Source organism: Campylobacter novaezeelandiae (assembly GCF_004323845.1).
Taxonomy (GTDB): domain Bacteria; phylum Campylobacterota; class Campylobacteria; order Campylobacterales; family Campylobacteraceae; genus Campylobacter_D; species Campylobacter_D novaezeelandiae.
In genome coordinates this window covers 1-55,128 of sequence record NZ_QPGR01000010.1, presented here as the reverse complement: position 1 = coordinate 55,128, position 55,128 = coordinate 1, and the positions used below count along the sequence as shown (strand labels likewise).

General features: G+C 27.8%; 49 protein-coding genes and 2 pseudogenes. 24 read left to right on the top strand and 27 right to left on the bottom strand.

What is annotated here, in order from left to right:
* The coding region (locus tag DU473_RS05930) for a beta strand repeat-containing protein (RefSeq protein ID WP_369073354.1) at window positions 1–1,657 on the bottom strand (1,657 nt) is incomplete at its 3' end.
* Between the two features lie 846 nt (window positions 1,658–2,503).
* Here DU473_RS05930 and DU473_RS05925 point away from each other — a divergent pair.
* Window positions 2,504–2,845: a cupin domain-containing protein gene (locus DU473_RS05925; protein ID WP_131163841.1), complete on the top strand. Its 342-nt coding sequence runs from the start codon at window positions 2,504–2,506 to the stop codon at window positions 2,843–2,845.
* On the opposite strand, the gene DU473_RS05920 is transcribed toward DU473_RS05925, so the two are convergent.
* The 13 genes from DU473_RS05920 to DU473_RS05860 all read right to left on the bottom strand — a co-directional run bounded on the left by DU473_RS05920 (window position 2,842) and on the right by DU473_RS05860 (window position 16,679).
* On the bottom strand, window positions 2,842–3,627 hold the full coding sequence (locus DU473_RS05920) for an FkbM family methyltransferase (protein WP_131165978.1): 786 nt from the start codon (window positions 3,625–3,627) through the stop codon (window positions 2,842–2,844). The genes DU473_RS05925 and DU473_RS05920 overlap by 4 nt on opposite strands.
* A 7-nt stretch (window positions 3,628–3,634) precedes the next feature.
* On the bottom strand, window positions 3,635–4,804 hold the full coding sequence (locus DU473_RS05915) for a pyridoxal phosphate-dependent aminotransferase (protein ID WP_131186702.1): 1,170 nt from the start codon (window positions 4,802–4,804) through the stop codon (window positions 3,635–3,637).
* Window positions 4,805–4,991: 187 nt separating this feature from the next.
* Complete coding sequence (speA, locus tag DU473_RS05910; RefSeq protein WP_131163843.1) at window positions 4,992–6,836, bottom strand: biosynthetic arginine decarboxylase; 1,845 nt, start codon at window positions 6,834–6,836, stop codon at window positions 4,992–4,994.
* Window positions 6,833–8,059 (bottom strand): histidine--tRNA ligase, encoded by a 1,227-nt coding sequence (gene hisS / locus DU473_RS05905; RefSeq protein WP_131163844.1) that lies wholly within the window; start codon window positions 8,057–8,059, stop codon window positions 6,833–6,835. The genes speA and hisS overlap by 4 nt, the downstream gene beginning before the upstream one ends.
* Window positions 8,056–8,637 (bottom strand): dTMP kinase, encoded by a 582-nt coding sequence (tmk, locus tag DU473_RS05900; RefSeq protein ID WP_131163845.1) that lies wholly within the window; start codon window positions 8,635–8,637, stop codon window positions 8,056–8,058. Before tmk ends, hisS begins: the two co-directional genes overlap by 4 nt.
* Complete coding sequence (gene coaD / locus DU473_RS05895) at window positions 8,628–9,104, bottom strand: pantetheine-phosphate adenylyltransferase (RefSeq protein WP_131163846.1); 477 nt, start codon at window positions 9,102–9,104, stop codon at window positions 8,628–8,630. The genes tmk and coaD overlap by 10 nt, the downstream gene beginning before the upstream one ends.
* A 15-nt stretch (window positions 9,105–9,119) precedes the next feature.
* Entirely contained in the window at window positions 9,120–9,689 is a 570-nt protein-coding gene (locus DU473_RS05890) for a UbiX family flavin prenyltransferase (protein ID WP_131186701.1), read from the bottom strand.
* Window positions 9,686–10,345: a flagellar basal body P-ring formation chaperone FlgA gene (gene flgA, locus DU473_RS05885; RefSeq protein ID WP_131163848.1), complete on the bottom strand. Its 660-nt coding sequence runs from the start codon at window positions 10,343–10,345 to the stop codon at window positions 9,686–9,688. Before flgA ends, DU473_RS05890 begins: the two co-directional genes overlap by 4 nt.
* 20 nt (window positions 10,346–10,365) lie before the next feature.
* Window positions 10,366–11,136 carry a MetQ/NlpA family ABC transporter substrate-binding protein gene (locus tag DU473_RS05880; protein WP_131163849.1) on the bottom strand — a complete coding sequence of 257 codons (771 nt, stop codon included), beginning with the start codon at window positions 11,134–11,136 and terminating at the stop codon, window positions 10,366–10,368.
* Between the two features lie 53 nt (window positions 11,137–11,189).
* Window positions 11,190–11,948, bottom strand: a complete 759-nt coding sequence (locus tag DU473_RS05875; RefSeq protein ID WP_166683080.1) for a methionine ABC transporter permease — start codon at window positions 11,946–11,948, stop codon at window positions 11,190–11,192.
* Entirely contained in the window at window positions 11,930–12,940 is a 1,011-nt protein-coding gene (locus tag DU473_RS05870; protein WP_131163850.1) for a methionine ABC transporter ATP-binding protein, read from the bottom strand. The genes DU473_RS05875 and DU473_RS05870 overlap by 19 nt, the downstream gene beginning before the upstream one ends.
* Window positions 12,941–12,942: 2 nt before the next feature.
* Complete coding sequence (locus DU473_RS05865; RefSeq protein WP_131186700.1) at window positions 12,943–15,555, bottom strand: valine--tRNA ligase; 2,613 nt, start codon at window positions 15,553–15,555, stop codon at window positions 12,943–12,945.
* A gap of 35 nt (window positions 15,556–15,590) precedes the next feature.
* Window positions 15,591–16,679 (bottom strand): hypothetical protein, encoded by a 1,089-nt coding sequence (locus tag DU473_RS05860; RefSeq protein ID WP_131163852.1) that lies wholly within the window; start codon window positions 16,677–16,679, stop codon window positions 15,591–15,593.
* A gap of 128 nt (window positions 16,680–16,807) precedes the next feature.
* Here DU473_RS05860 and DU473_RS05855 point away from each other — a divergent pair, with 128 nt between their 5' ends.
* The 4 genes from DU473_RS05855 (at window position 16,808) to DU473_RS05840 (ending at window position 21,484) form a co-directional block, all read left to right on the top strand.
* Complete coding sequence (locus DU473_RS05855) at window positions 16,808–18,823, top strand: ATP-dependent helicase (protein ID WP_131163853.1); 2,016 nt, start codon at window positions 16,808–16,810, stop codon at window positions 18,821–18,823.
* A gap of 50 nt (window positions 18,824–18,873) precedes the next feature.
* The gene (locus DU473_RS05850) at window positions 18,874–19,614 is read left to right on the top strand and encodes an extracellular solute-binding protein (RefSeq protein ID WP_131186699.1); all 741 of its coding nucleotides are present in this window, start codon (window positions 18,874–18,876) and stop codon (window positions 19,612–19,614) included.
* Window positions 19,615–19,719: 105 nt separating this feature from the next.
* A complete protein-coding gene (tpx, locus tag DU473_RS05845; protein WP_131163855.1) occupies window positions 19,720–20,220 on the top strand; it encodes a thiol peroxidase in 501 nt (166 codons plus the stop codon).
* A 109-nt stretch (window positions 20,221–20,329) separates the two neighbouring features.
* Window positions 20,330–21,484, top strand: a complete 1,155-nt coding sequence (locus DU473_RS05840) for an MFS transporter (protein WP_131186698.1) — start codon at window positions 20,330–20,332, stop codon at window positions 21,482–21,484.
* Here the strand turns inward: DU473_RS05840 and DU473_RS05835 are convergent.
* The 7 genes from DU473_RS05835 to rplI are packed head-to-tail and all read right to left on the bottom strand — an operon-like array spanning window position 21,474 to window position 28,103.
* Entirely contained in the window at window positions 21,474–23,243 is a 1,770-nt protein-coding gene (locus DU473_RS05835) for an aminopeptidase P family protein (protein WP_131186697.1), read from the bottom strand. The two genes, DU473_RS05840 and DU473_RS05835, sit on opposite strands and share 11 nt — an antisense overlap.
* Before the next feature lie 10 nt (window positions 23,244–23,253).
* Window positions 23,254–23,802, bottom strand: coding sequence for a hypothetical protein (locus DU473_RS05830; protein ID WP_131163858.1), 549 nt, complete (start codon window positions 23,800–23,802; stop codon window positions 23,254–23,256).
* On the bottom strand, window positions 23,795–24,946 hold the full coding sequence (locus tag DU473_RS05825; protein ID WP_131186696.1) for a hypothetical protein: 1,152 nt from the start codon (window positions 24,944–24,946) through the stop codon (window positions 23,795–23,797). The genes DU473_RS05830 and DU473_RS05825 overlap by 8 nt, the downstream gene beginning before the upstream one ends.
* On the bottom strand, window positions 24,933–25,805 hold the full coding sequence (gene era, locus DU473_RS05820; protein WP_131186695.1) for a GTPase Era: 873 nt from the start codon (window positions 25,803–25,805) through the stop codon (window positions 24,933–24,935). Before era ends, DU473_RS05825 begins: the two co-directional genes overlap by 14 nt.
* Window positions 25,802–27,121: an ATP-dependent protease ATPase subunit HslU gene (gene hslU, locus DU473_RS05815; protein WP_131163861.1), complete on the bottom strand. Its 1,320-nt coding sequence runs from the start codon at window positions 27,119–27,121 to the stop codon at window positions 25,802–25,804. Before hslU ends, era begins: the two co-directional genes overlap by 4 nt.
* Window positions 27,118–27,660 (bottom strand): ATP-dependent protease subunit HslV, encoded by a 543-nt coding sequence (gene hslV, locus DU473_RS05810; RefSeq protein ID WP_131163862.1) that lies wholly within the window; start codon window positions 27,658–27,660, stop codon window positions 27,118–27,120. The genes hslU and hslV overlap by 4 nt, the downstream gene beginning before the upstream one ends.
* The gene (rplI, locus tag DU473_RS05805; RefSeq protein WP_131165990.1) at window positions 27,660–28,103 is read right to left on the bottom strand and encodes a 50S ribosomal protein L9; all 444 of its coding nucleotides are present in this window, start codon (window positions 28,101–28,103) and stop codon (window positions 27,660–27,662) included. Before rplI ends, hslV begins: the two co-directional genes overlap by 1 nt.
* A 175-nt stretch (window positions 28,104–28,278) precedes the next feature.
* On the opposite strand from rplI, the gene DU473_RS05800 reads away from it, so the two are divergent.
* From DU473_RS05800 to DU473_RS05785, 4 genes are read left to right on the top strand one after another with little or no spacing between them, the layout of a single operon-like run.
* A complete protein-coding gene (locus DU473_RS05800) occupies window positions 28,279–28,527 on the top strand; it encodes an RNA-binding S4 domain-containing protein (protein WP_131163864.1) in 249 nt (82 codons plus the stop codon).
* Window positions 28,521–28,928, top strand: a complete 408-nt coding sequence (tsaE, locus tag DU473_RS05795; protein ID WP_131163865.1) for a tRNA (adenosine(37)-N6)-threonylcarbamoyltransferase complex ATPase subunit type 1 TsaE — start codon at window positions 28,521–28,523, stop codon at window positions 28,926–28,928. The genes DU473_RS05800 and tsaE overlap by 7 nt, the downstream gene beginning before the upstream one ends.
* The gene (lptB, locus tag DU473_RS05790) at window positions 28,921–29,649 is read left to right on the top strand and encodes an LPS export ABC transporter ATP-binding protein (protein ID WP_131163866.1); all 729 of its coding nucleotides are present in this window, start codon (window positions 28,921–28,923) and stop codon (window positions 29,647–29,649) included. Before tsaE ends, lptB begins: the two co-directional genes overlap by 8 nt.
* A 2-nt stretch (window positions 29,650–29,651) precedes the next feature.
* Window positions 29,652–30,902, top strand: a complete 1,251-nt coding sequence (locus tag DU473_RS05785) for an RNA polymerase factor sigma-54 (protein WP_131186694.1) — start codon at window positions 29,652–29,654, stop codon at window positions 30,900–30,902.
* Window positions 30,903–30,911: 9 nt separating this feature from the next.
* Here the strand turns inward: DU473_RS05785 and DU473_RS05780 are convergent, their stop codons facing one another.
* The gene (locus DU473_RS05780; RefSeq protein ID WP_131165994.1) at window positions 30,912–31,850 is read right to left on the bottom strand and encodes an NAD(P)-binding domain-containing protein; all 939 of its coding nucleotides are present in this window, start codon (window positions 31,848–31,850) and stop codon (window positions 30,912–30,914) included.
* A gap of 68 nt (window positions 31,851–31,918) precedes the next feature.
* Here DU473_RS05780 and DU473_RS05775 point away from each other — a divergent pair, with 68 nt between their 5' ends.
* Window positions 31,919–33,151, top strand: coding sequence for a glutamate-5-semialdehyde dehydrogenase (locus tag DU473_RS05775; RefSeq protein WP_131163869.1), 1,233 nt, complete (start codon window positions 31,919–31,921; stop codon window positions 33,149–33,151).
* A gap of 11 nt (window positions 33,152–33,162) precedes the next feature.
* On the opposite strand, the gene DU473_RS05770 is transcribed toward DU473_RS05775, so the two are convergent.
* Complete coding sequence (locus tag DU473_RS05770) at window positions 33,163–33,768, bottom strand: nitroreductase family protein (protein ID WP_131163870.1); 606 nt, start codon at window positions 33,766–33,768, stop codon at window positions 33,163–33,165.
* 101 nt (window positions 33,769–33,869) lie between these two features.
* Between DU473_RS05770 and DU473_RS05765 the strand changes: the two genes are divergently transcribed.
* The 3 genes from DU473_RS05765 to DU473_RS05755 are packed head-to-tail and all read left to right on the top strand — an operon-like array spanning window position 33,870 to window position 38,297.
* A complete protein-coding gene (locus DU473_RS05765; protein ID WP_131186693.1) occupies window positions 33,870–35,015 on the top strand; it encodes an efflux RND transporter periplasmic adaptor subunit in 1,146 nt (381 codons plus the stop codon).
* On the top strand, window positions 35,015–36,940 hold the full coding sequence (locus DU473_RS05760; protein WP_131165996.1) for an ABC transporter permease: 1,926 nt from the start codon (window positions 35,015–35,017) through the stop codon (window positions 36,938–36,940). The genes DU473_RS05765 and DU473_RS05760 overlap by 1 nt, the downstream gene beginning before the upstream one ends.
* Before the next feature lies 1 nt (window position 36,941).
* Window positions 36,942–38,297, top strand: coding sequence for a TolC family protein (locus tag DU473_RS05755; protein ID WP_131165997.1), 1,356 nt, complete (start codon window positions 36,942–36,944; stop codon window positions 38,295–38,297).
* On the opposite strand, the gene DU473_RS05750 is transcribed toward DU473_RS05755, so the two are convergent.
* The 4 genes from DU473_RS05750 to DU473_RS05735 are packed head-to-tail and all read right to left on the bottom strand — an operon-like array spanning window position 38,287 to window position 42,252.
* Window positions 38,287–39,399, bottom strand: coding sequence for a GDSL-type esterase/lipase family protein (locus DU473_RS05750; protein WP_131186692.1), 1,113 nt, complete (start codon window positions 39,397–39,399; stop codon window positions 38,287–38,289). The two genes, DU473_RS05755 and DU473_RS05750, sit on opposite strands and share 11 nt — an antisense overlap.
* Window positions 39,392–40,369, bottom strand: a complete 978-nt coding sequence (locus DU473_RS05745) for an SGNH/GDSL hydrolase family protein (RefSeq protein WP_131186691.1) — start codon at window positions 40,367–40,369, stop codon at window positions 39,392–39,394. The genes DU473_RS05750 and DU473_RS05745 overlap by 8 nt, the downstream gene beginning before the upstream one ends.
* The gene (locus DU473_RS05740; protein ID WP_131163876.1) at window positions 40,369–41,733 is read right to left on the bottom strand and encodes an MBOAT family O-acyltransferase; all 1,365 of its coding nucleotides are present in this window, start codon (window positions 41,731–41,733) and stop codon (window positions 40,369–40,371) included. The genes DU473_RS05745 and DU473_RS05740 overlap by 1 nt, the downstream gene beginning before the upstream one ends.
* An 18-nt stretch (window positions 41,734–41,751) precedes the next feature.
* The gene (locus DU473_RS05735) at window positions 41,752–42,252 is read right to left on the bottom strand and encodes a ferritin (RefSeq protein WP_131163877.1); all 501 of its coding nucleotides are present in this window, start codon (window positions 42,250–42,252) and stop codon (window positions 41,752–41,754) included.
* A 230-nt stretch (window positions 42,253–42,482) separates the two neighbouring features.
* On the opposite strand from DU473_RS05735, the pseudogene DU473_RS05730 reads away from it, so the two are divergent.
* The 11 genes and pseudogenes from DU473_RS05730 to DU473_RS08335 all read left to right on the top strand — a co-directional run.
* A pseudogene (locus DU473_RS05730) lies at window positions 42,483–44,922 on the top strand (hypothetical protein).
* A 2-nt stretch (window positions 44,923–44,924) separates the two neighbouring features.
* A complete protein-coding gene (locus tag DU473_RS05725) occupies window positions 44,925–46,241 on the top strand; it encodes an MATE family efflux transporter (RefSeq protein WP_131186690.1) in 1,317 nt (438 codons plus the stop codon).
* Window positions 46,217–46,861 (top strand): M48 family metallopeptidase, encoded by a 645-nt coding sequence (locus tag DU473_RS05720; protein WP_131163880.1) that lies wholly within the window; start codon window positions 46,217–46,219, stop codon window positions 46,859–46,861. Before DU473_RS05725 ends, DU473_RS05720 begins: the two co-directional genes overlap by 25 nt.
* 17 nt (window positions 46,862–46,878) lie before the next feature.
* Window positions 46,879–48,399, top strand: coding sequence for a hypothetical protein (locus tag DU473_RS05715; RefSeq protein ID WP_131186689.1), 1,521 nt, complete (start codon window positions 46,879–46,881; stop codon window positions 48,397–48,399).
* Window positions 48,380–50,569: a carbamoyltransferase HypF gene (hypF, locus tag DU473_RS05710; RefSeq protein WP_131186688.1), complete on the top strand. Its 2,190-nt coding sequence runs from the start codon at window positions 48,380–48,382 to the stop codon at window positions 50,567–50,569. Before DU473_RS05715 ends, hypF begins: the two co-directional genes overlap by 20 nt.
* Window positions 50,570–50,644: 75 nt before the next feature.
* Window positions 50,645–51,376, top strand: a complete 732-nt coding sequence (gene hypB / locus DU473_RS05705) for a hydrogenase nickel incorporation protein HypB (protein WP_131166005.1) — start codon at window positions 50,645–50,647, stop codon at window positions 51,374–51,376.
* A complete protein-coding gene (locus DU473_RS05700) occupies window positions 51,376–51,657 on the top strand; it encodes a HypC/HybG/HupF family hydrogenase formation chaperone (RefSeq protein ID WP_131163884.1) in 282 nt (93 codons plus the stop codon). The genes hypB and DU473_RS05700 overlap by 1 nt, the downstream gene beginning before the upstream one ends.
* Window positions 51,641–52,732: a hydrogenase formation protein HypD gene (hypD, locus tag DU473_RS05695; protein ID WP_131163885.1), complete on the top strand. Its 1,092-nt coding sequence runs from the start codon at window positions 51,641–51,643 to the stop codon at window positions 52,730–52,732. Before DU473_RS05700 ends, hypD begins: the two co-directional genes overlap by 17 nt.
* Window positions 52,729–53,703 (top strand): hydrogenase expression/formation protein HypE, encoded by a 975-nt coding sequence (gene hypE, locus DU473_RS05690; RefSeq protein ID WP_131186687.1) that lies wholly within the window; start codon window positions 52,729–52,731, stop codon window positions 53,701–53,703. Before hypD ends, hypE begins: the two co-directional genes overlap by 4 nt.
* The gene (hypA, locus tag DU473_RS05685; protein ID WP_131163887.1) at window positions 53,703–54,047 is read left to right on the top strand and encodes a hydrogenase maturation nickel metallochaperone HypA; all 345 of its coding nucleotides are present in this window, start codon (window positions 53,703–53,705) and stop codon (window positions 54,045–54,047) included. The genes hypE and hypA overlap by 1 nt, the downstream gene beginning before the upstream one ends.
* Before the next feature lie 222 nt (window positions 54,048–54,269).
* Window positions 54,270–55,128 (top strand): annotated as a pseudogene (locus DU473_RS08335) (hypothetical protein); the annotation flags it as partial.

Sequence of the window (55,128 nt, the reverse complement as noted above, 5' to 3'; positions counted from 1 at the left end):
TTGCATCAGAGTATAAATTACCCTTTTCAGACATAGCCATTCTTTGAGCTCTACTTGAATTTCCTAAATAAAAGCTTTGCATAGAATTGCCCATAACATTATCTATAAAGGTTGATCTTCTTGTAGTTGTAGAGATTAAGCTTCTAAAGGTTGCACCTGATATTGAAGCATTAAGATTAAAGCTTTGATAAATTTTTCCTGTTGTAGGATCATAGATTAAATTTATATCTCCACTACCATTGGTTGTTATATTGCTTACATTATTGTTATTGATTCCTGTAATTACATCACTTATATGATCAAGATTATCTAGATCAAGATTACTTTCATCTATGGTTATATTATCTGCACTAACGTTACCAGTATTACTTCCACCTACAACTACAGTATCTAATTTACCTGAATCATCAGAACTTACAAGCCAATCTTCTATGACTATGCTACCAGATCCATTATTAGTAAGATTGTTACCACTACTATCTTTACTTATAGTTCCTTGGTTATTTACAAAGATAGTTCCACCACCTTCATTTTTAACCCCACTTGTAATAGTGCCACTAGAATCATTTTTTAAACTTAAATCATTATCTGATTTATTTACTATATTACCATAGATGATTCCATTGTCTGTATTTAAAATACCACTACCATTTTTAGAAGTAATAAAACCATTATTTTCAATGGTGATACCATGTTGTTGCTGCACTGCATCTTTTTGTCCTATGGTTCCAGTATTAATTATACCACCATTACCACCTTGGATGGTTCCAGATACAGTGATGCTTGTTTTTAAATTTTTTCCTCCACCTATATAAATACCTGCATTACCACCTTCTAATCTACCTTTTACGTCTATGCCTTCGCCTATTATGTCTTTACTTCCATCAATATGAATTGCATCATTTCCTGCTTTAATAATACCACCACTTTCTATAATGATTTTACCGATATCGGCTTTACCCGAAGTTCCACCTGCATCAAAAAACATCATACCATTATTAGCAACATCTATAGTGCCTTTATTGATAAAAGTTTCTATTTTATTACCAGTTTCTATAGCTATACCATTTGCTTGAGCACTTTTTATTAAACCCTCATTGGTAAAAGTTTTAATATCTGTACTATTACCAAGATATACCAAATTTATTGCTGCACCATTTTGAGTATTGCTTGAAGTTGATTCTATAGTTCCTTTGTTGGTAAAATTATCTATAGTAGAAGCTGCTATATTTACTCCAGTTATAGCTGAAATGATTTTATTACTTTTATTGGTAAATGTTTTTATATAACTTGAACTTAATTTTACCCCTGAAGAAGCTTTTATAGAATTTGCACCAGTTGGTTCAAATGTTCCACTAGTTGTTATAAAACCACTATTAGTAAAATTAGTGATTGTGGAACCAGTTATATTTATCCCAGCTCTATTACGCTGGTTACCACCTTGAATAGTTCCACTATTATTAAAATTTGTTATGCTTGTTCCACTAGCTATATTTACACCTTGATGAGAATCACTTTTTATAACTCCACTATTAGTAAAAGTTTTAATCTCAGTATTACCAAAATAAACAGTTTCGCCAGAATTTGAACTTATAGTTCCACTATTGCTAAAATTATCAATTGTAGACTTAGAACTACTACTTCCATAAACTACCACTCCATATTTAGAAGAACCATTGCCTATAATACCACTATTTTCAAATGTTTGAATAGTAGCTCCACCACTATTATTTACTCCTACTTGAACACTAGAAGTACTGCTTCCACCTTGAAGGGTTCCTTTATTTAAAAAAGTAGTTGTTGAAGAATTTTGAGTAAAGCTTACTGCTTGATTATTAGCAGGAGTAGAAATTATAACTGAACCGCCACTTTCTACAACTAGAGTATTACCACTTCCACTTACAGTGTGAGTATTAGTTTGTGGATCCTTTATAGTAGTATTACTTTTAGCTTGAGGACTATAAACACTACTTGATTTACTTTTAAGATTATCATCATAAGTTTTTGAATTTGTTGTAGCATAAGAATAAGAACTTAAAAAAGAAATTGTAACTAAAGAAAGAACTAGTTTTTTAGATGAGCAAGAATGGTTTTTTTCAATCCCCCCCCCATTTCTTTTTTAAATAAACTATGTTTTTGTCGACCCATTAATTAAACTCCTTGCGTTTATTTATTTTAAAAAAAGAAAATAAAAAATTAATAAAATATTAATTATAAACTTTTTAAAATAATAAAATATTTTTAATTAAAAATTTATTAATAACAATTTTTAATTGATTTTTTTTATATTGGTGTATTAAGATAAAAGATAGACTAAAAAAGAAAATAATAAGTGATAAATTTTTATTTTAAGGATAAATAAGCTAAAGCATTTTAAAAATAAAAATTTTTAAGATAATTTAATAGAGTTTAAAATAATACTTAGTTTTGATTATAAACATTAACATAAGTTTATATTTGATGTTTGATTTTTTGTTAGAATTAAAATAAAAAGGAAATTCTTATGCAAATTATGAAATGGAGTAGGGCAGAATTTAGCCCAAAGGAAGTTAAAATAAATGTTTTAATCGACAATGAAAGTGGCAAGGAAATTCAAATTTTGATGGCTAAAGATAGTATAATGAAAGAACATAAAGCCCCATTTGCCATACATGTGCAAGTTTTAAGTGGTAAAATCTGGTTTGAAGTGGAAAATAAAAAGTTAGAATTAAATGCTTTGGATATGATAAGCTTAGCACCAAATGTGCCTCATTCTTTAGCGGGGATAGAAGATTCTATCATAAGACTTAGTTTGAGTAAATTTGATAGCATTCAAAGGGTGAGTGCTGTACTTAAGAAGCCTTAAGCACGTGGGTTTATTTTTAAATGATTGATTATAGGGTCTGCTTTATAAATAGCTAAAATGTTGATTCCAAATTGAAAAATTTTATATCCTAAATTGTTTAGCATATGGATAATATCTTGGGGGTTTGACTTAATGATTTCAATCTGTAATACAGGCTTGAAATTTTTGATATGATTTAAACATCCAAGCAAGACTTCTTGCTCCATACCCTCTACGTCTATTTTGATAAAATCGATTTTTTTAAAATCGAAATTATCGAGTTTTAGGTAAGGGACTTTTTCTTTTTTTTGAGGAATTTGTCCTATGAATTCGTTATTTGATTTTAGTTCCAAACTTCCAAAGGAAGCTTTTTGAGTATAATCTGGAACTAAAATTTCAAGCTCTTTTTGATTTTTTTGAGGATTGCCTAGACAAGCGTGTATCGCTTTAGCGTTGAAGCAATTGTTGATTGCTATATTTCCTGCTAGAGCGTAAAAAAGTCTTTCTTGTGCTTCAAAGGCTAATACCCCCCCCCACTCATGCATTTGTATAGCCCATTTTATAGTATGAGCACCGATATTTGCACCGCAATCTATAGCAAAAACATCGCCTTTGTGATATTTTCTGCGTAGTTTTAAAAGCTCAAGACAAAAATCAATTTCTTCAGGATCAAAACTGCAGTAATTTAAAAACTGAAAACCAACTCCATAGCTACCTTTTGATGTATCGTGTCTATCTAGGTGATTTACAATCATAGTTGCGTTATTTGTAGCGGCCAATATAAAAGGTAAAGGTCTTTTCATACAACAATCATTTATAATTTAAGATAAAACGACTTATTCTTTCTAAGCCTTTTATGATGAGTTCATTGCTAGTAGCGTATGAAAGTCTAAAATATCCATCCATGCCAAATCCTATACCAGGAACAACAGCAACTTTTTCTTGTTCTAGTAGTTTTTGGCAAAATTTCATAGAGTCTTTTTCAACTTTTTGTATGTTTATAAAAAGATAAAAAGCACCTTCTGGTTTATATACGCTGATATTTGGAATTTTATCTAGTATGCTTAGGGCTAAATTGCGACGTTTTTCAAAGATTTGACACATTGTTTTTATATCCTCATCACAAGCTCCATTTAAGGCAGGAATGGCTGCATACTGGGCAATGGAACAAATATTTGAAGTGCTTTGTCCTTGAAGTCTTTTTACAGCTGAAATTAAGTCTTTATTTTTACTAGCCATATAGCCAAAACGCCACCCTGGCATAGCTCCGCACTTGCTAAGTCCGTTTATGGTTACAGTGCGTTTTAGTGCGTCTTCGCTTATGCTTGCAAAGGCTGTGAAGTCAAAATCGTCATAACGAAGTTTTTCGTATATTTCATCACTTAATACCATGATATTTGTGCCTTCTAAAACTTTGGCAAGTTCGCTTAGCTCTTTTTTAGAATAAATTGATCCTACTGGGTTTGATGGGGAATTTAATATTAGCATTTTGGTTTTATTTGTGATGCTGTTTTTAAGTTGTTCTGCTGTGATTTTAAATCCATTTGATTCTAAACCTTCTATAAATACAGGCTTTCCTCCAGCGAATTTTACCATTTCAGGATAGCTTACCCAATAAGGAGTGGGAATGATAACTTCATCTTCTTCTTCTATAAGGCATTCTATGCACTCAAATAAAGAATGTTTTGCACCAACATTTGTGATAATCTCGCTTATCTCATAGTCAAGATTATTGTCTTTTTTGAGTTTGGCTTGTATGGCTTTTAAAATTTCATTTAAACCAGCAACGGCAGTGTATTTTCCGCAACCTTTTTCAATGGCAGCTATGGCAGCATCTTTAATGGCTTTTGGAGTGTCAAAATCAGGTTCACCAGTTGAAAGACTTATGATATCTTCGCCCTTGGCTTTAAGCTCATTTGCAAGTGTGGCAATGGCTAAAGTGATAGACTCTTCTAAAACTTTAGATCTTTTTGTTAGCATTTTTATCCTTTAATTTTTTTGTTTTATTCTATCAAAAAATATATTTGAGTATTAAAAAAGATATAAAAAATCCTGATTAAAATTAAAAATGTGGAAAATTGGTAATATTTTTTGAACTGATAAAATTTAATATTTTATCAGTTATGTTAAATAAAATTTTATTTAGTGGCATTTAGCCACTTGTTTTTTAGCTTTCTTTTCCGTCTATGCTTTTTAAATAACCATTGTCGTTTAAGAAGAGATATAATTCTCCTAAGATGTGTTTTTTTTGTTTTTCATCTACTAGTTTTGAGTTGGAGATTCTTTCATTTAATATATCCATAATAGCGTGTATATCATAGTCTAAATCTTCTAGTGTATCTAGTATAGATTGTGCTTCTATGATACTTTCTATTTCGTAGGACTTTTCATTTATGCTAATGGTTGCTTCGGTTGGATGGGTGAAAAGATTGTGCTTCATTCCTAAAACTTCTTGATAAGCACCCACTAAAAAAAATCCTAAGAAATAATTTTCTTTTTCTAAATCTACATCGTGCAAAAATAAGGGCTTATCTTTAGAATAAGCTATTTCTCCATCGCTATCGCAAGTTATATCCCAAATACTTGCACTTCTTGTAGGCTTTTTGTCTAATCTATCAAGAGGCATGATAGGGAAATTTTGATTTAAACCCCAAAAATCAGGCATACTTTGAAAAAGAGAAAAATTAATCAAATATCTTTCTTGCACTTCATCTTGTATGGCAAGTAAATCTGTAGTATTTTGTTTATCTCCTACTAATAATATAGCTTTTTTTGTGATTAGATGGGTTAGAATTTCAGCATTAGATCTATCTTGTAAATCCACATAACCTAAATCAAAAAGGGTTAAAATGCTTTCTAAATGATCTATGCTATCATGTAAATATTCTAGAGCATTGGAGGGCTTTATATTGGTATATAAATCATAAAGTTCATCAATAAGCTTTGGATTTGTTTTTTTAAGCAAAAGCTTACTTTCTGTGTATTCTTGCGAGAAAAGTTCTAATACAGGGGCAATTAAAACGGCGTGATTTGCGGCTACAAAACGACCGCTTTCTATAAAAATATCAGGTTCAACATCGCTTTTTTGCTCAGCAATATTTTTTAAAATAAAAACAACATCATTAGCATATTCTCTTAGGGTATAATTTCTGCTTTTACCATTGCTAAATTGAGAATACTCTACTGCTAATCCCCCGCCAAGATTGATGGCTTTTAGATTTTTTGCTCCCATTTTTCTAAGCTCGGTATAAATATTTCCTACTTCATTAAGAGCTTTTTTTAAAGGATGAATTTCTGTAATTTGTGAGCCTAAATGAAAATGAATCATAGTAAATTGATCTAAAAGTTTATTTTCTTTTAATAAATTAATAGCTTCTATAAGCTCAGTTGAAGTAAGACCAAATTTTGAATTAATCCCTCCGCTTTTTGCCCAAATTCCAACTCCTGCTGAATGAAGACGCACTCTTAGACCTATGTTTGGTTTGGGTTTAAAGCGTTCTTTTGCTATGTCGATGATGGCTTTTAGTTCATTTAGTCCTTCTATAGTTAGGGTTATATTGTGTCCCATTTCAGCTGCTATAAAGCCTATATTAATAAGTTCTCTATCTTTAAAGCCATTAACTGTAATGGGTGCTTTTTCGTTATTGTAAGCCATGGCAAGTAAAAGCTCGGCTTTACTACCTGCTTCTAATCCATAATTATAGTTTTTTCCAAGGCGGACAAGATTTTTCACAAAACCTGGATATTGATTTACTTTTAAGGGATAAACGGCATTAAATTTTCCTTTATAGGAGAATTCTTTTCTGGCTTTATCAAAGCTTCCGTAAATATTTTCAATTTGTTTTTGTATAAGGTGTGGAAAACGCAAAAGCAAAGGGCCTTTATAACCATCATCACGTAGAGATTTAACTATATCAATAATGGCTGGTTTTTCTCCGTGATTGATACATATTTTACCGTTTTTAATGATAAAATTGTTATCTCCCCAAATGTCAATGCCATAATTTGTCATAATACATTCTCCAAATCTTTGATTAAAATTTGTTCTTCTTTTTTTGAATTTAAATTTTTATAAAATAAACTTTCGTTTTTTGCTTCATTTTCTCCCATGCAAAGAAAGATTAGATTTTTATTTTTATCGGCTAATTCTAAGTGTTTGGCAAGTTTTTTAGCTTCATAACTTAGAATCACTTTGTGTTTTTTTCTAAGTTGTGTTGCAAGTTTTAAAAGATTTGTTATATATTTTTCATCCATAGAACAAAGATAAATTCCTTCTCTTTGTAATTTTTCTTCTTTTTGTTCTAAGATAGCGATAATCCTTTCTATACCCATAGCAAAGCCAACGCCAAAACCACTTTTTCCATCAAGGTATTCAATAAGTTTATCATAGCGTCCACCACCTGCAATAGCAGCTTTTGCCCCAATCTCATCGCTAATAAACTCAAATGCCGTTTTAGAGTAATAATCAAGTCCTCTTACTAATTTAGGATCTATTTCAAAATTTACATTATTTTCTTTTAAAATCGTTTGTAAAATTTCAAAATCTTTTTGACAAGAAGAACATAAATTTTGGTTTAAAAGCGGTGCGTTTGTAAGTAATTTTTGACAACATTTATTTTTGCAATCTAAAACACGGATAGGATTTAGGCTTTTTCTACGCAAACAATCCTCACAAAAGCCCTCTTTAGAATCTAAAAATCGTATTAATTTTTCGCGGTATTTTGGCATACATTCTGAGCAACCTAAAGAGTTAATGAGTAATTTAAATTTAATATCTAAGCGTGAAAAAATTTCTACTAACATTAAAATAATGCTTGCATCTTCATAAACACTTGCATTTCCAAAGCTTTCAACTCCAAATTGATGAAATTCTCTTAAGCGTCCTTTTTGAGGTCTTTCGTAGCGAAACATAGAGCCATGATAAAACCAACGTTTTATAGTATTATTTTTATCCATTTTTTTTTCTATATAAGCACGCACTACCCCAGCAGTTCCTTCAGGACGCATACAAACATGGTTTTGGCCTTTATCGATAAATTCATACATTTCTTTGCCCACTATATCAGAGCTTTCTCCAACGCTTCTTTTAAAAAGGGTGCAAAGTTCTAAATGTGGTATATTGATAAAGCTAAATCCATAATTTTTTACAACTTCTTCACAAGTTTTAATCACTTTTTCATAATAATACGCATCTTTATCTAATAAATCTTTCATTCCTTTTAAAGCATTTATCATTGTAAAAATTCCTTTATTTGTTGATGTAAATTCTCTTTTGAATTCTCAGCATTTAATTTTAAAAGTTTAAAATCAATTTTTTCTTTTAAAAAATTTAGAGTTTCTTCAAGCTCATTTTGAACGGTTAAAAAGTAATCAATACCGCGTTTTTCTATGCTATCTAATTTCTTTTTGCTTAAGCGTTCTTTTATGAGTTCTTTGTGAGCTTTTAAAAAAATTATTTTTTGTGGAAAGAAATGGCTTAAAGCAAAAGCATTAAATTCAAAAAGTAAATTTTTATCAAAAGCTTTATTGGCATAAGCTATACCTGATATAAAACTACGATCAGAGATAATTAATTTATCTTGATTTTTTTTTAAAATTTCATCGTAATGTTGGGCGCGATCTGCTAAGAAAAGTAAAAGCTCAGCTTTTTTGTCAATTTTATAAGATTTATTGAGTAAAAGCTCTCTTAAGTGTTTGCCAAGTTCTGTTCCACCTGGTTCAGCTGTAAAAATAGCTTGTTTAAAACAATCTTTTAAAAGCTCAATTTGAGTACTTTTTCCTACACAATCAATACCTTCAAATACTACATACAAGTTTCATCCTTTAAAAAGGGTAAAATTTCTTTAGGCACTAGAGTGCTTACATCGCCATTGTGTGAAATAATTGATCTAACTATAGAGCTTGAAATGAAAGCATTTTTTAAATTTGGCATCAAATAAACGGTTTCTAGATCTTTACATAAAGAATTATTGGCATAACCCATTTGAAGCTCGTATTCAAAATCACTCACAGCTCTTAGACCTCTAATTATAATATTTACATCAAGTTTTTTAGCTAAATCTACAAGCAAAGTTTCAAAGCTAACGATTTTTACATTTTTTAAATCTTTTGTGGCTATATAGGCTAAATTTTCTCTTTGTTCTAGTGTAAAATGAGGTTTTTTGTGTTCGCTTTTTGCAATAGCAACTATAACTTTATCAAAAATTTTAAGCGCTCTTTTAATCACGTCTAAATGCCCATTGGTAATAGGATCAAAGGTTCCTGGATATAAACAAGTCATTTTATTTTATCCTTTTTATTTTAATTTTTCCCATCTGTTATATAGATTATGTTCAATATCTAAAAGATCTAGCCATTTTCCAATAATAAAATTATCAATATCTTCTAAAGCATTTATTTTAGGATATGTGGCATAAACTGGTGGTGCTATTATAACTCCAAGAGAGCTTAATTTTGCCATGTGTTCTAAATTTAGAGTTGAAAAAGGCATTTCTCTTACAGCTAAAATTAGTTTTTTTCTTTCTTTTAGGGCAACTGCACAGGCTCTTGTAAGTAAAGTATCTGCAAATCCTGAGTGAATTTTAGCCAGTGTTGAGATAGAGCAGGGTGCAATAATGGTTTTATCGATTTTAAAAGATCCGCTTGAAACAGCTGCGCTTAAATCATCATCATCAAAAAAAAATGTTTTTTTAAATTCTTCTTTACATAAAAGTTCTAAATCTTTGCAATTTTCACTATAGAAACTTAATTTTGCTCCCTTGGTTAAAATGCAAAATGTTTTAAATGATTCTTGTTCTAAATGTTTAAGCAGCTTAAGGCCTAGATTGACATTGCTAGAGCCTGAAATTCCTAATAAAATTTTCATTGTAAAAGTATCCTATTTTTTCCATTTACTATACCTTGCATTACTTTGCCTTCTTTATTTTTAACTTTTATTCTTTCTCCTAAGTTTGCACTTTCTAATGCAATCAGTTCTATTTCTATATCTACATTAGAATCTCTTAAAATACCTATAACCGGATCATTTCTTTTAATCAAAGCATTGATTTTAAACATATTTCTTTTTAAAATTGTATTTTTATTTATATTAACTTTAGCTATTAAATTTTTTGCTTCTTCTATGCTTAGGGCATTTATGGGAATTTTATCAAAATCCATTGAAACTTTATTAAAATCCAAAGGACTTAATTTCTCTCCTTTGAGTATAGGTTTTTTTGATTTTAAAATTTCAATATTTGCATCAACAAAATAACGAAAAAAAATATTTTTTTGTATATTTTTTGGCGTCTTAAATTCGGCCCTTAAGAATCCTTGAGCTTTATTAAATTTTGCATTAGCCAATCTTAAAAATTCATATTGATCAAAATCTTTAGGTAAGGGTGTATCCATAATGTCAATTTTAGTAATAGAGATATTACTAAAATTATTTTGCAATTCTTTGCTTAGGGCTAGTTTGACTTTTTCTATATTGTTTGCAAAGCATAAATTAAAAATACAAATAAAAAAAAATATTTTTTTCATTTTAAAATTTAGAATATTTTTTAAAATGCTGGAATAATGGAACCATTATATTTTTCTAAAATAAATTGTTTTATTTTATCACTTTGAAGAGCTTGGATTAAAGCTTTGATTTTAGGATTGTTTTCATTTCCTTCTTTAACAACTATAATGTTTGCATAAGGATTATTTTTATCTTCGATTAAAACAGAATCTTTTAAAGGATTTAATCCTGCTGATAAAGCATAGTTTGAATTAATAACTGCAAAATCAACATCACTTAAAGCTCTTGGAAGTTGCGCTGCTTTTAATTCTATAAATTTTATTTTTTTAGGATTATCAATAATATCAAGTGGAGTTTTTAAGGCAGAATCCTTGAAAGAAACTAATCCAGTTTTGCCAATAAGATCTAAAGCTCTACTTTCATTAGTAGGATCGTTTGGAATGGCGATTTTAATTCCTTCTTTAATATTGTTAAAATCTTTATATTTTTTAGAATACACTGCCATAGGCTCTATGTGAATGGTTGCTACTTTAACTAATTTTGTTTTTTTAATATTGTTAAATTCTTTTAAATAAGGTTCGTGTTGAAAAAAATTTGCATCAATTTCATTTGCATTAACGGCTAAATTAGGCAAAACATAATCGGTGAATTCTTTGATTTCTAATTTATAACCTTGTTTTTCTAGCTCAGGTTTAATTTGTTCTAAAATTTGCGCATGTGGAACAGGAGAAGCCGCAATGCTTATAGTTTCGGCTGCATTAAGATTGAAATAAGTTAAAAAAAATAATAATATTAAAGCTTTTAATTTCATTTTTTTCCTTGATGTTAAATTTCAAAATTATAAAAAAGTTAAGTAAATAGGTATTATTTTTTGCTTAGTTTATATAATAAATTTCCTATTATTTGAACTGCTTGAACTAAAACAAGTAAAATAATGATGGTTTGAAGCATTATTTCTGTATTGAAGCGTTCATAGCCATAACGAATAGCTATATCTCCTAATCCACCACCGCCAATAGTTCCAGCAAGTGCTGAAAATCCTATGGTGAAAATTAAAGTTAAAACTATACTATTTATAATATTTGGCAAGCTTTCTACAAAAATGATTTTAAAAATGATTTGTAAATTAGTAGCTCCGTAAGATTTAGCTGCTTCTATAGTTGATTTATCAACTTCTTTAAAAGCACTTTCAAGCATTTTAGTTAAATAAGGTGCTATACCTATAGATAAAGGTACAATTGCTGCACTTGTTCCTATACTTGTTCCTATTATAATCTTTGATAGAGGTAAAAGAACGATGATAAGTATAAGAAAAGGAAAGGCACGTAAAGTATTAATAAAAAAATCTAAAATTCTATAAAAAACAATATTTTCTTTTAGGCCATTTTTATCATATAAAGTGAGTAAAATAGCAGGAATTATAGCTAAACAAAATCCTAAAAAAGTTGCCATAAAACTCATATAAAGGGTTTCATTTAATGCTGTTTTTAAAATATTTTCAAAATTCATTGGAAAAGTTTTAAAAGTATTGATTAAAGTTGTATTGATACTTTCAAAAGAAAATTCATCACAAAATTGCTTTATTCTGTCTAAAAAACCTTCATTCAAGATACTATCTCCCATAAAACTTTGCTTTTTTCAATATAATCTAATACTTTTTCTTTATCTTTTTGGTTTATATTTATCACTAAATTGCCTAAAGCATTTCCATTTAATTTTTCTATTTTACCCCAAACTATATTAAAATCAATATCAAGTGTTCTTGCCATATGAGTAATTATGCTTTTTTGGGCGATTTCTTTTGGAAAATAAAGTTTGATATTTAAACCCTTATCCGGTAAAAAATCACTTTCTCCTAAAAATTCTTTCATTTTGTGATTTGGTTTTAAAAAAAGCTCATCAATTAAGCCTTCGCCTATAACTTTGCCTTTTTCAAGCAAGATAGCCTTTTGTGCTACTTCTTTTACAACATCCATTTCATGAGTTACTAAAACTATGCTTATATGTAATTCTTTATTGATTTTTTGTAAAAGTTCTAAAATATTTTTGGTAGTATTTGGATCAAGTGCAGAGGTTGCCTCATCGCTTAAAAGGATCTTAGGATCAAGTGTTAATGCTCTGGCTATAGCTACTCTTTGTTTTTGTCCCCCGCTTAATTCTTTGGGATAAGCTTTACTTTTTTCTAGAAGTCCTACTATATCCAAAAGTTTATTAACTTTAGCCTGAACTTCATCTTCGCTCATAAAATCTTTTTTAAAAAGCTTAGCATAAAATCTACTTTGACTATAATGTGTTCTTAAAGGTATTGCAACATTTTCAAAAACATTTTTTCTATTAATTAAAGCAAAATTTTGAAAAATCATTCCTATGTTTTTTCTTAAAAATCTAAGTTTTTTTGGATAATTTTGTTTTAAATTTGAAATTTCTTCCCCTAAAACTTCTAAACTTCCTCCCTGATAGTCTTCTAATCCGTTGATACATCTTAAAAGAGTTGATTTTCCTGCCCCGCTATGTCCTACTATAGCATAAATTTCTCCTTTTTTTATTTGCAAGGAGATATCATTAAGAACTAAGTTTTGTTCATAATATTTTTTTAAATTTGTAATTTTTATCAAAATCAACCTTTTAAATTTTTTAATTCTGAGTCAATCTTTTGAAGTTGTTCTCTTAAATTTATTGAAATATTAGTATTTTGTTCAATAATATTTTTTGGAGCATTTTTAAGAAAATTTTCATTTGAAAGCATAGAATCTAACTTCAAAAGTTCTTTTTGTAGTTTTGATTTTTGATTTTCTAGCCTTTGGATTATAGCACTTAAATCAATATTATCTAGAGCGATAAAAATTTCTAAATTTTCGCTGACATCACAAACAGAATTTGATATTTTTGTATCGGTAAATTCAATCGATTTGCATTTGGCTAAATTTGTAATAAAGTGAGAATAAGGTTCTATTTTATTTTTTTGTTTTGTATTGTTTAGTTTTATAAAAGCTTTTTCAATTTTTGAGTTTCCTAGCTCTATCAAGCTTTTTGCACGACGAATGCTTACTATGCTTTCTATGAGTAAATTAAAAATTTCTTTAATTTCTAAATTTTCTTTATCAAAAGTTGGATAGGCACTTATCATAATAGAAGAAGTGTTTTCAAGATCGCTTTTGCTGAGTTTGTGATATAAGTATTCGCTAATAAATGGCATAAAAGGATTTAAAGCTTTTAAGGCTTCTTTAAAGATACTTCCTAATTCTTTAATGCTTGATTTATCCGCTTTGCTAAGTTCTATACCCCAGTTGCAAAAATCATTCCAGAAAAATTTATAAAGTATATTAGCACTATCGTTAAAGCGATATTGTTCTAAATTCTCTCTTAAATTTTTAATACATTCTTGAAACCTTGTATAAATGTAAATTCCAAGATCGCTTTTTAATTCTATATCTTTTAAATCTTCAAATTTATCTTGATTTAAAAGTAAGTAATTGCTTGCATTGTAGAGTTTATTGGTAAAATTTCTAACTTGCAAAAGCTTATCATTGCTTAGTTTTATATCTCTTCCTTGTATAGCAAGAAGTGCTAAGGTAAAACGTAAGATATCAGCACTGTATTCTTTGATGCACTCGTTTGGATCAATCACATTACCCAAGCTTTTACTCATTTTTCTGCCTTGTTCATCTTTAACAAGGGCATGTAAGTAAATATCTTTAAAAGGTAGCTTATCAAAAACATTGCTACTTTGAAACATCATTCTTGCTACCCAGAAAAATAAAATATCAAAACCTGTGATTAATAAAGAATTAGGATAAAATTCATTTAAATCTTCTTTATTCCATAATTTTCCTTCGCCCCAGTGTTCATTACCCCAGCCTAAAGTGCTAATAGCCCAAAGTCCTGAAGAAAACCATGTGTCTAAGACATCTGGATCTTGAGTTATATTTTGACTACCGCATTTTGGGCATTGATTTGGTTGTTCTTGGCTTGCCCACTCATGAGAACATTCACAATAATAAACAGGAATTTGGTGCCCCCACCATAATTGTCTTGAAATGCACCAATCTTTTAAATCTCTCATCCATGCGTTAAAGCTATTAATCCAGTGTGAAGGATAAAATTCGCTTTCTTTTAGATTGATCTTTTCAATACTTTTTTGAGCAATTTCTTTTTTAACAAACCATTGTTTTGAGATATAAGGTTCTACTACATTGTTACATCTATAACAATATCCTACTTGATGAGTATAATCTTCTATTTTATCAATAAAACCTAAATTTTGTAGTTGATTTACGATTTTTTCTCTAGCTTTTAGTCTTTCTAAGCCTTGAAATTCTAGGCAATGTTCGTTTAAGATACCTTTTTCGTTAAAAATAGTAATAAATTCTAAATTATGTCTTTTGCCAATTTCATAATCATTTATATCGTGGGCTGGAGTAACTTTAACTATACCTGTTCCAAAACTTGTATCAACATAATCATCAGCAATTATTTTAAGAGTTCTTTTACAAAGAGGTAAAATAACTTCCTTTCCAATGAAATTTTTATAACGTTCATCATTTGGATTTACCATTAAAGCACTATCGCCAAATAAAGTTTCAGGTCTTGTGGTTGCAATTGTAACAAAATCATTGCTATCTTTTAAAAAATATTTTATATAATAAAGTTTACCTTTTGTTTCTTTATAATCTACTTCAATATCGCTTAGAGCACCATCATGTGTACACCAATTAATCATGTAATTTCCGCGTACAATAAGCTTTTTATTATAAAGATCTACAAAAGATTTTTTTACCGCATTAACAAGTCCTTCATCCATTGTAAAACGTAAACGAGACCATGCTGGAGTAATACCTAAGGTCCTCATTTGATTAAGAATTTTATCTCCGCTTTGTTCTTTCCATTCCCAAACTTTTTCTATAAATTTTTCCCTACCTAATTCTTCTTTTGTGATGCCTTGAGCAAGAAGTTGTTTTTCTACAACATTTTGAGTAGCAATGCCAGCATGATCAAGTCCAGGTTGATAAAGAACTTTATATCCATCCATTCTTTTATAGCGTGTGATAATATCTTGTAAAGTAAAAGTTAGTGCATGTCCTATATGTAAAACTCCTGTGACATTAGGAGGAGGCATCATAATGCAAAATATTTTCCCATTTTTTTGGATAGCTTTATTTGAGTCAATCTCAAAATAACCCCTCTCTTCACAAATTTGATAATATTTTTTTTCTAAATTTTTATCATACATTATTTGCCTTTGACGTTTTGCTTAAAATTCTATGATTATATAGAAGAAATTTCTATAATTTCACAAAATGGAAAAAAGTACTGAGCTGTGTTGAGTCCAGTTTTTAAACTTTTAATATGTTTTGAAAACTCACTTCCTTTACCTTCTTTTTTAATTTGAAGTTTAAGTCTTTCCATAATTTCTTCGCGTGCTACGTGTTGGTTTAATTCATTTAAATTGTTTAAATAAGGGCTTAATTGATTTAAATTGATATATTTGTAAGATTTTTTCATATCTGAAAAAATAATTTCTTTATTATAGATGGTTAATTTCATTTCTCCTTTTGGTAACATTTTTACAAAAACGCTTAAATAATAATCTTTAGAATTATCTTTTATAGAGTTTAGCATATCTTTTAAAAGGTTGATTCTATATTGACTTAGAAATTTTCCATCTAGAATATAAACTTTCATATTTTCTGTGCTAAGTTCTGGTTCTAAGCGACTGTTTTTTCCTATACTTAGATATTCTCTAGCTGTATTTAGATATTTGTTTTTATTTGATTTATTTGATTGAAGTTCTTTTTTTATAGCTTTTTCTCTTTCTAGGATTTTTTGTTGTTTGCTTATCTCTTTTTTAAGGGCTTCTATTTTGGCTTGTTTATCTTGTTGTAATTGTTGAGAATCTTTATTTGTAGTTTTAATGCTTTGATTATTCTCATTTGCTGTTATTGTGTTGCTTGTATTATTGTCTGTATTTAAATTTTCATTATTTTTATTTATGGTAGTAGTGTTAGTTGTGATATTGTCATTTATACTTTTGTTGTTTTCATTATTTTCACTTGTTGAAACTATATCGTTTGCATTATTATTTAAATTTTGATTTATATTTGGAGAGCTTGTTTCTTGTTTTTGTATAATGTTATTATTAGCGTTTGTGTTATATGAATTGTTATCAATTTTGCTTGTAGATGAATAAGAATTATTGTAATTATTAGAGTATGATTTTTGTTCAGAATAAGAATTGCTATTTAAAGTATAATTTTTTGGTTTTGAGTATTCAAAAAGATAATAATAAGTTCCGCCAAGTATTGCGATAATAGTAATTAATATACCAACAATAATAGAAAAAATTTTAAAATTCATTTTGTTATCCCTTAGATAGAGTTATTAATATAGTTCGATATTGTACTATAATCTAATATAAAGTAATTTTAAATTTTTATGTTTTTAAGTAATTTTTTTTTATAATTTTAACTTTTATAAGGAAAATAATGCCGCTTTCAAAGTTAAATGATGAACAATATCTTGCTGCTACTACTAATTTTGGACATAATCTTATCATAGCAAGTGCAGGAACAGGAAAAACTTCTACAATTGTTGCAAGAATAGCTTATCTTTTAAAGCAAGACATTCAACCTGAAAAGATTATGCTTTTAACTTTTACAAATAAAGCAAGTAAAGAAATGATAAAACGTTTGGAAAAATTTTTTGATAAAAGTATCACAAAAAGAATTTTGGCAGGAACTTTTCATAGCGTAGCATATTCTTTACTTAAGCAAGAAAATAAAGATATACTTTTAAAGCAAAGTTCGGAATTAAAAATTTTACTTAAAAGCATATATGAAAAACGAACTTTTTCTCATTTAAGTGATATTAAGCCTTATCAATCAAGTTATCTTTATGATGTGTATTCTTTGTTTCAAAATAAAGCTTTTATGCAAGAATTTTATTATTGGTTTTGTCAAAATTATGAAGAACAAAGTATTTATGCTGAAATTTATGAAGATATTCTTAAAGAATACGAAGAAGAAAAAAAACGTTTTAATTATGTTGATTTTAATGATTTATTGATACATCTTAAAGAACTTATTAAAAATAAAAAATTTGAATTTGATGAGATTTTAGTAGATGAGTATCAAGATACTAATGCTTTGCAGAGTTCTTTAATAGAAGCTTTTTTATCAAAAAGTTTATTTTGTGTTGGAGATTATGATCAAAGTATTTATGCTTTTAATGGAGCTGATATTAATATTATAGGAGGATTTAAAGAACGTTTTAAAGATGCAAAAATCTTTTCTTTAAATAAAAATTATAGATCATCTAGAAGTATTCTAGCTTTAGCAAATAAGGTTATTTTAAACAATGAAAGACTTTATCCTAAGGAGCTAATTGTTACTAGAGATGATGAATTTAAGGCTCCGACTTTATTAAAATTCGAAGATTTAATTGAACAATATCAAAATATTGCAAAGATGATTTTAACTAGCGGCGTTTCTTTGGAAGAAATTGCAGTTATTTTTCGTAATAATTCTAGCGCTGATGGTATTGAGATAGCTTTAAAAGAACAAGGAATCGCCTGTGTTAGAAAGGGAAGCGCTAGTTTTTTTGAAAGCTTAGAAGTAAAAGCTTTTTGTTCTTTTCTTTCTTTAATTGTAAATCCTAAGGATATTATGGCTTTTATCCATCTTATAAGCTATTCTAAAGGTGTAGGGGGAGTTTTAGCAAAAGAGATTTTTGACTCATTGTTAAAACTAGGGCATGGAAATTTAATCAAGGGTTTTTTAAAGCCTGATAAAAATATTAATCTAAGCACTTCTGTAAGGAAAAGCTATGATCTTGGTCTTTTTTCAGACTTCAATGAGCTTGCTAATGAAAATCGCTTTGATTTAGAAAGTGAGTTTAACCACCATCCTGTATTAAAACTATCTAAAATTACAAAAGAATGTGCATTAAATTTAGAGAGACTTTATCTTTTTTTGAAAAATACACAAGAGCAAAAACATGCTATAGAAATAATCCATTTAATTTGCAAAAATTCTTTTTTTCTTGAAATTTGTGAAAGACTTGCAAATAAAAGAGCAACCAATAAAGATGGACAAATTGATCTTTTAAGAAAAAAAGAGAATTTAGAAAAAATTGATGCAAAGATTTTTATTTTAAAAGATTTAGCAAAAAAATATTCAGATATTTATAAATATTATAATTTTTTAGCCTTAGGTTCCAATGAAATGAATAATGGAAAAGGTGTTAATTTATTAAGCATACATGCGAGCAAGGGACTTGAATTTGATTTAGTCTTTGTAATAGATTTAGCACAAGGACGCTTTCCTAATCAAAAACTTATTTCAATGGGGGGAAGCTTAGAAGAAGAAAGAAGATTATTTTATGTTGCTGTTACTAGAGCTAAAAATATACTTTATTTAAGTTATGCAAAATATGATAAAAATAAAAAAACTTCTTTTACTCCTTCTTGTTTCTTATTTGAAGCAGGGCTTTGTAAGGATTAGTTAATTATAACTCGATAAAATCTTGTTTTAAATATTAATGAAAGGTTTAAATGAAAAAAATAATTATTTCAAGTTTAATAGCGGCAAGTTTTTTAAATGCTGAAATTTTAGTCTATGGTCCAGGAGGTCCAGCACCTGCTATAAAGGAACTTGCAAAAAAATTTGAAGAAAAGACAAAAGAAAAAGTTACTGTAATTGCGGGTCCAACTTCATCTTGGATTGATAAAGCAAAAGAAAATGCAGATTTAATTTATTCTGGTAATACTTCTATGATGGATGATTTTATTAAAAAAATTCCAAATTTGAGTTTGGAAAATTTAAATGTTTTAAATGTGCGTCCTTCAGGAATGATTGTGCGTCCAAATAATCCAAAAAATATTAAAAATTTTGATGATATTTTAAAAGATGGTGTCAATATAATGGTTGTAGACGGAGCTGGACAAGTAGGGCTTTATGAGGATATGGCTTTAAAAAGTGGCAAAAGAGAAAATCTTGTAAAATTGCGTAAAAATATTAAAATTTATGCTAAAAATTCTAAAGTCGCAATAGATGAATGGAATAATAATCAAGATATCGATGTTTTAATTATTTGGTCTCATTGGGCTAAGGCTTTAGGCGATAAAGCTTTATTTATAAAAGACAATAAAGTGGTAATTTACCGTGCAGCTGAAATAGCTCCAACCCAAAAAGGACTTCAAAATAAACAAGCTTTAGAATTTGTTAATTTTATACAAAGCAAAGAGGCGCAAAAAGTATGGAAAAAATATACTTGGAGAGCTGTAAAAAAATAATTATTTAAAAAAAGATAAATATTAAAAATAATTAAATTTATTTAAGATATAATTACTCTTAAAACATTAGATTAATTATGTTTTATTTTATAAAAAGGATAAATTATGAATTCAGTAAATTTCAAAGGTAGTTTAGTAAAATTAAAAGGCGATGCTTTAGAGGTAGGCGTAGCTGCACCAAAAGTAAAACTTAAAGCAAAAGATTTAAGTGAAGTTATTATAGCTGAAGAAGGAAAAACTCAGATTGTTTTAAGTCTCCCAAGTCTTGATACTCCAGTTTGCGCCACAGAAGCAAGAGAATTTAATCAAAAAATAGCTTCTTATCCAAATGCACAAGTTATAGTTGTAAGCATGGATCTACCTTTTGCAATGGGAAGATTTTGCTCTACAGAAGGAATTGATAATATTATAGTAGCAAGTGATTTTGTTGCAAAAGAATTTGGAGAAAAGTATGGTGTTTTAATTGCAGATGGTGCTTTAGAGGGTCTATTGGCTAGAGCTGTGTTTGTAATCAAAGAAGGTAAAATTGTTTATAAAGAATTAGTAAATGAAATTACAGAAATGCCAAATATTAAAGAATTAGATGCTTTCTTTCAAAATAATTAAATAAAAATTTAATTTATATGTTTTATTAATATCATATTAATAAAACATATTTAAGTTATTTTAGATAAAATTGCCCCTTTGAACCTTTAAATGATTGCGATATTATTCTATGTACAAAAAAATTTTTTGGCTTAATTTTTTTATAGTTATTGCTATAGCTTTTAATTTAAGAGCTCCTATAACTTCTATAGGTCCTGTTGTTGATACAATTAAAGAGTATTATTTTCTTAATTCTACCTTGGCTGGTATGCTTACCACTTTGCCTTTGTTTTCTTTTGGAATTATTTCTTTTTTTGTTGGATATTTTTCGCCTTTAAAAACTATGATAATTGGGATAATTCTTATCTTTATAGGAGAATTTTTAAGATCTTATACTGGATATTTTGGATTATTTTTAGGTATGTTGCTTGTAGGTTGTGGTATCGCTATTGCTAATGTATTATTGCCAAGTTTTATAAAAGAAAAATTTCCTAATAAAATTTCTTCCATGATGGGTGTTTATAGCCTAATGCTTAGTATTTCTTCTATAGCTGGTATTTTTTTGGCTATTCCTTTGCTTGATTTTTTGGGTATAAAGAGCTCAATGGCATTTTGGATGATTTTTGCTTTGTTGGCTTTAATTATTTATTATCCTCAAGCAAAAAATGGTCGTTTTTTGCGTTCTAAAAAGAAAATTAAAAAAAATATTAATCTTTTTAAAAATTCTACAGCCTGGAAAGTTACTTTTTTTATGGGGTTGCAAAGTTTTTTAGCATATAGTATTTTTTCTTGGTATATTCAATTTATTATAGAAAAAGGATATTCTAAAGAATTTGCTACACATATGATATTATTTGCTCAAATTATTGCTGTGCCTGTATCTTTATTTGGACCTTTGCTTTTAGGGAAAATTAAACCGCATTTTCATAGTATTTATATAGCTATTTTATGTACTTTGTATGTTATACCATTTGCTTTATTGTTCTTTTTTAATAGCAAAGAGATAATGATTTTAAGTTCTTTTTTTATAGGTTTTCCTTGGGGTGGCGTTTTTGGAATAGCTTTACTTTTTATAGCTCAAAAAAGTTCTAGCACACAAATTGCAACTAAACTTTCTTCTTTTGCGCAAGGTTTTGGATATCTTATAGCAGCACAAGCTCCTTGGTTAATAGGATTTATGCACGATAAATTTGGAAATTTTCAAAGTTCTATATTAATGCTTTTATTTGTGAGTATTTTGGTTAATATTTTTGGCTATTTAAGTTTAAAAAGTTCTAAAATTTAATAGGAGCTGTTTTTTTCTTTAGCCATTTTAGTTCTTTTACTTGAAGCTTTTTATGAAGTTTTTTGTAAACTTCTTTGTGATAATCATTAAGCCACTTTTTTTCTTTTGAATTTAATAATTTTAAATCAATGCATTTTTTTTCAAAAGGAAAAAGAGTTAGAGTTTTAAAATATAAATAATCTCCAAATTCTTGTTCTTTTGGTTTTTTAACATCTAAAATAATAGCTAAATTTTCAAGTCTTATTCCCCATTTATCTTTTCTATAGATACCAGGCTCTAAAGAGCTAATCATACCTTTTTTTGTCTGATGTTTAAAAGAAGGCATAGTTGTATACGAAAGATTTTGCGGACCTTCATGAACACTTAGAAAATATCCAACCCCATGACCACTTCCGTGGTTATAGTTTATTTGTTGTTGCCATAAAGGTTTTCTTGTAATGCTATCAAGTAAAGGCATAGAAATATTTTTTGGAAAAATAGTAGTAGAAATTGAAATTAATGCCTTTAAGATCAAAGTATAATCTTTTTTTTGTTTAGCACTGATTTTTCCAATAGGAAAAACACGTGTAATATCTGTTGTCCCGTTTAAATATTGACCCCCAGAATCAATTAATAATAAGCCATTTTCTTTGATTAAAGATGAATTCTTTTCATCTGCTTTATAATGAATAATTGCCCCATTAGCATTAAAGCCTACAATATTGGCAAAACTATCGCTAATGTAATAAGGACTTTTAGAGCGAAATTCACTTAATTTTATTCCGATTTCAAATTCATTAAAACCTAGATGGATATTTTCTTCAAACCAAGAACAAAAACGACAAAGTGCTATACCATCTTCTATCATTGCTTTTTTAATGCAAGAGATTTCTTTTTCATCTTTGCATGATTTTAAATATGTGCTTGGATTTAAATCCTGTATGATTGTGATATTTTTTAGATCTTGAAGAAAAAAAGATGTTGTTTTATTAGGATCTATTAAGAGTGTTGTATTTTTTAGATTTTTGAGTTCTTTGTATATATTCTCATAGTTTTTAAGAATAATGCCTTCATTTTGTAGCTTATTTTTTAAAAAATGATTGAGTTTTTCTGGATTAATAAAAAATAAAATCTGCTGTTTTGTAATAAGCAAAAAACTAAAGAAAAGAGGGTTAAATTCTATATCTTTGCCTCTTAAATTTAAAATCCACGCTATATCATCAAGACTAGAAATAAAATGCGCATCAGCTCTTAATCGTTTCATTTCTTTGCGAATAAGAATAATCTTATCTTCTCTTGATAAAGAATAAAATTTTTTAGGATGCTCATAAATACTATAAGTTGGAAGTTCTGGTCGATTGATCCAAATTTTAGAAATTAAATCACTATGTATTAAATTGCAATATTTTTTTAAATCATTTTCAAGTGCTAAAGGAAGAGTTTTAAAATCAATGCCTATAGTTGTTTGAGGGTTACAGTATTCTTTTATCCAGTCTTTAAAAGTATGATTTGTATCTTGTTTTTTTAAAATAACCCCACTTTCTTTAAGTTCTTTTTGTGCTTGAAGCCAATATCTTCCATCTGTCCATAAAAATGCCTTATCATGTGTGAAAATAAGCACCCCATAAGAGCCTTTAAAACCACTCATAAAAGATATACATTGATAATGTTGTGTTAAATATTCTGATAAATGAGGATCAGAATTTAAAACTATATAAATATCGATTTTATTTTCTATCATGCTTTTTTGTAGTAGGCATATTTTTTGTTTATAAGTCATTGTCAAGCCTTTATTTTAAAATTATAAAATTAAGTGTTAATTTGAGTTCTAGGTTAATGCTTTTTAGATTTTCTATGTCAATGCTTTTTATATTTAAATAAAATTTTGAATTTTCCAAAGCTAGAATAAATTCCAACAAATTTTTAAAATCTCCTCTTGCTATTAGAAAAACATTGTATTTTTGTATATAATTAAATTCAGTATGTGAATTTTGAATATTTTCAAAAATAATATTATATTTCTTCGCTAAAATTTCTATTTCTTCAATATATTCTTCATAACTGTGTTTAAATTTATTTATTTGTTTATTGTACAGACTGATTTTTTCTGTTTGCTTTGCTAATATATCTTGTAATTCTTTTTGTTTTGTTTTTAAATTAGAAAGTTCTGTTTTTTGGTTGTATATATTTTGCTCATCAATACTTAATTCATCAATAAAAACAAAGAGAAATTCGTAAGTTTTAAAAGCAAGAAAAAATGCAAATATAACTAAAAAGATAAGAAGAAGAATTTTTTCTCTTAGATTTAAATTTTTAAATGAAATGTTTAAATCAATCATTTTTATAACCTAGAGAAATTTTTAACGCAGTTTCATCTTTGTCAATGATTTTAAATGAGGACTTATCATTGAATAGTTCTAGTGTTTTTTTGAAATTATCTTTATTGTAAAATGAAACCATAATAGTATAATTTGATAAGCTAAGAGTTAAAATTTGTATATTTTTTTGATTTAATAAAGAAATAAATTCAAAAAGGGTTCGTGTTTGATTATTAAGAATGAAATTTTTATTTAGCTCCAATAAGATGTTTTCATTTTGTTTTAACAAAAGCTTTTGATTATTAATCATAGAATTTAATTCTTGATTTTCTTGCTTTATATTATTATTTTGTTTAATAATTTTTTCAAATTCATAATTTAAATTTTGATTGTATTTTTTGGTTATTTGGCTTTCTTTATAAGATGGGTAATTTTTTAAAAATAAAATAGCTAAAGAAAAGCAATAACATAATAAAAAGAAAACAATAATCTTAAGATAAGGAGTAAAATTTGTTTTTGTTATCTTGATAAAATTTGCATCATTATCAAGATGCTTTTGTGCCAAAACGCTTAATTTTTCTAAAGCATTTTCTTTTAAAATATTTTCTAAATTTAAAAAAGGAATATCAATGTGTTTCATTAAAAATTGACTAAATTTGAATTGATCACGATGAAGAATAAAAATTTGAGTTTTATAATATTTTAAAAGTTCTAAAACACGACCTTGCTCAAAAAGGATTTCAAAAAAGAGTTTTTCTCTTTCATTTTGATTTTTTAAATTGATATCTTTAAGGCTAAATTGAGGTAAATTTTTGATTGTGCATAAATTTCCGTTTTGATAAAAAGTTAAAAAAGTAAAATTTTCATTGAAATTTATAAGTGCAAAATTTGATTCTTTGATTATTTTTTCATCAAATAATACTTTAAAAAGTAAAGGTTCTGGATAGCAAAACTTTAAAGAATTTAAATTTTCAATCAAAGTAAAAAAAATATGATAAGTATCATTTTGTTTAACAAAACTCATTTGATATTTAAAAGCTGGAGTGAGATTAAGTTCTTTTGTTGTATTTATAAACAAAGAGTCATTGTCAAATTCCCCTTGTTTTTGAGTATAAATTAGCTGATTAAAAGAAATAAAAGAGCCTTGGTTTTTACTCTTCTTCATTTAAAAGCTTTTTTATAAAGTTTTCATCTTTTTGCCAATTTTTTTTAATTTGAATAAAAAGTTTTAATAGAACTTTTTTTTGGGCAAGTTTTGAAATTTTAATTCTTGCGTCTTTTCCTATTCTTTTTAATGTTTTGCCTTCTTTTCCTATAATCATAGCTTTATGGGAATTTGTATCTGTGATAATATCTGCTTCGATGATTAAAAATTCATTTTTATCTTTGAGTTTTTTTATAAGAACTTCACTACAATAAGGAAGTTCTTCGCTTAAATTCTCATATACAGCTTCTAAAATAAAATCTCTATAAAGATCTTTTTCATTGCTTGTGGTTAGAAACTGAGGATCATAAAAATATTCATGTTCTGGTAAATATTTAATGATTTCATCTAATAGAATTTTCTTATAAGATTTTTTCTTTGAAGAATAAGGAATAACAGCTTTAAAGGTGTTAAATTGATTATATTCGTTTAATTTCTGCAATAACTGCATATTGTTTATTAAGTCTACTTTGTTGATTACTATGATGTGTGGTACTTTAGGGCTTAGACTTAAAAAATCTTCATAATCTTTAATAGGATCAAAAACACTTGCTACAAATAAAATAAGATCACAATCACTTATAGATTTAATAGCACTTTGAACTAACATTTGATTTATTTTTTGAGAACTTTTATGAAGACCGGGTGTATCCACGATAATAATTTGATCATTACCGTGCATTACAATAGCTTTTATTTTGCGTCTTGTTGCGTTTTGTTTGTGAGAGACTAAGGTAATTTTTTCTTCAAGCAAGGAATTAATTAAAGTGCTTTTCCCTGCATTTGTTCTACCAATAACACTCACAAAGCCTGATTTCACAAAATATACCTTGCTAAATCTTTATTTTCTATCACATTTTCTAATTTTTCTTTAACCATATTTTTATCTACTGTGAATTTTTTTCCAGCATACATATCAGCTTCAAAACTTAAATCTTCTAAAAGTTTTTCTATAACTGTATGTAAGCGTCTTGCTCCGATATCTTGCATTTCTTCATTGGCTTTTGAAGCAATTTTTGCTATTTCTTTTATAGCTTCATCATCAAATTCAAGCTCTAATTTTTCGGTTTTTAAAAGCTCTATGTATTGTTTTAATAATGAATTTTTAGGTCGTGTTAAAATTTCATAAAGAGCTTTATCATCTAAACTATCAAGCTCAACTCTTAAAGGAAAGCGTCCTTGAAGTTCAGGAATTAAATCACTTGGTTTGCTTAAATGAAAAGCACCTGCAGCAATAAAAAGAATATGATCTGTTTTTAAAGTTCCAAGTTTTGTTTGCACGCTACTTCCTTCAACTATAGGAAGTAAGTCTCTTTGAACACCTTCTTTGCTTGGATCTTGTCTGCTTGAATTTCCGCTTGAAATTGCTATTTTATCAATTTCATCAATAAATATAATTCCTTCATTTTCTGCTCTTTTTAAAGCTTCGCTTTTAATACTTTCTTGATCAAGAATTTTATCACTTGCTTCATTTTTTAAGGCATTTTTAGCGTCTTTAATTTTCATTTCTTTTTTTACTTTTTTGCTTCCTACTCCAATAACCTTAACTATATCCTGCATTGCACCCATTTCAGGAGGTAGATTTGGATTAGTATCAAACATATTTTGAGAAACTTCTATCTCAATCATACTTTCGTCAAGATCTCCATTTCTAAGCTTAGTTCTCATTTTTTCAAAGCTATTTTTATATTCTTCTTGTTTTTCATCACTAACGCCTTTTGGCAAAGGAGGTAAGAGTTTTTCTAGAATTTTATCTTCAATAAATTGATCAATTTTTTCTTGATTTTTTTCCTTATGTTCATTTTTAACTAAATTTAAAGCCGCATTAGCTAAATCTCTCACCATACTTTCAACATCGCGTCCAACAAAACCAACTTCTGTATATTTGCTTGCTTCAATTTTGATAAATGGAAATCCCATCATTTTAGCCAATCTTCTTGCAATTTCGGTTTTTCCAACTCCAGTTGATCCTATCATAAGAATATTTTTTGGCATAATATCATCTTGAAGATCTGGAGTTAACTGCATTCTGCGATAACGATTTCTTAAAGCAATAGCTATAATTTTTTTTGCATTTTTTTGACCAATAATATAATCATCTAAAAAATGGACAATCTCTTTAGGAGTTAAATTCATTTTTCATCCTTTATGCAGTAAGTTTTAATGTTTGTATTGGTGTAAATACAAATTTCTCCAGCAATTTGAAGGCTTGATTTTACAAGCTCTTCTTCGTCTAAATTGCTATGTTTTGCTAATGCTCTAGCAGCCGATAAGGCATAATTTCCACCACTTCCAATGGCAGCAATAGCTCCATCTTCTGGTTCAACTACATCTCCAGTTCCTGAGAGTAAAAATATATGCTCTCTATCCAGCACTAGCATCATTGCTTCTAGTTTTCTTAAAAATTTATCTTTACGCCATTCTTTAGAGAAGTCGATTGCAGCTTTTAAAAGATCTCCTTTAGAGCTTTGAAGTAAATTTTCAAACATATCAAAAAGATTGAAAGCATCAGCTGTACTTCCTGCAAAACCTGCCAAAACCTTTCCATTGTTAAGTTTTCGTATTTTTACAGCATTTGCTTTTAAAACTGTATTGCCAAAACTTACTTGTCCATCGCCTCCAATAACAGACTTATTTTTTCCTTTATAAGCTAAAATTGTAGTTGCATGAAACATTACTCAGCCTTTACATTGATATTAAATTGCGCATGGATACTATGTCCTAATTTCAAACTAACACTATGACATCCTAGGCTTTTTATTGTATCACACTCTAAAGTTTTTTTGTCAATTTCAATATTTTTTTGTTCTTTTAAGGCATGTGCTATTTCATCTTTAGTAACTCCGCCAAATAAATTCCCATTTGCTCCGACCGGTTTTACAATTTCAATAGTAATTTTGCTTAATTCTTCTTTTAGTTTTTCTAAATTTGCTAATTCAAATCTTAAATTTTCAGCTTCTTTTTTCTTTTGAGCTTCGTATTTTCTTAAAACTTCTGTTGTAGCTAGTTTAGCGTAACCTTTTCCTATAAGAAAGTTTTGTCCATATCCATCTTTTACTTCTTTTATTTCTCCTGCTTTGCCTAAGCTTTTTACATCTTTTATGAGTAAAACTTTCATAAGTATTCCTTAATGTTTTGATTTTTAACAATATTAGGATAAATTTTATTATTTTTCTCTTTAAAGTCTACTTTCTATACAGAAAATATTAATTTTTATTATTTTGTTTGGGTAAAATTTTTAAATACAAGCATTTTTTGTTCCAAAATATATTTTTTTTGATATAATTTGAAGTATGAGAATAGATAAATTTTTAAACGTAGTAAATATTACAAAAAGACGTGCTATTTCTGAAGATATGTGTAAAAATGGTGTAGTTTCTATTAATGGGAATGTAGTTAAAGCAAGCAAAGAAGTAAAAATCAATGATATTATTTCTTTGCATTTTAATAATGGGATTCAAAGTTACAAAGTTTTAGCTATTCCCACAACAAAAAATATCCCCAAATCATCACAAAATGAGTATGTGACTAAAATATGCTAGAGATGATTTTAAAACAAAACGAGCTTAATCAGCTTTTTAGACATTTGCCCAAGGAGGGTGTAATTTTAATTAAGGGTGATTTAGCAAGTGGAAAAACGACTTTGGTTAAAGAATTTGTAAATTATTTAGGCATTAAGGATTTGGTTGATTCTCCTACTTTTTCTATAATGCAAAAGTATTTCAATGATCAATATATAGTTTATCATTATGATATTTATCAAAAAGGTTTTAAGTCATTATTAGATAATGCTTTGATAGAAAATTTTTTTGAAAATGCTTTGCACTTGGTGGAATGGGGTGATGAAAATTTAAAAAACTGCCTCGAACGTTTTGGAAAAAAAAGCATTTTTATAGAAATTGAATTATTTAAAGATAAGAGAAAGTATAAGATTTATGAGTAAGCTAGAAATTCTTAATTTAGAAAAAGTAATTAAAAAAACTAAAATTATTCATAGTGTTTCTTTGGAGCTAAATAGCGGTGAAGTTGTTGGTCTTTTAGGGCCTAATGGGGCTGGAAAAACGACAACTTTTTATATGATTTGTGGATTAATTCCGCCTAGTAATGGTCAAGTTTTACTTGATTCAAAGGATATCACAAAGGATCCATTAAACAAAAGAGCTAGACAAGGAATTGGTTATTTACCACAGGAAAGTAGTATTTTTAAAGATTTAAGCGTGGAGGATAATTTACTTTTAGCGGCACAAGTTTTTTATAAAGATAAAAAAATTTTAAAAGAAAAAGTAGAGCAAATGTTGGAGCTTTTAAGTATAGAGCCTATTCGTTTAAGAAAAGGATTAAGTCTTAGTGGAGGCGAGAGAAGAAGATGTGAAATTGCAAGATCTTTAATATGTGATCCTAAATTTTTATTGCTTGATGAGCCTTTTGCTGGAGTTGATCCCATTGCTGTTGCTGAAATTCAAAATTTGATTAATGAGCTTAAAAGCTTAAATATTGGTGTTTTAATTACAGATCATAATGTAAGAGAAACTTTGGCAATTTGTGATAGGGCTTATGTTATTAAATCAGGCGCATTATTGGCTAGCGGTAGTGCTAAGGAAATAGCGTATAATAAAGATGTGATCAAACATTATTTAGGAACAGAGTTTAAATTCTTGGATTAAGTATGTTAAAGCAAAAATTAGCTCCAAAAAATAAGCTTTCTCAGACTTTAAGAAGTTGGTTGCCTATTTTACAAGCAAATATTGAAGATTTAAAAGAAAATTTAGATGAGTTTAGCAAGGAAAATCCTTTTATTAATATCAAAGAAAATGTTAATACACAAGCTAATAATAAAAATTATATAGATTATTTTTATAAAAATTCTACTCAAGCACAAAATCTTCAACATATGGCTATAACGCAGAAAAGTGTTTATGAAATTTTAAATGAACAAATCATTCCGCCTTTATTTCCTACGGAGAAATCTCAAAAAATTGCATATAAAATTATAGAATGTTTAAATCATGAAGGATATTTTGAATTTGATGAAGAGCTTTTAAAAGAGTGGAGCCAAAGTGAAATTGAAAATGTAAGATTAAGATTTAAATTTTTAGAACCCATAGGGGTGGGAGCAAAAGACTATAAAGAAGCATTTTTATTTGCTTTGGATAATTTAGATATTAATAATGAGCTTTACGAATTTTGTAAAATTTTGATTAAAGATTTTGAAAATATAGGATCTTATACAAAAGAAAAACTTTATAAGGAGGCAATAGTTTTAATCCGAAAATTTAGCATACCTCCTTTTATCGAATATTTTGAAGATAGCAGACAAATAGTTCCTGATATTTTTATTTTCAGGGAAAATGATGAGATAAAAGTTAAAATAAATGATGAATATTATCCAGAAATATTTTTAGAAACCGATGGAATGAGTCATGAATTTTTAAGTGCTTATATCAAGGAAGCCAAAAATTTGATTGATGCTTTAGCTATGAGAAAAGCAACTCTTTATAAAATAGGACTTATGATAGTAGAATATCAATACGATTTTTTCTTGGGTAAAGAAATTAAGCCTATGACTTTAAAAAATATTGCAGATGATTTAGAACGTAATACTTCTACTATTTCAAGGGCAATTGCAAATAAATATTTAAGCTGTGAAAGAGGTCTTATACCTTTAAAAGACTTTTTTACTATCGCTTTAGATGAAAATGGTGAAACATCAAATACGAGTGTAAAAGAATTTATTGTAAATTTAATTAAAAATGAAAGCAAAAAAAAGCCTTTAAGCGATCTTAAAATTCTAGAATTGATACAAAAAGAATTTAAAATTGATATAGGAAGAAGGACAATAACAAAATACAGAAAACAACTTGATATTGGAAGTTCTAGCGAGAGAAAAAAAATCTATGAGCTTGAAGGTGCTAAATAATCTTTAAGATTATTTAAGCACGGAAATGATTTTAGCTGCATCATTTAGACCGCAAACTATGCTAGCACCATTTTTTGTTGTTATATCTCCTGCAAGAAAAATTCCTTTAATATTACTTTCTTTATTTTCATTCATCAAAGGTATTCCTTTATCATCAACATTAACACCGCATTTTTGTAAAAAATCAACCGGAGTTGAACCGCCAATAGCATAAATTATACGATCATAAATTTCAAAAGTTCCATCATTAAATTTCACTTTAGCCTTAGAATTTTCATCTTCTACTTCTAGAATATCAACACCCAATTTTAATAATAATTTATTTTGATTTGCTGCACTTTCTATATCGTTTAAATTGGTATCATTTAATCTTGTAAATTTATCTTTTCTATAGCAAAGACAAACTTGATTTTTGCTAGCTAAATCAACAGCATATTCTGCTGCAGAATTTCCTCCCCCAACAATGAGAATCTTTTCATTGTTTTGAACATTATTAGCATTAAAATTAATTATTTTAGTAAGTGTAGGAGGTAGTTTATAATCAGGTTTATTAGGCTTACCCATTCTTCCTATAGCAATAATAATATTTTGACATTCGTAAGTGTTTTTAGAAGTTGTTACTATAAAATTTTCTTTATCTTGCTTAACGCTTTCTACTTCGCTTGAAAATTCTATGCTAATATCATGCTCTTTTATTAAAGACTCAAAATTTTCTATAGTGCTTTCTTTTGTGCCGTCTTCAAAGCGAACATGACTATAATTTTCTCCTTCTAATCCTTTATAAGCCTTATCAACTCTTTTGCCGTCTTTATAAAATTGTCTTAGAGTTTGGCAAATTTCTTTTGTCTTTTCAAGAATTAAAACTTTTTTATTTTTTAATTTGGCCTCTATGGCACATCCAATTCCAGCAGGGCCAGCGCCAATAATAATTAAATCTAATTTTTCCACTTTTTTCCTTTTTTTGTTAAATATTTTTGTATAATTTAACAAGTTTTTTGTAAACAAAGGATTAAAGAATGAGAAATTTTGTTCAAAATATCAAAAAAAACTCTCAAAAACTTTACAATTTAAATCCTAAATTAAAAGAAAATATTATTTTAGATTTTGCAAAGATTTTAAAGGAAAATTCTAATTTTATTTTAGAAGAAAATTTAAAAGATTTGCATGATTTTAAAAAAGATGATGCCTTAAAAGATAGACTTTTATTAAATAAAAATCGCTTGGAGGATCTTTGCTTGAGTTTAGAGAAAATCGCTTATTTAAAAGATCCTATAGGAAGCATTATAGAAGGCTGGGTTAATGAAGATGGATTATTGATTCAAAAGATAAGAATTCCCATAGGTTTAATTTGTGTTATTTATGAGGCAAGACCTGCTTTAAGTGCTGAGATCATAGCTTTGATGCTTAAGAGTTCTAATGCTTGTATTTTAAAAGGAGGAAGTGAAGCAAAAAATACCAACGCAGCTATTTTTTCACTTATAAATAAAATATTAGAAAAATATCATTTAAATGATTGTTTTTCTATGCTTTTTAGTAAAGATGATGTGTATTCTATTTTAAAAATGGATGATTTAATTGATGTTATTATTCCAAGAGGAAGTTCTAAAATGATACAAGAGCTTTCTAAAAACACTAAAATTCCTTTAATAAAGCAAGATAAAGGTTTATGTCATATTTTTGTAGATTATAATGCTTCTTTAGAGCAAGCTGTAAATATTATCATAAATGCAAAATGTCAAAGAGTAAGTGTTTGTAATGCTTTAGAAACTTTATTGGTGCACGAAAGTGTTGCTAAAAATTTTTTTAAATTGCTTATCCCAAGGCTTGAGGAATTTAAAGTTAAAATTCATGTATGCAAAAATACATTTTCATTTTTTGAAAATTCAAATTTAGAATATATTTTGGCCGATGATGAAACTTTTTATACAGAATGGCTTGCTTATGAACTAAGTATTAAAATTGTAAAAGATTGCCAAGAAGCTATAGAGCATATTAATAAATATAGTTCTTATCACTCAGAAGCTATACTTTCTAATGATTTTAATAATATAGAAAAATTTAAAAAAACAATCCAATCAGCTTGTGTATATGTAAACGCTTCAACGCGTTTTAGTGATGGTTCTAAGTTTGGTTTTGGTGGAGAAGTTGGAATTTCTACCAATAAACTTCATGCTAGAGGCCCTATGGGTATTAATGAGATTTGTACTTATAAATATATTATTGATGGACAAGGACAAATTAGAATTTAAATGTAGTAAAATTATAAAAATTTTACTACTTCATCAAAGCTAAAGCGATTTTTAACAGGAATTTTCTCTTCTTCACTAATTCCTAAAGCTACAATTAAAGTAGCGCTTTCTTTTTGAGAATTTAAATTTAAATAAGAATTTAATTTTTCTTGATTAAATCCTCCTATGGTGCAAGAGTTTATTTTTAAAGCATTTGCTGCATAAAGTATACTTGCTAATGCTATATAAGCTTGCTCTCTTGAGTAGGCTATTTTTTGTTTTTCATCTAAAGAATTTAAAAATGGTTTATAAGTATTAATTCTTTTTTTAATTTCTTCTTCTGGCATATTTCTTGCTTTTAGTTTGTTTTCAAAATATTCATTAAAATCAAATCTTGATGTGATTATAATTAATGCTGTAGCTGTTTTAACATGATCTTGATGATTAGCGATTAAAGATATCTCCTCTAATTTCTTTTTATCTTGAATAACATAAAATTTCCAAGGTTCTAATCCCAAAGAACTTGGACTTAATCTTGCTATTTCTAAAATAGCTTTTAAATCTTCTTCTTTAATTGTTTTATTGCTAAATTTTCTACAAGAATACCTTGTTGTAAAAACTTCTAATTCTTTTTTCATTTTTTCTCCTTATATAATTTAATCGTATAGAAATTTATATTAAAATTCACATAAAATTTATTTTTATTAAATAGAATTAAGTTTATTTTTGAAGGTTTTAAATGAAATATAAAATTCTTTTTATTGTTTTGTTAATAGGTATTATTTTTGGAATTTATTATGGTGTTTTTTATACCAAAGATAAAGTTCAAGTTGTAACTCAAAAAATTCAAAGAAGCAATATTGAGCAAAGTATAGAAGCTGTTGGAAAGGTTTATGCCAAAGATCAAGTTGATGTGGGAGCTCAGGTAAGTGGGCAGATTATAAAACTTTATGTTAAAGTTGGAGATAAGGTTAAACAAGGTGATTTGATTGCTCAAATTGATAAAGATAAACAGCAAAATGATTTAGATATTACAAAAGCTAAACTTGAAAGTATAAAAGCAAGTTTAGAAAGTAAAAAAGTTGCCTTTGATATAGCAAGCAAGCAGTATCAAAGAGAGCAAAAGCTTTATGCTCAAAAAGCAACATCTTTAGAAAGTCTTGAAACTCTTAAAAACAATTATTATACGCTTAAAGCAGATGTTGCAGATTTAAATGCACAAGTTATCCAACTTGAAATTAGTCTTAAAAATGCTCAAAAAGATTTAGGATATACGACGATTAGGGCCCCAATAGATGGGTATATTATAAATGTTGCTGTTGATGAAGGACAAACTGTCAATGCCAATCAAAGCACCCCAACTATAGTTAAAATCGCAAATTTAGACGAAATGGAAGTTAGAATGGAGATTGCAGAAGCTGATATTAATAAAATAAAAATAGGAACAGAAGTTAATTTTGCAGTATTAAGCGATCCAGATAAAAAATATCAAGCTTTAATTTCAAGCATCGATCCAGCCGATACTGAGGTTAGCGATTCTAGTTCCTCTTCTAACTCTTCTAGCTCCTCTTCTAGTGCAATTTATTATTATGCTAAATTTTTTGTTCCTAATAAAAATAATTTTTTACGCATTGGAATGAGTATTCAAAATGAAATTATTATCCAAAGTGCTAAAAATGTTATTGTGGTGCCTACTTATACAATTTATAATGATGCCAATGGGTATTATGTAGAAATTTTAGAAAATGATAAAAAAATAAAAAAATACATTAAACTTGGAATTCACGATGCTATAAACACTGAAGTTTTAGAAGGTTTAAGCGAAAATGAAGAATTAATTATTTCTTTAGATTCTTTAGATAACACAAAAAAGATGAGAATGTGATGATACATCTTAAAAATATTTGCAAATTTATAAATCAAACTTGTATCTTAGATAATGTTAATTTAAACATAGAAAAAGGTGAATTTGTTGCTATTATAGGTCAAAGCGGTAGTGGCAAGACAACTTTATTGAATATTATTGGAACCCTTGATGAACCAAGCAAGGGGAGTTATATTTTTGAAAATTATGAAGTAACTTTATTGGATAAAGAGCAAAAAGCTAGATTAAGACGTGAAAAAATTGGTTTTATTTTTCAAAGATATAATCTTTTAAGTTTATTAAGCGCGGGCGAAAATATCGCTTTGCCCGCTATATATACAGGAAAAAAATTTCATCAAAGAAATCAAAGAGCAAGAGAGCTTTTATCTAGCTTGGAGTTAGAGCATAAATTTGATTTTAAACCAAATGAACTAAGTGGGGGACAACAGCAAAGAATTAGTATAGCAAGAGCTTTAATGAATGGTGGAGATTTGATTTTAGCAGATGAGCCAACTGGAGCTTTAGATAGTAAAAGCGGGATTAAAGTTCTTGAAATTTTACAAGAGCTTAATAAATTAGGTCATACTATTATTTTAGTAACACACGATAGAAGTATTGCAGCTAAAGCAGAAAGAATTATAGAAATTAAAGATGGAAAAATACTAAGTGATACCAAAAAAAATACTAAAGAATTTAAAATAAATTTAAAACCTTTTTCGAAAGAAATAAAAACATTTGATCTTTTAAGAAATCAGATTTTAGAAAGTTTTAAAATAGCTTTTTCGTCTATTATTGCACACAAATTAAGATCAATACTTACTATGTTAGGAATTATTATAGGTATTGCTTCTGTTGTATGTGTAATTGCCTTAGGTCTTGGCTCTCAAGAAAAAATTCTCTCATCTATTTCAAGACTTGGAACTAATACAATTGAGATTATCCCAGGAAGAGGATTTGGGGATTTAAGATCTGGAAAAACAAGACTTAATTTTAGTGATTTAAATACTTTAAGATCTTTAGAATATCTAGATGCAGTAGAGGCAAGAGCCACAACTTCTGGAGTAGTAACCTTTAAAAATACTTCTTTAAACGCAAGAGGCGAAGGAGTTGGCGTAAATCAGTTTAAAATTAAGGGTTTAAATTTAGAAGCTGGGACTTTGCTTAGCGAAGATGATATTAAAAATAGTTCCAATGTTGTTGTGCTTGATTATAATGCCAAAAAAAATATATTTAAAAATGAAGAAAGTAAAAATATTTTAGGTCGTATTGTTATTTTTGATGATCAACCTTTTAAGATTATAGGGGTCTTAAAGCAAGATACAAATAAATTTTTTGAAGATAATACAGTGCGTCTTTATATGCCTTATACAACTTTAATGAATAAATTAACCGGAGATAGGAATTTAAGAGAAATCATAGTAAAAGTTAAGGATAGCGTAAGCTCTTCTTTGGCCGAAAGTGCTGTGATTAGAATTTTAGAAATTAAACGCGGAAAAAAAGATTTTTTTACTATAAATTCAGATAGTATAAAAAAAGCTATAGAAGAAAATGAGCGCACCACAACCATTTTGACAGCATCTATTGCTATTATCGCTTTAATTGTCGGTGGTATAGGTGTTATGAATATTATGCTTGTTTCAGTTAGTGAAAGAACTAAAGAAATAGGAATTCGTATGGCTATAGGTGCTAGAAAAGAAGATATTTTGATGCAATTTTTAATAGAAGCAATAATGATATGTTTAGTCGGTGCTATTTTGGGGGTATTTTTATCCATAGCGATAGTTTTTGCTTTTAATACTTTTAGCGTTGATTTTCCTATGATACTTTCGAGTGGGTCTATTATTTTAGGTTTATTGAGTTCTATTTTAATTGGAATTATTTTCGGTTTTTTTCCAGCAAAAAATGCTGCCAATTTAAATCCTATCAATGCTTTATCTAAGGAATAAAATGAAAATTGTAATATTTTGTTTTATGTTTATTTTTTTGGGTGCTTGTGCAAGTAATATTTCTATGATAAAAGAAGAAAATCTTTCTCAAGATGAATTAAAAGATTTAAATATTACAAAAGAATGGTGGAAATTATACAACGATAAAAAACTAAACGAGTTTATTTTTTTTGTATTAGAAAATAATACCGACATTAAAGTAGCTAGAACAAATTTATTAATGGCCTTAGCTAGAGCTGATTTGATTAATTATGATTTGTATCCAACCTTAAGTGCAAATTTAGCTTTTTCAAGTTCAAGAAATTTAAATCAAGGAATTCACTCAAATAATTTCTCAAATTCTTTAAATTTAAACTATGAGCTTGATATTTATTCTAAGATTTCTGATGAATTTAAGGCAAGAGAATTTGATGCAAAAGCAAGTGCTTATGATTTAGAGAGTTTAAAATTAAGCATTATTAATTCTACAATTAATAATATTTTTGAGTTGGCTTATTTTAATGATGTTGCCATTCTTTTAAAAGAATATATTCTAAATTTAGAACAAATGAAAAATCTTTATAGTTTTAAATATGAGCTTGGAAAAATTGAAAATCTTGATTTATTAAATATTGATCAAAATTTATTAAAAGCAAAACAAAATTTGCTTTCTAATGAACAAAATAAAGAATTATTGCTTAAAAATTTAAAAGATCTTATAGGAAAGCAAGAAGGTTTTGTTTATCTTGAATATTTTAAAAATTTATCTCTTGATGATTTTAAAGATTTAAATGTGAATTTTAATATCCCTTTAAATGCTTTATTTTATAGGCCAGATGTTTTGGCTAAATTAAATAATTTAAAAGCGGCATTTAAGGATTATTCTAGCGTAAAAAAATCCATGTTTCCTGCTATTTCACTGGGTGCAAGTTTTAGTGGAAGTGATGAAAAATTTGATGAAAGTTTTAAATTTTCTTTTTTAGATGGCAATATTAAAATTTCTCTTCCTTTTTTAGATTATGCAAGGTTAAAGAAAAATATTAAAATTTCTGAGTATTCTTATAAAGTTTTAGTTTTTGAATATGAGCAAGTTTTACAAAGTGCTATTAATGAATTTGTATATTATTCCAAGGATTATGAAAATACTATTCAAATATTAAATAATCTTAAAAAAATTAATTTAAAACAAGAGCAAATTACTAAAGCTTATTTACAAAAATATGAACTGGGCAAAAGTGAACTTAAGGATTATTTAGATGCGAAAAATAGTCTAAATTCTTCACTGCAAGATTATTTAAGGGCTAAATTTAATCTTTTATCAATTATTAATTCATATTATCAAATTACAACTATCTATTATGATACTACTAATGGATAGTTTTAAGGGTATTTATAAGATCTTGATACATTTTTTTGGCCATAATCTCATAGCCTTTAACACTTAAATGCACATCTTTTAATGAAAGTTTTTGTTTTATCCAATAATCTTTTCCTTTGTTATCTTTCATAAATTGATGCATATCAAAAATTAAAGTTTTTTCTTCTTTTGCAATTTCATAAAGACTTTTTCTTATGGTAAAAAAATGTGAGTTTGATTCTTTTATGGTTGGTGGAGAGATTATCATAAAAACAGCATTTTTATTAATCTTTTTTAAAATTTGAATCAGTTTTTTAAAATCTTGTTTAAATGTTTTTTTATCAAATTTACCATATAGAGCGTCATTGGTTCCATAAGCAAGTATAATCAAATCTTGTTTTAAAATTTTAAGCTCTTCTTTGCTTATGTTTAAATTCCATTCCTTCCATAGATCGCTTTTTGCTCCATTGATAGCAAGAGTATCCAAAAAAAGATTATTTTTGTTTTTGTTATAAATTATATATCCACCAAGCTTTGCATTTTTGGTTAAAGCGGTGATTTTAAAAGGAAAATCAAGCTCTATTTCTTTATAAGACCATTTATTTTTTTTGCTTTTTAGTTTATAGGTTTTATTATTTTCGTCTTTGATTATAAAGGCATCATCATTAGATGGGCTTTTAAAAATAAAACCCACATTAAATTTTTTAGGGTTTAATTTTGTATCAAGGATAATATAAGCATTTTTTTTTAAAGCATTTGCTATAACTCCTCCCAATGGATAATTAATATTTTTTTTGAGATTTTTAGAGCTTAGAATTTCAAAATTTTTAAATTCATAAATTAAATTTGAGTTTTGTTGATATTTTGGCTGAACGGCATAAACAAAACCTAATGCATTTGTTTTAAATAATAAATTTCTTAAAGTATTAGGAAAAAAATCTGCAGCTATATGAGAATCTCCATAAATTCTAACTCCTAGATTTTTATTTTCTTTAATTTTTTGTTTGAGTAGTTTTAAGGATTTGTTATCTACATAATTACTAATGCAATTTCTAGTATCTAGTGATACAGCATTTAAAAAAACATAAGAACAAACTATAAAAATAATAATATTTTTAATCATTTTCGCCCTTGATTTTTATATAACGCATAAGAAGTTCTGACATTTTTTTAGCGCCTGTTGGTGTAAAATGGATCCCATCATCTGTTCTTATTTTAATGCTTTTATTATTTTCATCTTTGATATAAGTTGAGAATTTATTTTCATAACTAAAAAATGTTTTAGTCGGAATAAAAATTTCATCATTATTTGTCACAATATTTTGATAAATATTATTTAATATAATAATTTTTTTATTTAAATCTTCTTTTTTTACAGGAGGAATTTCATACCAAAATATTTTTACATTGTATTTTTTAGCAATGCTTATAAGTTCTTGCACTCTATGAGTATAAATTTTAAGCCAAGATGAGGAGTTAAAATGATGATAAATTCCATTTTTTTTAATATCCCAAGGGTCATTTACGCCCAACAAAACAACTAAATATTTAATATTTGGATTTTTTTGCAAGGTTGTTTTTGTGGTATTTGCCCAATTAAAATATGATTTATAAGATAGTCCTGTATTTTGCTTACTAAGATTTATGGTTTTTATGCCTAAATTTTTTAAATCTTTATTTAAAGAGATGGCAACTCCTTGCATCAAAGAATCCCCTATAAATAAAAAGCCATCTTCTTTAGGATTTATATAAATGATAGGCTCTAAATTTTTTGTTAAATTATTGTCTTTGACTATATCAAAATTTGTTTGTTCTAGATAATTTGATGCATTGAGTTCTTTTGAATTATTATCCTCTAAAATAACATTATCATTATCTAGTGTATCCTTAAGTGTATTTTGTTGGTTAATAATAATATTTTTAATTTCTTCTAATTTGACTTTTAAGGAATTTGCCTGTTTTAATATGGCATTTTGCGGATAGAAAATAAGATGATATTTTTGTTCTAAATAAGAACTAATGCTTTCATTCATTACTAAAACGACTAAGAAAAAACTAAAAATCAATACAAACAAAAATTTTAAAATATTCATCAAAAACTCGAATAAATGAAATTTGGAATTTCATTAGGGATAAAAGTAAAAATTAAGAGCAATAAAAAGGCTATTATAATTGGTTTTAATATTAGTGGTGTTGCTTCTAAAATTCGAGTGCAATTTTTTTGATAATTTCTAAAAGATGGATAAATTATAAAAAGAATAGAAAAAACAATCAGCACATAAAAAGTTTCATAATCAGGAAGTAAAAAGAAATTTTTATAGCAAATTTTTAAATATTCAAAACTATCTTCTAAATTTGGATAATAAAAAAATATCCAAGTAAAGCACACAAAATGAAAGGTTACAAATCTTGCTATAAAAGGAAATTTTTTAAGTTTAAAAAGTGATATGTGATTAAATATCACGCCAAAGCTGTGCAATAAGCCCCAGATAAGAAAATTAATTGTATTTCCATGCCAAATTCCTGAAAGACAAAAAGCAATTATAATATTGAGATATGTTCTTAAAATCCCTTTTTTATTTCCCCCTAAAGGAATATAAATGTATTCTTTTATAAAATTAGAAAGACTTATATGCCATCTTGACCAAAAATCTTTTAAATTTGTTGCCAAATAAGGCATATTAAAATTAATAGGAATGCTAAAACCAAGCATTAAGGCAAAAGCACTAACTAAATCTATATATCCGCTAAAATCACAATAAATCTGCAAAGCATAAGCATAAATAGCGCTTAAAAGTTCTAAAAAACTATAATTTTGAGGATCATCTAAAATACCCTTAGAATAAATTTCTAAGTAATTTGCTAAAAATACTTTTTTAAAAATTCCAAACAATAATAAAACAAAAATTAAGTCTATATTGCCAAATTTTCTTTTTTTAAAGATTTGATTAAAAAAGAACTCGCTTTTCATAATAGGACCTAAAAGCAAAGTTGGAAAAAAACTAAGATAAATAGCAAGATTAATAAAGCTTTCAACCTTATGTTTTTTATAAACGCTAACAAGATAAGTAATAGAATTAAAAGTATAAAAACTAATGCCTATTGGAAAAATAATATCGATATTTAAAAAATCAAATCCTAAATAATTAAAAACAATATTTAAACTATCTTTAATATCTGAAAAATATTTAAAAAAACAAAGATTTAAAATAACAGATATGATTGAAATAAAAAGAATATATTTTTTTTCTCTTGTAAAAATAAGCAAAGCAAAATAATGGATAAAAAAAGTATAAATCAATAAAATCAAAGCAAAATAAGGATTGATAAGAGTATAAACTAAATAACTAAACAATAAAACTAAAATATTTTGTATTTTATAGTATTTTTTAAAGATCCAATAGATTATAAAAAAAGCCGATATTAAAATGCTAAATTCTAAAGAAAAAAAAGTCATTTTTTATCGACAATAAAGTTATTTTTTAGCTTGTGCTAAATTTTTTATATACTGATCTGCTAGATAAAGACCATTGCCATTATTTCCGATAAGTTTAATCTTATCAACTATACCTCTAAATAAAGCCTCTTCTTCGTGTTGTTCACTTACATACCATTGTAAAAAATTAAAAGTTGAATAATCTTTGTAATGCAACATTTGCTCTACTAAAAAATTAATAGAATTTGTAATAAATTGTTCGTGCTCAAAAGTTTTTTCAAATACATCAAGCAAAGAAGAAAAATTTTGTTCAGGTTGCTTAACTTCTCTAAGATCAACATGAGAATCTGTTTCGTTTAAATAAGTGATTAAACGTTTTGCATGTTCGCTTTCTTCACTTGCGTGATTAAATAAAAAAAGTCCAGCCCCATCAAGACTATTTTCATAACACCAAGAACTCATACTTAAATACAAATTTGATGCATACATTTCTTTGTTGATTTGTTCATTTAGTAATTTTACAACTTCTTTTAAAAGCATTAAAACCTTTCTTAATTTTAAATTTTATCTTATAATAATATAGTGATTTTTTTAAAAATAAAATAAATTTTTAAGCACAGATTTTATGTCTTAAAGATATCTTAATATATTATGAATAAATTCTTTTATTAAGGCTTACCTTTTAAATAGCGTTTTTGATTAAGCTTTATACAAAAACAAGTGAATTTTTATTAAAATCATGTCTTTAAAATATTTTTTAAGGATATGATTTGTTTAAGGAGCTTTTAAAACTTAGCGAAGAACCTTTAAAAAGTAAGATTAAGGATTTGTATTTTTCTAAGTTTAATTATGTAGGTACTAAGATTGATTTTTGTATCACTCAGAATTTAGGACTTTTAGGTGAAGTTAATTTACTTTGGGCTGAAGCCAAACAAGGAAAAAGTGAGCTTAAAAAGTCTTTTGTTCAGCTTGTGCTTACCATAGGAAAGTATAAATTTTATACAGAGCAAACTCCAAATTTACTTTGTGCTTTTGACGCTGAAAAGATAGCCTTTTTACCCTTTTCTTCCTTGCAAGAAATTTTTTATCAAAGCGATATAGACTTTAGCGTAACACCTAGCAATCATAAAAGTGAGCAGTTTTTAAAACTTCTAAAAGAACTAGATAGCATTTTAAATACAGCACAAATTTTTTATTATGAAAAAAATGATGAAGAATTAAAAAATTTCATAAAAGAAAATCTTACGAGTGAAAATATAAGCAAATTTAAAATCGATAAAAACAATTTTGTAAGTATTTATCACAAATGGAACAAAATGGTTAAAGATACCATCAGTATTGATTGGAATTTGGCTAAAGAAAGTGGGATTATAGATGCTGATTTTTATTTGGCTGATTTACTTTCAAATGAAAATGAAACTATCAGTCAAAATTTATTTGCTATTCTTAAAAAAGATTATTATGAATTTAACAAAACAAAAAGCCATTTAGGCTCTATCATTAACGAACGCACTTCGTTTAAGGATAATCAAAAAGCTCATCATGAATTTTGGGCGATTTATGAGCGTCCCCCAAGAAAAGAATTTTGGGATTATATTATAAAGCGTAGAGATTTACTTGTAGATCAAGATATAAGAGAGAGAAAAGGAGCGTTTTTTACTCCAAGAATTTGGGTGGATAAAGCTTGTGAGTATTTATCAAAAACTTTTGGTGAAAATTATGAAGAGGAGTATTATATATGGGATTTAGCTGGTGGAACAGGGAATTTACTAGCTAATTTTACCAATGCAAAAAATATTTTTTGCTCCACTCTTGATAAAGCTGATATAGATGTCATACATGAGCGTATCAAAAATGGTGCGAATTTATTTGAAAATCATGTTTTTGAGTTTGACTTTTTAAATGATGAATTTTTTGATGAGGTAGATGATAGGGGTAAAATCATCAAAAAATCAAAATTACCTTTAAATTTGCAAGAAATTTTAAAAGATGAAAATAAACGCAAAAAACTAATAATCTTTATCAATCCACCTTATGCGGAAGCTGGGACAACAGCTACTATGTCCGGAACAAAAAAACACAAAGTTGGTGTGAGCCTTGATAATTATGTTTATGAAAAATATAAAGATATTTTAAGTAGTGCTAGAAATGAACTTTTTGCACAGTTTTTTATAAGAATTTATTGCGAGATTGAAGGAGCCATACTAGCTAGCTTTTCTAAATTAAAATATGTCAATTCTACAAATTTTACCAAATTTAGAGAGAGTTTTAAGGCTAAATTTTTAAAAGGTTTTATAACACCTTCTTATACTTTTGATAATGTAAAAGGAAATTTTCCCATAGGATTTTTGATATGGGATATGAGTAAAAAAGAAGAAATTAAAAAAATAAAACTTGATATATTTAATGAAAATGGAAATTTTTTAGGAGTGAAGTATTTTTATAATGATAAAAAAGAAAGTATCAATAAGTGGCTTAGAACATTTAATAAAAAAGATGATAATAATATAGGTGTATTAATGGCTGATGCACCTGATTTTCAACAAAATAATCATATTGCAATTTTAAATAAAAAAAAGAAATGTGCATTTAATTTTTCAAGATATCAATGAAAATATCACTAATGTAGCTATATATTTTTCAGTGCGTCACACTATAGTAGCTACTTGGATAAATGATAGGGATCAGTTTTTATATCCAAATAATCTATACGATAAAGATGATGAATTTAAAAGTGATTGTTTAGCTTTTATGCTCTTTCATGGACAAAATCGCATAAGCTCTAAAGAAGGCATAAATCATTTCATACCTTTTAGCGAAAAAGAACTAGGTATCACAAAAGAAGCTTTTAAGAGTGATTTTATGTATAAATTTATAAAGGGCAAGATAAAAGATGAAAACTCGCTTTTTGATGATGAATTAACAAAGATAGAATTTAGCTCCCAAGCAAATGAACTTTTAAAAGCCGGAAAAGAACTTTTTAAATACTATCATACCCATAGCGAAGATAAAAACTATCTAGTAAATGCTTCGCTTTATGATATAAAAGAATTTTTTCAAGGCAGAGATGAAAAAGGCAAGATGAATCGTCCTTCCAAGGCAAAAGATGAGCATTATAAAGCTTTGCTTAGTGATTTAAACACAGCTTTAAATGCTTTAGCCAAAAAGCTAGAACCAAAAATTTATGAATACGGCTTTTTAAAAGAATAATCATGGCAAAAAAACAATTTTCCTTAACAAGACTTAGTTTTCCTATATTTTGGGACTTGCTTTCTAAATATTTAACGGTGATTATCAATACTGCTATGGTGTCACATTATTCTAATTTTCTTGTGGGTGCTATGGGGGCTGGAAATCAAATTTTAGATCTTTTTATTATCATTTTTTCGTTTTTAAGCGTGGGTTGTAGTGTAGTGATAGCTCAGGCTATTGGGGCAAAAGATCATATTTTAGCAAGAAAAGTGATCCATCAAAGTTTGTTTTTAAATGCACTTTTAGGCTTTGTGTGTGGCGCGCTTATTTTATGGCATGGGGAGTATTTGCTTTATCTTTTAAAAATCCCACAAGAACTGCTTAAAGACAGTGAAATTTATTTGCATATGCTCGCAATTTGTTTGTTTTTTGACGCCATAGGCATTGTTTTAGCAGCCATTGTAAGGGTTTATAATATGGCTTATTGGGTGATGTTTATAGGCTTTTTGGTGGATATAGTGGTGATTGGGGGAAATTATTATGTTTTACATTATACAAAATTAGAACTTTTTGGAGTAGGACTTAGCAATATTTTTGCACGCATTGTTGCTATAGTGGCTTTACTTGTGATACTTTTTTATAAGCTTAAAATTCATCTTAAAATCAAAGAAATGATAAAACTTGAAAAAAAAGTTTTAAAAAAAGTTTTAAATATAGGCGGATTTTCAGCGGGAGAAAATCTTTTGTGGATAGTGCAATACACTATAGCCTTTGCTTTTGTGGCAAGCTTAGGTGAGGCGAGTTTAGCTGTGCAAACGATTTATTTTCAAATTTCAATGCTTATTATGCTTATAGGACAAGCTACAAGTATAGCTAATGAAATTATAGTGGGTAAATTAGTCGGTGCAAGATATGAAAATATCGCTTATAAACATGCTTGGCGTGCTTTGTATTTTAGCGTGGTAGCGAGTGCTTTGGTAGCACTTTTAAACTATCTTTGTCAAGATTTTACTATGCAAGCTTTAGGTTTAAAAGAAGAGTTAAAAAATTTAATGATACCTTTATTTGTTCTTTCAATCTTTCTTGAAATTTCACGCACTTTTAATATAGTTATGGTAAATTCTTTACGTGCAAGTGGTGATGCGAAATTTCCATTTTTTAGTGGACTTGTTTTTATGATGGGTGTGTCTTTGCCTGTGGGTTATGTGCTTTGTTTTCATTTTAATCTTGGAATTTTAGGAATTTGGATAGGATTTTGTGCGGATGAGTTTTTGCGTGGAATGGTAAATTCATACAGATGGAAAAGTAAAAAGTGGCAAGGCAAAGTTCTAGTTTAAAATCTTTTATTTATAAAGATGAGTGTTATTTTTATGCTAAAAAACGTATAAAAAGTTTAAGATTAAGGCTAAATGAAAGGGGTGAGTTTGTTCTTAGTATCCCTTATTTTTGCACTTTTAAAAATGTTTATGAGTTTTTAGATAAATCAAGCTCTTGGATAAGCGAGGCTAAAAAAAGATTTTATCAAAAGGCCTTAAAAGAAGATGAGTTAATTTTTTTAGCTAAAAAATATAAAATTATTTTTGATGAAAATGCTAAAAAAACTTATTTTGATAAAGATGGTATTATCACTCCAAGTAAAGTAAAATTAGATTTATTTTTAAGGCAAAATGCTAAAAAGATTTTTACTTTTTATCTTAAAAAATGGTCTTTAAAAATAGGGGTTAATTTTACACATTTAAGCATTAAAAATATGAAAACACGTTGGGGATCTTGTAATCACAATAAAGCCTATATTAATTTAAATTTAAAACTTTTGCAAAAGAGTTTAAAAGCTATAGAATATGTCATTTTGCACGAGTTAAGTCATATTAAATATCCAAATCATAGCAAGGAATTTTATGATTTTTTATATAAATTTATGCCAGACTTTAGAGAAAGAGAAATGGAATTTAAATAAACAAAAAAGGATAAAAATTGGTTTTAGAATTTAAATTTAATTATATAGGTGATAATGATGTTTTTGAGCATTTGCTTAATTTTTATGCAAAAGATTATATTTATGATATATCAATCAATGATGAAGAATATATTCTTAAAATAAAAGCAGATCCTGATAAATTAAGCGATTTTTGTAATTGTTTTAATAATATATCCCATAGTATATTTTTAACAGGATTTGAAGTAAAAGAAGCAAAAGATTTTAAACCCACGTATAAACAAAAGCAAAATTTAGAAAACTACGCTTCTTTAAGTTTTTTAAATTCTAATGCTTATGTACAAAAAAATATCTTAGCCGAAAACGAATGGGGAAAATTTTGCGAAATTTCACTTTCTTTTGATGGTAAAAATTTTGAAAAAGTTAATAAAAGCAATTTTCACTCTTTGCTTTTAAAAACACTAGATATTATTAAAAAACGCGAAAAAGTTTGGATGAAAAATCATAAAGGTATTTATACTTTTTATCTTTTTGATAAAGAATTTAAAGAAGATTTTTTAATGCCTTGTGATGTTAAGGCTATTTCTTCTATTTTTGTATGTTCTAATGAGCAGTTAAAATTTTTAGCAAGTTTTGAAAAGCCTTTATTGGCTCTTAGATTAAATGCGTTATTTAGACAAAAATATGATTTAAAAATTGATAAATTCTTTTTAAAACTTGCTGAAGATATATTTTTATTTGCTTTAACTCATGAGCTTTTTAAGGAAAATTTTCATTTTCTATCATTTAAAAAAAATGAGAGTTTTATGGACGATTTTAAAATACTAAATATTAAAGATAAATTTGTTGTATTGGAAGGGTTTGAATTTGTGCATTCTAAAATTAAAGATTTAATTTTTGCCAAAGATGATAAAAATATGGCAAGGATTTCTTATCTTGCTTCGCGTTTTAAGCAAAAAAGTTTAATTTTAGAGCTTAGTAAAGAATGCGATGATATTTTATTGCTAAATAAAGAATTTAATCTATTAAAAATTACTTTGCCCGATCACTCAAAAAATATATATAGCGAGCTTGAAAACGATCCTACAGGAAAAAGACTTTTGGAGAATTTTCAAAAAGAATTTAAGCTTTTAGACGAAAAATTTGAAAGTAAAAATAATTTCTTTTCTTTGCTGTGCATTGTGGGCAGAATATTAAATTTAAGCCAAGATTTTAAAGAAGCAGGGCAAAACTTGCTTGCATTAAGCGATCAATCAAGATTATCTAGAGGTGTTAAGATTGATTTTAAGTTAAATGATAATAAAGAATTTGATTTTATAAGAACTTTGCGTTCTGTGATGAGTTTTATGTTGGCTGGAGTTAGCGCTCAAGATATTTCTTATGGAGTGGTTGAAAGTTTGTCGTATTTTTTACGTGATTTTTATGATGAATTAAAACAAGAAAAAAAGGCTGAAATTGTGTTAATTAGCGGTAGCTTATTTGAACATAAAAGTTTGCTTGAAAATGTTTTAAAACATATTAGAGATTGTAAGTTAAGCAATGTGCCACTTAGGATATAAAATCAACATTTCAGGATTAGTCCAAGGAGTGGGTTTTCGCCCCTTAGTCTATGAACTAGCTTTGAAATTTAAACTTTTTGGCGAGGTAAGAAATGATGGTTTTGGAGTAGAGATTATCCTTTCTTGCACCCAAGAAGAATGCGAAAATTTCATACAAAGCTTAAAAAATCATCTCCCACCTTTAGCAAGGATAGATCAGCTTACATATACTCAAATTCCTATTTCAAGCTATACAAATTTTAGTATTACTTCTTCTTTAGAAAATGCAAAAACCACTCCTATGCTTAGTGATTTTGCACTTTGTAAAGAATGCAAAAAAGAATTTTTTGATGAAAAAAATCCACGTTTTTTATATCCTTTTATCACCTGCACGCATTGTGGGCCACGTTTTAGCATTATAAAAAGTCTCCCTTATGATAGGGTAAATACCTCTATGCAAGATTTTATTATGTGTGAGTTTTGCAAAAATGAGTATGAAGATCCTAAAAATAGACGTTTTCACGCTCAGCCTATAAGTTGTCCTAAATGCAAAATTAGTGTTTTTCTTAAAAATAAAAAGGGTGAAATTTTAGCCAAAGATAAAGAAGCTTTTATACAAAGTGCAAAATTTTTAAAAGAAGGTAAAATCCTAGCTATTAAAGGTATGGGTGGTTTTCATTTGATGTGCGATGCCTTTAATGAAGAGACATTAAAAACCTTAAGACTTAGGAAAAATCGCCCTAAAAAACCCTTCGCCTTGATGTGTAAAGATTTAAAAAGTGCTAAAGAACTTGCCTTTATAGATGAAAACGAAGAAGCCTTATTAAATGGAGTTTTAGCTCCTATTGTAATTTTAAAGGCAAAAAAAGCCTTTTCTTTAATCGCACCTGATGTTGATAAAATCGGTATTATGCTAGCTTATACGCCTTTGCATCTTTTGCTTTTTGAGTATTTTAAAGGAAGTCTTGTAGCAACAAGTGCGAATTTAAGCGGAGAAAGTATTATTAAAGATGAGTTTAATTTGTGTCAAAAACTTGATAAAGTTTTTGATTTTTATTTAGATTATGATAGAGAAATTGTCAATGCAAGTGATGATTCTATTGCCCAAATTGTAAATGGAAAAACTATGTTTTTACGCACTTCAAGAGGGTTAAACCCTTTTTATTTAGAAAGAAATTTTAATAAAAAAGGCACTTTTTTGGCTTTGGGTGCTGAACTTAAGAATGAATTTGTAATTTTTTATGAAAATAAGCTTTTAATTTCTCCTTATATAGGGGATTTAAAAAGCGTTGAGGTGCACGAGAGATTTTTTAACCTTTTGGAATTTTTTAAGCAAAATTATGATTTAAAATTTGATGCGATTTTGTGCGATAAACATCCTCATTTTAGCTATGTAAAAGAATTTAAAAACAAGATTAAAATTCCTCATCATTACGCGCATTTTTGTGCGGCTTATTTTGAATACGAAAAAGAATTTTCAAAAGATGAAAAAGTCTTAGCCTTTATATGTGATGGAACAGGTTATGGAGAAGATGGTAAAATTTGGGGCGGGGAAGTTTTTATAGGAAATTTAAAAAACTATAAAAGAATGACGCATTTTGAAAATTTCACTCTTATAAATAGCGATATTAAAAACATACAAAATTTAGCCCTAAGTTTGATTTGGCATTATGATTTAGAAAATGAAGCCAAAGAATTTTTAGCAAAAATTCCAAAAATAAAACTTGAAAATCTTAAAAAAATTTATTCATCTTCTAACTTGCAAACAAGTTCTTTAGGCCGTATCATCGATGCTTTTGGAAGCATTGTTTTTAGCTTAGAAAAAAGCTCTTATGAAGCCCAAGTTGGCTTGATGTGTGAAGCCTTTTACGATAAAAATCTTGATTTTTCTTACAAGCTTTTTATAGAAAAAGGACATATTAATTTTAAAAGTTTGATTTTAGGAGCCTTACAAGATGAAAAAAGTAAGGCTATTACGGGCATGTTTAATGCTTTAGCAAATTTTATCATAGAATTTAGTAAAGATTATGATTTAAAAGTGCTTTTAAGTGGTGGAGTTTTTCAAAACAAAACCTTGCTTGAAATCTTAAAAGCTAAAAATTTTAACTTTTTTGTGCCTTTGAAATTTCCTTGCAATGATAGTTCTATAGCCTTAGGGCAAATGGTGCATTATTTAAATTCGCAAAAATAACAAAACATTCTAAAAACTCATAATTTTTTAATGCTTTTAAAGTTAAAATGAGATAAAAATTATAAAGGAAATAAAATGTGTAAAGACTGTGGCTGTTCTATAAATTCAACCCATACGCATGATCATCATCATGAAAATCCAAGCTTAAAAGAAAGCAAAACCGTAGAAGTAATTTCAAAAATTCTAAGCAAAAATGACGAAGAAGCTAGGCATAATAGAGCCCATTTTAACGAAGCCAATACTCTTTGTATCAATCTAATGAGTTCCCCAGGTAGCGGAAAAACCACGCTTTTAGAAAATACCATCAAGGCTTTAAAAGATGAGTTTAAAATCGCTGTAATCGAAGGAGATCTAGAAACCAACAACGACGCTTTAAGGGTAAAAAATGCCGGAGCCTTAGCATATCAAATCACCACAGGACAAAGCTGTCATTTAGATGCCTTTATGGTGCATGAAGCCTTGCATCATTTAGATATCAAAGATATAGATTTGCTTTTTATAGAAAATGTAGGAAATTTAGTTTGTCCTGCAAGCTATGATTTAGGAGAACATATAAACGTAGTTTTGCTTTCTGTAACGGAGGGTAGCGATAAGCCACAAAAATATCCAGTGATGTTTAAAAAAGCAGATATTGTTTTAATCACAAAAGCAGATCTAGCACACCATTTTGACTTTGATACAAAAGAAGCAAGCAGACTTATCAAAGAATTAAGCCCTAGAGCTGATATCATCGTTCTTGATGCAAAAAATGGCACCAATATGGATCTTTGGTATAAAGTGCTTAAACTTAAAAAGGAGCTTTTTTAATGTGTTTATCCATACCTTCTGAAATTTTAGAAATCGATGAGTTAAATAATGCCTTAGTGCAAACCTTAGGCGTGAAAAGAAAAGTAAATTTAGATCTGATTGATGAGCCTTTAAAACAGGGTGATTATGTTTTGATCCATGTAGGCGTTGCCATGGAAAAAATCGACAAAGAAGCTGCATTAGAGAGTATTAAAACCTATCAAGAAATAGTAGAAAAAATGAATAGCGAAGAGATAAAAAGCGATGAAGGGGATTTGGGTTTAAATGAATTTTATCGATGAATTTAGAGACAAACAAAGCATTCTAGCCTTAAAAAAACTCATAGAACAAGAGCTTAAAAATCCTATTAATATCATGGAAATTTGTGGTGGCCATACACATAGCATTATGAAATATGCCCTACCTTCCATCCTGCCAAAAGAGATTAACTTTATCCACGGACCTGGCTGTCCAGTTTGTGTTATGCCAAGAACTCGCATTGATACAGCCATTAAACTTGCCTCGATGAAAGATACGATTTTTTGCACTTTAGGCGATCTTTTAAGAGTGCCTGGAAGTGAGTTTTCTTTGCTTGATTTAAGGGCTAAAGGAGCTGATATTAGGGCACTTTACTCTCCGCTTGAAGTTTTAGAGATAGCTAAAAAAAATTTAGATAAAACCATCATTTTTTTTGCTATAGGTTTTGAAACAACTACGCCTATGAGTGCTTTACTCATCGAAAAAGTGATAGAAGAAAATTTAAAAAATGTTTTTTTTCATATCAATCACATCACCGTTCCAGCACCCATAGAAGCAATTATGAGCGATGAAAATGTAAAAATCAATGCTTTTTTAGGCCCTTCTCATGTAAGTGTGATTACAGGTTATGGCATTTATGAGCCAATAGCTACCAAATTTAAAACCCCAATAGCCGTGAGTGGTTTTGAGCCAGTAGATATTTTAGAAAGTATTTTAAATATCATAAAACAAAGTAACGAAGGCACTTTTAAAGTGTATAATCAATACAAAAGAGCTGTAAGTAAAGAGGGTAATGTTAAAGCGCAAAATTTGGTTAAAAAATATTTTCAAGTCTGCGATTTTGAATTTCGTGGTTTAGGACTTATTAAAGATGGAGGCTTAGAGCTAAAAGAAGAATTTAGCGCCTATGATGCGAGCAAAAAATTTGATTGCACAGTGCAAAGCAAAAATGAAAACAAAGCTTGTATTTGTGGGCAAATTTTAAGAGGTTTAGCTAAGCCTTATGATTGTAAAGTTTTTGGCAAGGCTTGTACTCCAAGAAATCCTATAGGAAGTTGTATGGTTTCAGGTGAGGGAGCTTGTGCAGCGTATTATAAATACTCAAAGGTGAATGTATGAAAAATATTTCCTTAGCCCATGGGGGTGGTGGAGAAGAGATGAATGAGCTTTTAACTAAGCTTTTTAAGATTTTTGATAATGAAATTTTAAACTCAAACAATGACGCGGCGATTTTGGGCGATTTGGCCTTAAGCACGGACTCTTTTGTTTTAAGTCCTATTTTTTTAGATAATGAGATTAATATCGGCAAACTTTGTGTTTGTGGCTCTATTAATGATGTTTTGATGGTGGGTGCTAAGCCAAAATATCTAAGCCTAGGACTTATTTTAGAAGAAGGTTTTGAATTTGAAAAATTAGAACGCATTTTAAAAAGCATTAAAAAAGAGTGTGAAAAATGTGGCGTAATTTTAGTTTGTGGTGATACTAAAGTTGTTCCTAAAGGCAAAGGCGATGAAATTTATATCAACACCACAGCCCTAGGCGAAATCATTGCTAAAAAAGAAAGCAAAAATATCAAAGCAGGGCTTAGTATACTTCTTTCAGGTGACATAGGAAGACACGGAGCTAGTGTTTTGATTAAAAGAAATAACCTAGAAGCCAGTATCAAAAGCGATTGTAAGGCTTTAGATAAAGAAGTTTTAGAGCTTTTAGAAAAAAATATAAAAGTTGTAGCCATGCGTGATGCAACACGAGGCGGACTTAGTGCGGTTTTAAATGAGTGGGCAAAACAAAGCGGGAATGATTTATTAATCTTTGAAGAAAAAATTGTTGTGCAAGATGAAGTTTTAGGTCTTTGTGAGCTTTTTGGCTATGAGCCGTATGAGCTTGCAAATGAGGGCACTTTTATACTTTGCGTAGAAAAAGAAGATGAGTTAAAAGCCTTAGAAATTCTTAAAAAATACAACAAAAACGCCGCTATCATAGGCGAAGTTTTAAAAGAACAAAAAGCACGTGTGATTTTACAAAACGCTTATGGAGCTAAACGCTTTTTAGAAAGCCCAAAAGGCGAACTTTTACCAAGAATTTGCTAATGCACGAATTAAGTATCATAGAATCTTTAATCACGCTTTGCGAAGAAAACGCCTTAAACAATAACGCCAAAAGCATACAAGAAATTTATGTAAAAATAGGGCGTTTAAGCGGTATAGAAGTAGATCTTTTTAAGCGTTGTTTTGAAAGCTTTAAGGAAAACTCAAGTTTTTGCAAAAATGCTAAACTTTTTATAGAACTCGCACCACTTGAAATTTTATGTCTAAAATGCAATCAAATGAGTATTTTAGATGAAAATGTTTTTAAATGTCCTAAATGTAAAAGTATAGAATATAAAATCACACAAGGCGAGGATTTGCATTTAATACGACTTGTTATGATATAGATTAAAACTATAACCATTATTCTTTTAATTTTTAATCTATATCTTTTATCTTAATAAAACAATATCAAAAAAAAAAAAAAATGAATTAATAATTATTATTAATAAGAATTTAATTAAAAATATTTTATTATTCCAAAAATCTAATTTAGATTTTATTACTATTTATTTTTATTTCCCTTTTAAAAACAAAATTAAAAAAAATAAACAAAAGGAGTTTAATTAATGGGTCGACAAAAAAATAGTTTATTTAAAAAAGAAACATTAGGGGGGGGGGAATTGAAAAAAAGTCATTCTTCTTCAAAAAAATTAGCCCTTTCTTTGGTTGCAATTTCTTTTTTAAGTTCTTATTCTTATGCAGATAATTCTAATGTAAAAGCTTATAGTGAAGCAAATTCAAAAACTAAATCAGCTAGTGTTTATCAAAACACTAACACTACTATAAATCAATCTTTAAGTAATACTCATACTGTAACTGGCACTGGCAATACTCTTGTTATAGGAAGTAGCGGTTCAGTTATAGTTTCAGGTGGCAACAGTCAAGCAGTAAATTTCACTCAAGGCTCTTCAACTTCTACCTTTTTAAATCAAGGAACACTTCAAGGTGGAAGTGGTACTTCTAGTGTTCAAGTAGGAGTAAATAATAGTGGTGGAGCTACTATTCAAACATTTGAAAATAGTGGTATCATAGGAAATGATTCTTCTAAATTTGGAGTGGTAGTTTGGGGAACAGATAGTAGCAAATCTACAATCAATAACTTTAGCAATAAAGGAACTATAAGTTCTAATAATGGTGAAGCTATTTATATTGGTAATACTGAGATTACAACTTTTAAAAATGAAGGAACGATTAAAAGTAATAATAGTTATGGTGTAAATATAGGAGGTGGAGCAACTATAACTAGTTTTACCAATGATAACAGTGGAATTATTCAAGGAAAGAGTGATTTTGGAGCTATAAATATAAATAATGGAACAGTCCAAACTTTAGTAAATAGAGGAACTATAAAAAATGTAGGAACTAGAGAACCTTCTAATTTTACAGAAGTTTCAACAGGTGTATTTTTGCAAAATGGCACGATAA

Coding starts and splice junctions, on each gene's coding strand:
- DU473_RS05925 (WP_131163841.1), top strand. CDS start 2,504: ATGCAAATTATGAAATGGAGTAGGGCAGAATTTAGCCCAAAGGAAGTT.
- DU473_RS05920 (WP_131165978.1), bottom strand. CDS start 3,627: ATGAAAAGACCTTTACCTTTTATATTGGCCGCTACAAATAACGCAACT.
- DU473_RS05915 (WP_131186702.1), bottom strand. CDS start 4,804: ATGCTAACAAAAAGATCTAAAGTTTTAGAAGAGTCTATCACTTTAGCC.
- speA (WP_131163843.1), bottom strand. CDS start 6,836: ATGACAAATTATGGCATTGACATTTGGGGAGATAACAATTTTATCATT.
- hisS (WP_131163844.1), bottom strand. CDS start 8,059: ATGATAAATGCTTTAAAAGGAATGAAAGATTTATTAGATAAAGATGCG.
- coaD (WP_131163846.1), bottom strand. CDS start 9,104: ATGACTTGTTTATATCCAGGAACCTTTGATCCTATTACCAATGGGCAT.
- DU473_RS05890 (WP_131186701.1), bottom strand. CDS start 9,689: ATGAAAATTTTATTAGGAATTTCAGGCTCTAGCAATGTCAATCTAGGC.
- flgA (WP_131163848.1), bottom strand. CDS start 10,345: ATGAAAAAAATATTTTTTTTTATTTGTATTTTTAATTTATGCTTTGCA.
- DU473_RS05880 (WP_131163849.1), bottom strand. CDS start 11,136: ATGAAATTAAAAGCTTTAATATTATTATTTTTTTTAACTTATTTCAAT.
- DU473_RS05875 (WP_166683080.1), bottom strand. CDS start 11,948: ATGGGAGATAGTATCTTGAATGAAGGTTTTTTAGACAGAATAAAGCAA.
- DU473_RS05865 (WP_131186700.1), bottom strand. CDS start 15,555: ATGTATGATAAAAATTTAGAAAAAAAATATTATCAAATTTGTGAAGAG.
- DU473_RS05860 (WP_131163852.1), bottom strand. CDS start 16,679: ATGAATTTTAAAATTTTTTCTATTATTGTTGGTATATTAATTACTATT.
- DU473_RS05855 (WP_131163853.1), top strand. CDS start 16,808: ATGCCGCTTTCAAAGTTAAATGATGAACAATATCTTGCTGCTACTACT.
- DU473_RS05850 (WP_131186699.1), top strand. CDS start 18,874: ATGAAAAAAATAATTATTTCAAGTTTAATAGCGGCAAGTTTTTTAAAT.
- tpx (WP_131163855.1), top strand. CDS start 19,720: ATGAATTCAGTAAATTTCAAAGGTAGTTTAGTAAAATTAAAAGGCGAT.
- DU473_RS05840 (WP_131186698.1), top strand. CDS start 20,330: ATGTACAAAAAAATTTTTTGGCTTAATTTTTTTATAGTTATTGCTATA.
- DU473_RS05835 (WP_131186697.1), bottom strand. CDS start 23,243: ATGACTTATAAACAAAAAATATGCCTACTACAAAAAAGCATGATAGAA.
- DU473_RS05830 (WP_131163858.1), bottom strand. CDS start 23,802: ATGATTGATTTAAACATTTCATTTAAAAATTTAAATCTAAGAGAAAAA.
- DU473_RS05825 (WP_131186696.1), bottom strand. CDS start 24,946: ATGAAGAAGAGTAAAAACCAAGGCTCTTTTATTTCTTTTAATCAGCTA.
- hslU (WP_131163861.1), bottom strand. CDS start 27,121: ATGAATTTAACTCCTAAAGAGATTGTCCATTTTTTAGATGATTATATT.
- hslV (WP_131163862.1), bottom strand. CDS start 27,660: ATGTTTCATGCAACTACAATTTTAGCTTATAAAGGAAAAAATAAGTCT.
- rplI (WP_131165990.1), bottom strand. CDS start 28,103: ATGAAAGTTTTACTCATAAAAGATGTAAAAAGCTTAGGCAAAGCAGGA.
- DU473_RS05800 (WP_131163864.1), top strand. CDS start 28,279: ATGAGAATAGATAAATTTTTAAACGTAGTAAATATTACAAAAAGACGT.
- tsaE (WP_131163865.1), top strand. CDS start 28,521: ATGCTAGAGATGATTTTAAAACAAAACGAGCTTAATCAGCTTTTTAGA.
- lptB (WP_131163866.1), top strand. CDS start 28,921: ATGAGTAAGCTAGAAATTCTTAATTTAGAAAAAGTAATTAAAAAAACT.
- DU473_RS05785 (WP_131186694.1), top strand. CDS start 29,652: ATGTTAAAGCAAAAATTAGCTCCAAAAAATAAGCTTTCTCAGACTTTA.
- DU473_RS05775 (WP_131163869.1), top strand. CDS start 31,919: ATGAGAAATTTTGTTCAAAATATCAAAAAAAACTCTCAAAAACTTTAC.
- DU473_RS05770 (WP_131163870.1), bottom strand. CDS start 33,768: ATGAAAAAAGAATTAGAAGTTTTTACAACAAGGTATTCTTGTAGAAAA.
- DU473_RS05765 (WP_131186693.1), top strand. CDS start 33,870: ATGAAATATAAAATTCTTTTTATTGTTTTGTTAATAGGTATTATTTTT.
- DU473_RS05760 (WP_131165996.1), top strand. CDS start 35,015: ATGATACATCTTAAAAATATTTGCAAATTTATAAATCAAACTTGTATC.
- DU473_RS05755 (WP_131165997.1), top strand. CDS start 36,942: ATGAAAATTGTAATATTTTGTTTTATGTTTATTTTTTTGGGTGCTTGT.
- DU473_RS05750 (WP_131186692.1), bottom strand. CDS start 39,399: ATGATTAAAAATATTATTATTTTTATAGTTTGTTCTTATGTTTTTTTA.
- DU473_RS05745 (WP_131186691.1), bottom strand. CDS start 40,369: ATGAATATTTTAAAATTTTTGTTTGTATTGATTTTTAGTTTTTTCTTA.
- DU473_RS05740 (WP_131163876.1), bottom strand. CDS start 41,733: ATGACTTTTTTTTCTTTAGAATTTAGCATTTTAATATCGGCTTTTTTT.
- DU473_RS05735 (WP_131163877.1), bottom strand. CDS start 42,252: ATGCTTTTAAAAGAAGTTGTAAAATTACTAAATGAACAAATCAACAAA.
- DU473_RS05725 (WP_131186690.1), top strand. CDS start 44,925: ATGGCAAAAAAACAATTTTCCTTAACAAGACTTAGTTTTCCTATATTT.
- hypF (WP_131186688.1), top strand. CDS start 48,380: ATGTGCCACTTAGGATATAAAATCAACATTTCAGGATTAGTCCAAGGA.
- hypB (WP_131166005.1), top strand. CDS start 50,645: ATGTGTAAAGACTGTGGCTGTTCTATAAATTCAACCCATACGCATGAT.
- DU473_RS05700 (WP_131163884.1), top strand. CDS start 51,376: ATGTGTTTATCCATACCTTCTGAAATTTTAGAAATCGATGAGTTAAAT.
- hypD (WP_131163885.1), top strand. CDS start 51,641: ATGAATTTTATCGATGAATTTAGAGACAAACAAAGCATTCTAGCCTTA.
- hypE (WP_131186687.1), top strand. CDS start 52,729: ATGAAAAATATTTCCTTAGCCCATGGGGGTGGTGGAGAAGAGATGAAT.
- hypA (WP_131163887.1), top strand. CDS start 53,703: ATGCACGAATTAAGTATCATAGAATCTTTAATCACGCTTTGCGAAGAA.